This is a genomic window from Fulvivirga marina (genome assembly GCF_016775155.1).
GTDB classification, from domain to species: Bacteria; Bacteroidota; Bacteroidia; order Cytophagales; family Cyclobacteriaceae; genus Fulvivirga; species Fulvivirga marina.
This window is the reverse complement of the sequence record NZ_JAEUGD010000064.1, coordinates 346,029-401,347: the sequence shown is the minus strand read 5'-3', so window position 1 is coordinate 401,347 and position 55,319 is coordinate 346,029. Positions and strand designations below refer to the sequence as shown.

At 39.5% G+C, this 55,319-nt stretch carries 42 protein-coding genes (1 of these 42 only partly in view); 18 read left to right on the top strand and 24 right to left on the bottom strand.

What is annotated here, in order from left to right; genetic code table 11:
• A partial coding sequence (locus JMN32_RS20600; protein ID WP_238354563.1) for a single-stranded DNA-binding protein occupies positions 1-372 on the bottom strand: 372 nt, incomplete at its 3' end.
• Between the two features lie 180 nt (positions 373-552).
• Between JMN32_RS20600 and JMN32_RS20595 the strand changes: the two genes are divergently transcribed.
• A complete protein-coding gene (locus JMN32_RS20595; RefSeq protein ID WP_202858260.1) occupies positions 553-915 on the top strand; it encodes a hypothetical protein in 363 nt (120 codons plus the stop codon).
• 178 nt (positions 916-1,093) lie between these two features.
• On the opposite strand, the gene JMN32_RS20590 is transcribed toward JMN32_RS20595, so the two are convergent.
• Positions 1,094-1,522: a VOC family protein gene (locus JMN32_RS20590; protein WP_202858259.1), complete on the bottom strand. Its 429-nt coding sequence runs from the start codon at positions 1,520-1,522 to the stop codon at positions 1,094-1,096.
• A gap of 7 nt (positions 1,523-1,529) precedes the next feature.
• Complete coding sequence (locus JMN32_RS20585; protein WP_202858258.1) at positions 1,530-3,305, bottom strand: OmpA family protein; 1,776 nt, start codon at positions 3,303-3,305, stop codon at positions 1,530-1,532.
• Between the two features lie 124 nt (positions 3,306-3,429).
• On the opposite strand from JMN32_RS20585, the gene JMN32_RS20580 reads away from it, so the two are divergent.
• Complete coding sequence (locus JMN32_RS20580; RefSeq protein ID WP_202858257.1) at positions 3,430-4,188, top strand: carboxypeptidase-like regulatory domain-containing protein; 759 nt, start codon at positions 3,430-3,432, stop codon at positions 4,186-4,188.
• 328 nt (positions 4,189-4,516) lie between these two features.
• Here the strand turns inward: JMN32_RS20580 and JMN32_RS20575 are convergent, their stop codons facing one another.
• The gene (locus tag JMN32_RS20575) at positions 4,517-7,342 is read right to left on the bottom strand and encodes a CHAT domain-containing protein (protein ID WP_202858256.1); all 2,826 of its coding nucleotides are present in this window, start codon (positions 7,340-7,342) and stop codon (positions 4,517-4,519) included.
• 83 nt (positions 7,343-7,425) lie between these two features.
• Between JMN32_RS20575 and JMN32_RS20570 the strand changes: the two genes are divergently transcribed.
• The gene (locus JMN32_RS20570) at positions 7,426-8,172 is read left to right on the top strand and encodes a lysophospholipid acyltransferase family protein (RefSeq protein WP_202858255.1); all 747 of its coding nucleotides are present in this window, start codon (positions 7,426-7,428) and stop codon (positions 8,170-8,172) included.
• Between the two features lie 2 nt (positions 8,173-8,174).
• On the opposite strand, the gene JMN32_RS20565 is transcribed toward JMN32_RS20570, so the two are convergent.
• A complete protein-coding gene (locus JMN32_RS20565; RefSeq protein WP_202858254.1) occupies positions 8,175-8,897 on the bottom strand; it encodes a pirin family protein in 723 nt (240 codons plus the stop codon).
• A gap of 39 nt (positions 8,898-8,936) precedes the next feature.
• The gene (locus JMN32_RS20560) at positions 8,937-12,383 is read right to left on the bottom strand and encodes a pyruvate carboxylase (protein WP_202858253.1); all 3,447 of its coding nucleotides are present in this window, start codon (positions 12,381-12,383) and stop codon (positions 8,937-8,939) included.
• A 345-nt stretch (positions 12,384-12,728) separates the two neighbouring features.
• On the opposite strand from JMN32_RS20560, the gene JMN32_RS20555 reads away from it, so the two are divergent.
• A complete protein-coding gene (locus JMN32_RS20555) occupies positions 12,729-13,172 on the top strand; it encodes a heme-binding domain-containing protein (protein WP_202858252.1) in 444 nt (147 codons plus the stop codon).
• Here JMN32_RS20555 and JMN32_RS20550 read toward each other — a convergent pair.
• Positions 13,156-13,890: a head GIN domain-containing protein gene (locus tag JMN32_RS20550; protein ID WP_202858251.1), complete on the bottom strand. Its 735-nt coding sequence runs from the start codon at positions 13,888-13,890 to the stop codon at positions 13,156-13,158. The two genes, JMN32_RS20555 and JMN32_RS20550, sit on opposite strands and share 17 nt — an antisense overlap.
• A gap of 145 nt (positions 13,891-14,035) precedes the next feature.
• Between JMN32_RS20550 and JMN32_RS20545 the strand changes: the two genes are divergently transcribed.
• Positions 14,036-14,626: a hypothetical protein gene (locus JMN32_RS20545; RefSeq protein WP_202858250.1), complete on the top strand. Its 591-nt coding sequence runs from the start codon at positions 14,036-14,038 to the stop codon at positions 14,624-14,626.
• 15 nt (positions 14,627-14,641) lie between these two features.
• Here the strand turns inward: JMN32_RS20545 and JMN32_RS20540 are convergent, their stop codons facing one another.
• The gene (locus JMN32_RS20540) at positions 14,642-16,162 is read right to left on the bottom strand and encodes a tetratricopeptide repeat protein (protein WP_202858249.1); all 1,521 of its coding nucleotides are present in this window, start codon (positions 16,160-16,162) and stop codon (positions 14,642-14,644) included.
• A 236-nt stretch (positions 16,163-16,398) separates the two neighbouring features.
• On the opposite strand from JMN32_RS20540, the gene JMN32_RS20535 reads away from it, so the two are divergent.
• On the top strand, positions 16,399-16,560 hold the full coding sequence (locus JMN32_RS20535) for a DUF1328 domain-containing protein (protein ID WP_202858248.1): 162 nt from the start codon (positions 16,399-16,401) through the stop codon (positions 16,558-16,560).
• A 280-nt stretch (positions 16,561-16,840) separates the two neighbouring features.
• Here the strand turns inward: JMN32_RS20535 and JMN32_RS20530 are convergent, their stop codons facing one another.
• Positions 16,841-18,211, bottom strand: coding sequence for a cystathionine beta-synthase (locus JMN32_RS20530; protein ID WP_202858247.1), 1,371 nt, complete (start codon positions 18,209-18,211; stop codon positions 16,841-16,843).
• Positions 18,212-18,349: 138 nt separating this feature from the next.
• Between JMN32_RS20530 and JMN32_RS20525 the strand changes: the two genes are divergently transcribed.
• Positions 18,350-19,672, top strand: coding sequence for a carboxypeptidase-like regulatory domain-containing protein (locus JMN32_RS20525; protein WP_202858246.1), 1,323 nt, complete (start codon positions 18,350-18,352; stop codon positions 19,670-19,672).
• Positions 19,673-19,685: 13 nt separating this feature from the next.
• Here the strand turns inward: JMN32_RS20525 and JMN32_RS20520 are convergent, their stop codons facing one another.
• From JMN32_RS20520 to JMN32_RS20470, 11 genes are all read right to left on the bottom strand, one after another.
• Entirely contained in the window at positions 19,686-20,609 is a 924-nt protein-coding gene (locus JMN32_RS20520) for an aspartate carbamoyltransferase catalytic subunit (RefSeq protein WP_202858245.1), read from the bottom strand.
• Complete coding sequence (gene pyrR, locus JMN32_RS20515; RefSeq protein WP_202858244.1) at positions 20,609-21,157, bottom strand: bifunctional pyr operon transcriptional regulator/uracil phosphoribosyltransferase PyrR; 549 nt, start codon at positions 21,155-21,157, stop codon at positions 20,609-20,611. The genes JMN32_RS20520 and pyrR overlap by 1 nt, the downstream gene beginning before the upstream one ends.
• A gap of 260 nt (positions 21,158-21,417) precedes the next feature.
• Positions 21,418-21,621 (bottom strand): hypothetical protein, encoded by a 204-nt coding sequence (locus JMN32_RS20510; protein WP_202858243.1) that lies wholly within the window; start codon positions 21,619-21,621, stop codon positions 21,418-21,420.
• A 496-nt stretch (positions 21,622-22,117) separates the two neighbouring features.
• Entirely contained in the window at positions 22,118-23,749 is a 1,632-nt protein-coding gene (locus JMN32_RS20505; protein ID WP_202858242.1) for a T9SS type A sorting domain-containing protein, read from the bottom strand.
• A gap of 13 nt (positions 23,750-23,762) precedes the next feature.
• Positions 23,763-27,872, bottom strand: coding sequence for a PKD domain-containing protein (locus JMN32_RS20500; RefSeq protein ID WP_202858241.1), 4,110 nt, complete (start codon positions 27,870-27,872; stop codon positions 23,763-23,765).
• Positions 27,865-29,028, bottom strand: coding sequence for a hypothetical protein (locus JMN32_RS20495; RefSeq protein WP_238354562.1), 1,164 nt, complete (start codon positions 29,026-29,028; stop codon positions 27,865-27,867). The genes JMN32_RS20500 and JMN32_RS20495 overlap by 8 nt, the downstream gene beginning before the upstream one ends.
• Complete coding sequence (locus tag JMN32_RS20490) at positions 29,021-30,037, bottom strand: tail fiber protein (protein ID WP_202858239.1); 1,017 nt, start codon at positions 30,035-30,037, stop codon at positions 29,021-29,023. The genes JMN32_RS20495 and JMN32_RS20490 overlap by 8 nt, the downstream gene beginning before the upstream one ends.
• A complete protein-coding gene (locus tag JMN32_RS20485) occupies positions 30,030-30,920 on the bottom strand; it encodes a hypothetical protein (RefSeq protein ID WP_202858238.1) in 891 nt (296 codons plus the stop codon). Before JMN32_RS20485 ends, JMN32_RS20490 begins: the two co-directional genes overlap by 8 nt.
• Before the next feature lie 333 nt (positions 30,921-31,253).
• Positions 31,254-32,780: a hypothetical protein gene (locus JMN32_RS20480; protein ID WP_202858237.1), complete on the bottom strand. Its 1,527-nt coding sequence runs from the start codon at positions 32,778-32,780 to the stop codon at positions 31,254-31,256.
• Positions 32,770-34,344 carry a hypothetical protein gene (locus JMN32_RS20475; protein ID WP_202858236.1) on the bottom strand — a complete coding sequence of 525 codons (1,575 nt, stop codon included), beginning with the start codon at positions 34,342-34,344 and terminating at the stop codon, positions 32,770-32,772. Before JMN32_RS20475 ends, JMN32_RS20480 begins: the two co-directional genes overlap by 11 nt.
• A 4-nt stretch (positions 34,345-34,348) precedes the next feature.
• Positions 34,349-34,753, bottom strand: coding sequence for an EVE domain-containing protein (locus JMN32_RS20470; RefSeq protein ID WP_202858235.1), 405 nt, complete (start codon positions 34,751-34,753; stop codon positions 34,349-34,351).
• Between the two features lie 142 nt (positions 34,754-34,895).
• Here JMN32_RS20470 and polX point away from each other — a divergent pair, with 142 nt between their 5' ends.
• The 6 genes from polX to JMN32_RS20440 all read left to right on the top strand — a co-directional run bounded on the left by polX (position 34,896) and on the right by JMN32_RS20440 (position 40,566).
• Positions 34,896-36,617 (top strand): DNA polymerase/3'-5' exonuclease PolX, encoded by a 1,722-nt coding sequence (polX, locus tag JMN32_RS20465; RefSeq protein WP_202858234.1) that lies wholly within the window; start codon positions 34,896-34,898, stop codon positions 36,615-36,617.
• Between the two features lie 238 nt (positions 36,618-36,855).
• On the top strand, positions 36,856-37,962 hold the full coding sequence (locus JMN32_RS20460; RefSeq protein ID WP_202858233.1) for a glycosyltransferase: 1,107 nt from the start codon (positions 36,856-36,858) through the stop codon (positions 37,960-37,962).
• A complete protein-coding gene (locus tag JMN32_RS20455; RefSeq protein ID WP_202858232.1) occupies positions 37,953-38,561 on the top strand; it encodes an RNA polymerase sigma factor in 609 nt (202 codons plus the stop codon). Before JMN32_RS20460 ends, JMN32_RS20455 begins: the two co-directional genes overlap by 10 nt.
• Positions 38,562-38,656: 95 nt before the next feature.
• On the top strand, positions 38,657-39,094 hold the full coding sequence (locus tag JMN32_RS20450) for a GNAT family N-acetyltransferase (RefSeq protein ID WP_202858231.1): 438 nt from the start codon (positions 38,657-38,659) through the stop codon (positions 39,092-39,094).
• A complete protein-coding gene (rsmG, locus tag JMN32_RS20445) occupies positions 39,094-39,723 on the top strand; it encodes a 16S rRNA (guanine(527)-N(7))-methyltransferase RsmG (protein WP_202858230.1) in 630 nt (209 codons plus the stop codon). The genes JMN32_RS20450 and rsmG overlap by 1 nt, the downstream gene beginning before the upstream one ends.
• Before the next feature lie 258 nt (positions 39,724-39,981).
• Complete coding sequence (locus JMN32_RS20440) at positions 39,982-40,566, top strand: ureidoglycolate lyase (RefSeq protein ID WP_202858229.1); 585 nt, start codon at positions 39,982-39,984, stop codon at positions 40,564-40,566.
• 3 nt (positions 40,567-40,569) lie between these two features.
• Here the strand turns inward: JMN32_RS20440 and JMN32_RS20435 are convergent, their stop codons facing one another.
• From JMN32_RS20435 to JMN32_RS20425, 3 genes are all read right to left on the bottom strand, one after another.
• Positions 40,570-41,229 carry a hypothetical protein gene (locus JMN32_RS20435; protein WP_202858228.1) on the bottom strand — a complete coding sequence of 220 codons (660 nt, stop codon included), beginning with the start codon at positions 41,227-41,229 and terminating at the stop codon, positions 40,570-40,572.
• 35 nt (positions 41,230-41,264) lie between these two features.
• Positions 41,265-41,906 carry an HD domain-containing protein gene (locus JMN32_RS20430; RefSeq protein WP_238354560.1) on the bottom strand — a complete coding sequence of 214 codons (642 nt, stop codon included), beginning with the start codon at positions 41,904-41,906 and terminating at the stop codon, positions 41,265-41,267.
• A gap of 182 nt (positions 41,907-42,088) precedes the next feature.
• Complete coding sequence (locus JMN32_RS20425) at positions 42,089-42,475, bottom strand: hypothetical protein (RefSeq protein WP_202858227.1); 387 nt, start codon at positions 42,473-42,475, stop codon at positions 42,089-42,091.
• 191 nt (positions 42,476-42,666) lie between these two features.
• Here JMN32_RS20425 and JMN32_RS20420 point away from each other — a divergent pair, with 191 nt between their 5' ends.
• From JMN32_RS20420 to dnaE, 5 genes are all read left to right on the top strand, one after another.
• Positions 42,667-43,236, top strand: coding sequence for an RNA polymerase sigma factor (locus JMN32_RS20420; protein ID WP_202858226.1), 570 nt, complete (start codon positions 42,667-42,669; stop codon positions 43,234-43,236).
• Positions 43,237-43,315: 79 nt separating this feature from the next.
• Positions 43,316-44,308 carry a FecR family protein gene (locus JMN32_RS20415; protein ID WP_202858225.1) on the top strand — a complete coding sequence of 331 codons (993 nt, stop codon included), beginning with the start codon at positions 43,316-43,318 and terminating at the stop codon, positions 44,306-44,308.
• 10 nt (positions 44,309-44,318) lie between these two features.
• Positions 44,319-47,471, top strand: a complete 3,153-nt coding sequence (locus tag JMN32_RS20410; protein WP_238354559.1) for a TonB-dependent receptor — start codon at positions 44,319-44,321, stop codon at positions 47,469-47,471.
• A gap of 100 nt (positions 47,472-47,571) precedes the next feature.
• Positions 47,572-50,367, top strand: coding sequence for a TonB-dependent receptor (locus tag JMN32_RS20405; protein WP_202858224.1), 2,796 nt, complete (start codon positions 47,572-47,574; stop codon positions 50,365-50,367).
• Between the two features lie 321 nt (positions 50,368-50,688).
• Positions 50,689-54,936, top strand: a complete 4,248-nt coding sequence (dnaE, locus tag JMN32_RS20400) for a DNA polymerase III subunit alpha (RefSeq protein ID WP_202858223.1) — start codon at positions 50,689-50,691, stop codon at positions 54,934-54,936.
• Between the two features lie 103 nt (positions 54,937-55,039).
• On the opposite strand, the gene JMN32_RS20395 is transcribed toward dnaE, so the two are convergent.
• On the bottom strand, positions 55,040-55,319 hold the 3' portion of the coding sequence (locus tag JMN32_RS20395) for an AI-2E family transporter (RefSeq protein WP_238354558.1). It continues 767 nt past the right edge of the window; the window shows 280 of its 1,047 coding nt (coding positions 768-1,047); the start codon falls outside the window, past its right edge — the gene reads right to left on this strand; the stop codon is at positions 55,040-55,042.

Sequence of the window (55,319 nt, the reverse complement as noted above, 5' to 3'; positions counted from 1 at the left end):
ATAGTAACACCGAAATGACTGGCATAGTCCGACCGAAATAACCACAAGCATTAGAATACTATTAAGGTTGATTTCAGTTATATATTTTCTCTCTCCGCTGCCTGTTTCGTATGAGCGATGGATCAGCTTACCTTCAATGGCTACTTCTTGTCCCTTCTTTAAATATTGAGCCGCTATCTCACCAGGCTTCCCCCAAGCCACAACATGATGCCATTGCGTATCTTCAATCTTCTCCCCTTGAACGTTATAATAACTTTCCGAGGTAGCTACTGAAAAGGTAGCTACAGTTTTCCCGTTATTCAGATCTTTCAGTATAGGATCCTGACCAAGTCTTCCTATTAAATTCACGCTGTTTCTTAAATTCTTCATCATGGTAAAAGTTAGTTATTAGTATTTTTATTTGTCTTGATGATACATTGTTCATCAAATTCGATGATGCAAAGAACCGGTAAGAAAAAACGGAGAATCGTATGATAAGCGTTTGTATTCATTTAAATTACGTTTGTAAACGTTTACAAACGGATAAATAACTAAAAGTCAACATTTCACAAAATGCAAGAAAAAACATGTCTCGAATGTGGGACAAAAATTTTTGGCAGGATTGATAAAAAATTCTGCTCTGATCAGTGTAGAAACTCCTACAACAACAAATTAAATAGCGATGGCACAAACTACATTCGCAACATCAATAACATCCTTCGTAAAAATCGTAGAATTTTGATGAGTTTAAATCCCAATGGCAAATCAAAAACCCACCGTAGCAAGCTTGCCGAAAAGGGCTTCGACTTTAACTATTTTACAAACACTTATACAACCAAGGCAGGAGCCATTTACTACTTCTGTTATGAATATGGCTACCTTCCGATTGACAATGACTTTTTTGCTCTGGTAAAAAAGCAGGAGTATGTTGATTAGGAAAGATAACTTCAGTTTCTTTATCTAGCAAACATCTCGGTTTAACTCAAAACCAGACTGGTCAAGCATTCCAGATCATGCTCTAATATGACTTCTATTATCACCACCAGGTATATAAAAAAACAAATCCGATAATTTTAGATTACCGGATCTGCTTAAACAATGGCGTTTGCAAATGTTATTTAATATTTCCTCCCTCATCTATCTCCAGGTAGGGGTTAAAAGCAATCTCCCAAAGGTTACCATCCGGGTCAGCTATATACCCACTGTAACCACCCCAGAAAACCTTTTCCGGTTTTTTAACTATTTTGACACCCTGTTTTTCAAAGCCTTCAAACAAATCATCTACCTCTTGCTCTGTGCGAGTACAAAATGCGAGGGTAAACCCCTTGAACGTATTTTCATCCACTTTTTGACCGTTCATAGAAGCATCTTCGGCCAAGCCTGCATTAGAATACAAGGCTAGTTTGATCCCGTTGAGTTGCATAAAAATGATACTTTCATTGCTTTCATCTGTCTTACTCCACCCAAACTTTTCAGCGTAAAACTGCTCTGCCTTTTTAAGGTCATTCACCCCAAGAGTTATAATAGAGAGTCTTTGTTCCATTAAGTTTTTATTTTTTCAAAACAGTGAACTCAACGCGACGGTTAATTGCACGTCCTTCATCGGTTTCATTGGTTTCGAGTGGTACAGTCTCCCCATAACCCTTCGCTACCAGGCGATATTCATCAATACCCTGTCCAATCAGATAATCGACCACCGCCTGAGCCCTACCCTGAGACAGGTTAAGGTTATAATCGTCAGAGCCCTTACTATCAGTATGACCGGCTATTTCTATTTCAACCGACGAGTTGTCATTTAGAAAATCTACAACTTTATCCAATTCCACATAAGATTCAGACTTTAGCGTGGTTTTATCGAAATCGAAAAATATATTATTCAACCTTACTGTAGTACCAATCTCTATGGGTGTAAGATAAAGGTCCTTATTCAAAAGACTGCCATCATCGGCATTTCTCACGCTATCAGTAGCATTAATAAACCCTTCAGCTGAGGCTGCAATAAAATACCACCCCTTTTTATCCAATTCCTTTTCAAAGTAACCCTTTGGAGACTCTTTCTTATAAATTGCCTTTTTATCCGACTTGTGTATTATCTCCACTTTAGCTGTCAGTGGCTCTTCAGTTTTTGCATTGTACACCGTTCCCGTAAGTAATGTATTACGTTTGACAGGTTTAAGCACAAAATCCTGTATTACTGTCGTATCTCTAAAAACATCCTTTATAGATAGTTGAGCTTCATCTGGATAGTAACCTTCTGCACTCACCCTAATATGGTAATTCCCTTCACCAATCAGCTTTGTCTGATAGCTTCCATCTCCAGAACTTTCCACCAGAGTATCTGTATCATTAACAAGTCCAATTGCCAGAGAAGCCATAACCCCTGATTTGCTTTTAGCATCGAGTACAACTCCTCTCAAGCGAATTTTTATATCTTTCTCTTTAAGCCCGAAAATATCAAGGTTTCCGCCATCAATGGCATTACCCGACTGTGCGGTAAATACATTCCCTGAATTATCTATTGACATATAAGAATCAAAAGCCCGTGTGTTTAGCGGACGCCCCACATTAACCGGATCTGACCATTTCAACCAGGTATCGTCAAGCCTTACTGTTTTATAAATGTCGGCATTACCTAAGCCCATATCCTTACGTGTACTGGAATAATACATCGTTTTATTATCCGGAGCCAGATAGGGAGCAAACTCATCTCTACCGGTATTAATATTTTTAGGCAACAACACTGGCCTTGACCAATCGCCATCACCTACAGCTTTACTAAAATACAAATCACTAAAAGTGCCATTCTCTTTCTCACTCATGTATAAAATCATGTATTTACCATCAGATGACATGGTAGCACCATAAAACTTACCTTTATTCATACTCCTGAAGTCATCAACCTTGATCTCATCAGGTTTACCCCATTCACCGCCACTCTTTCTGGTAAACGAGAACCCCTTGGAATTACGTGAAGAACCTCCCCTGATAAAAAGTGTGTTACCATCCGGCATGACTGTAAATACCTGATTAGAATGGTGCTGATTTAGAGGCTTGTCCATATGCTTTGCCTCTCCCCACTCTCCGTCAGGCCCAAGCTCAGCATACCAGATATCCTGACTTCCCTCTTTACCATATGTGTTGTCAGGGTGATTGTGCACAAAAAAGTACAGGGTTTTACCATCGGCTGAGATAACAGGGGCTCCCTCATGGTAGCCGGTATTTACTTTCCTTCCCAAATTTAACAGCTCATATCGCTCGTTATACTCCTGACTAAAACCAATTAAACTATAGACAAACAAAAAAATGAGTAATTGTATTTTCTTCATTATGGATGGATTTTATACGGTAAAGATAAAAATTTACAACTTCATATGAACCATCTTCTCGATATTCGGACAAAAGATGTAATATTATAAGAATCCTTTCCGTTAACTTTGCGTAACTTCAATTATGACCAGATATTTTTTCTCAATTCTAGTTAGTTTGCTCTTTTCAATCACTCTCGTATTTGGGCAGGATAAAAACATAGAGATAACAGGTACAATCATAGAAGCGGGCACAAAAGAGCCCGTACCCTATGTTCACATAGTCAACAGGGCATTAGGCAAAGGTACTGTTAGTAATACGGAAGGTCGCTTTTGGATCAATATGACTAAATCGGATACTATTCAATTCTCAGCCATTGGTTTTGAGCCTTATATGTTCACTTTGAAAGAACAGGTCACCACAGACAGGATCAATGTTACTATTGAACTGAATACCTCCACCATGGAACTACAGCCTGTTAAGGTCTTTGCTTATAAGGATGAGCAGGCACTAAAAAAAGCCATGATTGCCATGGATGTACCTATTGAATCTGAGAAAAAGGGAATACAGCTTCCTGGTTTTTACTACGGCCCTACTAAAGAAGTGAAACCGAACCTGATGAACCCAATATCCTTTATACACAGCAAGTTTAGCAGAGAGGTTAAGGAACAACGAAAGCTTGCTGAATACCAACAACAGGAAAATTATCAAAACCTTATAAAAGCGAAGTACAACGAAAGTGTAGTTATTGAACTCACTGGCTTACCGGAAGACAAAGTTGAAGAGTTTATGAACTTCTGTAAGCTTGAAGATTCATTTATAGGCCGCGCTACGGAATATGAGATAGCGGTCGCAGTGAACAGATGCCTTAACGACTTTGAGGCTATTGAAGAAGGCAAGTGAAACCTTGTATTTCCTATCATCACCAGACGCTCCAGAAAATTCAAAATCAGGGATTTAATAGAATAAAATGAACTGGTAGCTTTGATATTGCAATCTTCTTATCCAGTTGAATATTATTTTATATTCATTCAAAGTATAGAAAATACAATGGCGTTAACCTCCATTGCTCACATTTCTTTCAAAACACTTAAAAGCTTTAGCGCTTTCAATGAAAGTTAAAAAAATGAGGCTGTCTTTCAGAGCAGCCTCATGCAAGCAAAGAGGTTATACATTTTTTATTTAATTACTTAAATTTACTAACCAAAAAGCATTTAGCCAAATCAAATAATCAACTTCCAATGAGGATAAAAGCTCCCCAGTAATAAGGCTCTTTATATTTGCCTTTAAGTTCCACTTGAGCGGCTTTAAAAGCCTGATGCTTATTCCCTGTTTTAAGCCAGTTGCTATAAAATTTTGTCATCAATTCCTGGGTAGCATTATCGTCTACCTTCCAAAGACTCATAATTATGGCATCGGCTCCTGCTACCAGAAAAGCTCTTTGCAATCCATAAACCCCTTCACCTGCCTTAATATCACCCACTGCAGTCTCACAGGCACTGAGCACTACCAAATCTGTTTTATCCAACGACATATTCATGGCCTCAAAAGCCGTAAGTATACCATTATCATCACTCTCCAGGCTCTGACTTGCCTCATTACTAATTACATTACCCGCATTGGTCAACAACAGACCAGCCCTTAGCAAAGGGTTACCTCTTGCACTTTCAATACTCACTCCAAAAACCTTATCTCCCTTTAACTGGTTATCTTCAAGGAAATACCCATGGGTAGCTATATGGAGTATCTTAGCATCATTTATAGCCTTGAACCTGGTTTCCGTGGCTTTCACATCACTTATAGTTGTGATTTTGTAACTTTTAGTTGCCAATATTTTGCTGATATTCGCAATTTCAGCTTTTGTACCCAGCAATAATGGTATATTTCCTCCATACTCCGGGTAACCTATAAGGTAAGCTGACTTGACTGTAGAGTTATTTGGCTGATATTCCACAAGCATTCTCGTGCTGCCTATAATGTAAAAATCATGATCATTCATCAAGTACTCTCCCGAAGCTTTTTGAAGGGTATTCATACTCAATTGATTATAAATACCATCAGGAGACAGATAGACCTGCTTCACGCCCTCAAGGAGGGGCTCAATTGGTGCCCAATACTGGTTGTAAGAATATTCATCGACAAGCTTTTGATGGATTGCATTGTTATAATACTTAAAATAACGTCCCTCAAGCTGCACCCCGTTTTCCAATAGTACTTTCCGAGGTTCAGTGCCATCTTTCGTCGCTACAAAAACAAGATACTTTACTTCATTTGTAAATGTATTATTAAAACCTCTGAACCTGACAAATTCCACGGCTGCTTCTCCAGGTTTTAGCTTTTGCTGTACCTCTTCAAAACCTATGGCATTTGCTGTATACTCACCAGAAAACACATCAGATTGCAGAGAAAGGAGCTTTTCATTATCATTGACAGCCCTTTCCAGTGAATCCCTATTGATATGCTGTTCATGCAACTCTTCCTGAGAATAGGAGTACAGCCTGGCCAATGTTTCTTTCTGATCGAGCCATTCCAGATACAAATTTTTCAGGTTTTCATCGTCACTTTTCAGTATTTTCTGTTTTATCTTGTTAGTGGACTTTAAGAGCAGCCCTTTTGTTGCGACATGGTAGTTATATGCCTTCAACAATAATGAGCCTGTATGATCAGGGGCCTCTGAAACAAATGAATAAAATCTCTCGAATCGGGGACGTAGCTTGTCCCAGTATTTGGTTTTTTCAGCTTCACTCATCGGAGGAAAGTACTCATTAATAAAAGACAATGACTGATCCAACGCTGATGTATATAATTTCACTGCCTTTTCATGGTCTCTCATTTTCCAGTATAAGATGGCCAGATTCTCCTTTGACTGAACAAATTGAGGGTGTTTTTCTCCCAATATTTTCTCTCGTATCTCCAGAGTCTCAATTAGCAGAGGCTTCGAAGCTTCATAATCTTCCTTAAACCTATAAAAATTCCCAAGATCGCTAATGGCTCCCGCATACAGTCTATGTTCCTTTCCGAATTTCCTCTCGTATATCTCAATGGCTTCTTTAAGCAAAGGTTCTACCTCATCATATTTACCCATTTGCATGTACAAAGCCGCCAGGTTATTTAGTATATGAGCATAGTCAGGATGCTTTTTACCAAACCTCCTCTCCTTTAGCTTGATCAGTCCCCTGAAAGCATTCTCAGCCAGCTCGTATTGTCCTATCTCCTGATAAAGGAGCGCCTGATTGGTGAGAAATTTCTGATGATTTCCAGATTTTTCATTTTGGAGGTTTGCTGATATTCCTATTGCTTCATCAAGTATTTTTTCAGCTTGCCCATACCTTCCCATGGCCTGGTATAACATGGCTTCATTGTTCAACGCTATAGCATAAGGCATGCTCTCCCTTTCATGCACTGTCTTCAAAGTTTCGGAAGCTTCCTTGATGAGCTTCTCAGACTCATTGTACTTACCAGTCTCTTTATAGAGTACGGCCAGGTTGTTTAATGAAGCCCCATAACCATTCTTATCTGCTTTTCTTAAGTCAAGTGCATTCAAAATATACTCCTCAGCTGTAGTATAGCGCCCCATTGTACTATAAAGCAACCCCAATGTAGACAAGGCTTTTGAGTAGTTGACATCATCTTTGAGTCCATTGGCTTCATATTTGATTTTGGAAGCTAGCAAAACCCTTTCCGCCATAGCATAGTAGCCACTAGCATAAAACCCCTCCCCTTTATCCAACAAGTCCCGGGCCTTTTCCCACTCTTCTTTTTCTGTTTCGTTTTTCCCGAGATTTGAATATGCCTTTAAAAAAACTTCCCCTTTCTCCCTAACATCATAAAGGTCTGAATTATCATTAAGAGAAATGGCATAGCTAAAACTAGTAGAATCAAAGTTATTTCTGGCCTCATCCAGTTTTGCTGAAGCGGCATTTTTTAATAGGTTTAGCCTGTCACCAGAGGCTAAGTTCTTAGCTTTATCTTTAAGCAGCTTACCTATCTGCCCATAACCTTCCTGAGTAACTACAACCAAAGGCAGGCATAAAACTATTATATAGACATATCTCATCTTTATTATAAAAAATGTATTAAAAGATAGAAAAAGATATTCATTAATTATAATTAAAAAGCTTTTTGTAATTTGGCGCCCCAATGAAAACACTTAAACAAATAGCATCAAAAATATATGTAGGTTGGGTATTGCTTGTCTTTACCACTTTCATGATTATACTCCTACCAATTATAATCTTTCCTATTCTTCTGGGTGAAAAGTATGGAAGCATAACTTACTTTGGTTTAAGGTCATGGTCATGGATCTTCAGTAAGCTCAACTTCATTAAGTATGAAATTGTCAACCGAAAAAATGTTGATCGCGAGAAGTCCTATATCTATACGTGCAACCATACCTCGTTTTTAGATGTACCGGGTCTTTGCCTAGGTGTACCTACACAGTTTCGCCCTTTAGCCAAAAAGGAGTTACTTAAAATACCCGTTTTTGGATTGATTGCAAAAGTTGCCGCAATAATAGTCGATAGATCCAACACTGAGAGCAGAAAGAAGAGTGTAAAGAAATTAAAACAGGTTTTAAGTGAGGGAATTTCTATCCTGATTTTCCCGGAAGGAACACAAAACCGAACTGGCAAACCTTTACAACCCTTTTATGATGGTGCATTCAGAATAGCTATTGAAGCTGGTGCCCCTATTATGCCTATAGTAATTACTAACGCTGGCAGGCTCATGCCTCCCAGCACCTTAAATGTAAAGCCCGGAAAAATAAAAGTAATATTTGGAGAAGAGGTAGATACGCTAGGATATACTCTATCAGAACTACCCTTATTAAAAGAAAAGGTTTTCAACGCAATGAAAGCCATCGTCGAAAGAGAATCTGAAAGCAAATAGAATTACAAGTGGCCTTCGGTAGTCATTGGAACTTCTATCAATAGAAGTTCCGTCTTGCTTAATGACCTCAGTGGAATCTCGGTTATTTCCCAAACGCCTATACCATCTCTTCTCTCCATAGACTCACCAGCAACTTCAACCTCCCCTTCAATGATAAATATATAAACACCATTATTATCGGAATGCAGCTTGTAGCTAGTTTCGTATTCAGCCTCAAAGTTACCCAGTGAAAAATACGCATCCTGATTGATTTTCAGAGTATCCCCGCCATCTGGCCCCACAACAGGCTGTATTTTATTAGCCCTGTCAGCTGGATCAAACAGTTTCTGCTGATACTTTGGTCTTATATCCTTTACTTTAGGGAGTACCCAAATCTGAAGAAAATTAACTACCTCCTCCTTACTATGGTTATACTCAGAGTGCAGCACACCGTTACCTGCCGACATCAACTGCACCTCATTGGTGCGTATAACTTGGGTATGTCCCATACTATCTCTATGCTCGAGACTACCCGACAAAGGGATGGAAACAATCTCCATATTATTATGAGGGTGGGTGCCAAAACCTGCTCCAGCAGATACAATGTCATCATTTAAAACCCGTAACATACCAAATTGGGTCCTGGCTGGATCCTGATAACTCCCAAAACTGAATGTATGATGAGCATCCAGCCAACCGAGATTGGCCTTTCCCCTGGTTTCGGCTTTATGTATTATTGTTTCCATGCTACTAAATAGTTTCAAGTAACGGAAACAAAAGTCCCGTTACTCCATCTCAATGACCATATCATCCTGTTCAACCATTTCTCCGGCAGGGATATAAATTTTTTTGATCTTACCTTCAAACGGCGCACTGATTGAGGTTTCCATTTTCATAGCCTCAATCACAAAAAGCGGTGCGTTTTCCTTTACCGCTTCGCCTTCCTTCACCTTAACTTCTGCAATCTTACCCATTAATGGCGCACCAATCTGTTTTTCTCCGGAAGCTTTTGCATAAGCAACTTTATCCGACTTAAAACCATTATCCTTTACCTCCAGCACTCGGGTCTGGCCATTCATTTCAAAGTAAACTTTACAGATACCGTTCTCATCAGGTGCCGACTTATAAAGCTTTTTAATAATAATAGCTTTACCCTTACCTATTTCCACAAAGATCTCTTCATCATCTCCGAGTCCATAGAAGAAGGATAAAGTAGGTAATCGCCACACCTCTCCATAGTTCTGCCAATGATCATAAAGTCCCTTAAATACTTTGGGGTATAACTTATATGATAAGAAATCCAGTTCATCACAATAATGATCAAATTCCTTTTGAAACTCCTTGAACTCCTTATCAAAATCTACCGGCTCAAGGTGAGCGTTGGGTCTGTCAGTAAAAGGTTTTTCTCCTTTCAATATTATATCTGACAATTCTTTGGGGAATCCACCTGGGGGCTGCCCCAGTTCCCCCTTGAACAAGCTTACTACCGACTCTGGAAACGATAGAGTATGTCCTTTGGTTAATATATCCTCAGAAGTAAGGTTATTTGATGTCATAAACATCGCCATATCACCTACTACCTTCGACGAGGGCGTCACTTTCACAAGGTCGCCAAAAAGATCATTTACAGCAGCATAATTTTCTTTTATTTTAGAAAACTTATCCTCCAGTCCAAGTCCCCGCGCCTGTGGACGTAAATTGGAATATTGTCCACCAGGGATTTCATGCTCATAAACTTCAGCCGTACCGGCTTTAAGTTCTGATTCGAACGGATAGTAAAACTCTCTTACATCCTCCCAATAGTTAGCGTATTTATTGAGCGACTTCAAATCAAAGTCGGGCTGACGTTCATGTCCTTCGAGTCCTGCTAATATAGAATTAAAGTTAGGCTGAGAAGTAAGTCCTGACATAGAGCTAATAGCTACATCTACCACATCTACACCTGCATTGATAGCCTCAAAGTATGTAGCACATTGAATGCTGGACGTATCATGAGTATGTAAATGTATTGGCAGGCTTACTGCTTTCTTAAGTTCGCTGATCAGCAATTTTGCACTTTGTGGCTTTAATAAGCCAGCCATATCTTTAATAGCCAATATATGTGCTCCTTCATCTTCCAGTTGTCTGGCCAGATCAAGGTAATACTGCAAGTTGTATTTAGTATTTTCCTTATAAAGATCTCCAGTGTAGCAAATACAGGCTTCTGCAAGCGAGTCCGTTCGCTCACGTACTGTTCTTATACTCACCTTCATGGCCTCTACCCAGTTCAATGAGTCAAATATTCTAAATATATCAATACCTGTTTCAGCAGATTTCTCAATAAACTTCTCTATCAAGTTATCAGGATATGCCTTGTACCCCACTCCATTGGAGCCTCTCAACAGCATCTGAAGCAAGAGGTTTGGCATAGCTTTTCTTAACAGCTTCAGCCTATCCCAAGGGTTTTCATGAAGAAACCTCATACAAACATCAAAAGTTGCTCCTCCCCAGACCTCCATAGAGAATACATCTGGATTATTTTTAGCAAAACCTTCTGCTACCCGTAGCATATCAAGAGTTCTCACCCTTGTAGCTAATAAAGACTGATGTGCATCACGAAATGTTGTATCTGTAAAATGAATTTTCTTTTCATTGCGAAGCCATTCTGCAAAACCTTCTCTGCCTAAAGCAGTGAGTTTATCCTTTGTTCCTTCAGGATAACCACCCAGCCGATCGAATTGAGGTATTTTAGGTTCACGAAATACCTTTGTAGGATCAGTACTTTTAACATCAGGGTTGCCATTAACTGCGAGATTACCGAGGTAGTTGAGTAATTTAGTCCCTCTGTTCAATCTTCTGGGAACATCGAAAAGTTCGGGGTGCTCAGCTATGAAGTTTACTGTAGCTTCACCTGAATAAAATGTATGATTAGAAATTACATTCTGCAGGAAGCCGATATTTGTTTTAACACCTCTTACTCTAAATTCACTCAAAGCACGTTCAAGCCTTTCTGAAGCTCCTTTAAGTGTGCGCCCCCAAGAGGAGACTTTAACAAGAAGTGAGTCGAAAAATGGAGATATAGTAACCCCTGCATAACAGTTACCGGCATCAAGCCTGATACCAAAGCCGTTGGCACTTCGGTAAGCGATAATGGTACCATAATCCGGCTTAAAATTATTTGTAGGATCCTCTGTTGTAACCCTGCACTGAATAGCAAAACCATTGCATTTCACATCTTCCTGATTCCTTATAAAGATGCGCGGATCTGCAAGGTCATATCCTTTTGCTATGAGTATTTGAGACCTTACAATATCTACCCCTGTTATTTCTTCAGTAATCGTATGCTCTACCTGTATCCTTGGATTTACTTCAATAAAGTAGATGTTTTCCTCTGCATCTACCAGAAACTCAACTGTACCTACGTTATTATAATTAACCTCATGAGCTATAGAAAGCGCATAACTATACAGTTTATCCTTGGTTTCCTGAGCTAGTGTTACACTTGGAGCTATTTCTACCACCTTTTGAAACCTTCTCTGCACGGAGCAGTCACGTTCAAAAAGGTGCACAATATTTCCATAGTTGTCACCCATGATTTGCACTTCTATGTGCTTAGGGTTATCTATATATTTTTCAAGAAATATGGTATCATCTCCAAAAGCCTTCTCAGCCTCATTTTTGGCTTCCTCAAATGCCTTGCTTAGTTGGTCAGCGCTTCTTACCACGCGCATTCCTCTACCGCCACCACCAGCTGCGGCTTTAACCATAACAGGATAGCCTATCCTCTCAGCTTCCTTGAAAGCAAGTTCTGCCGTGGTAAGATCCTCCTTACTATCCTCAATAATGGGAACATTGGCTTTGATAGCAATTTTCTTAGCCTCAACTTTATCGCCCAGTTGGCTCATAACCTCTGGATCTGGTCCGATAAATATAATTCCCTCCTCTCTACACCTACTGGCAAAGCGTACGTTTTCCGAGAGGAATCCATAGCCAGGGTGAATGGCATCAACTCCATTGCGTTTGGCTACAGCGATAAGTTCTTCAATATCCAAGTAAGGTTTTAACGGATCGTTATCGGCCCCTATCTGGTAGGCTTCATCAGCCTTGTACCTGTGCAAGGAATACCTGTCTTCATAGGTAAAAACCGTAACTGTTCTGATCTTCAGCTCTGTAGTAGCTCTTAAAATTCTGATAGCGATCTCTCCACGATTCGCTACCATTAACTTCTTAATCTCCTTTAGTTGGATACTCATTGAAATACTTTAAATAATTAAATACTCAGGTGAAAATTAAAACATTACAATGTCTTAACAAAGAGAATCAATTCTGGTTAAGTTTTTTATCAGGCTTATAATTGCCCTCACAAATACGTTTACATTTAAAATATCTAAATTCAATAACGATAGCTTCTTGTAATTTTTACAGAAGCACTCTCAAAAAATCTAACCAGAACTATAATTATATAACCATTTAAGTTACTAAATTAACAAAAAATAAAACTAAAGAACCACCCGTTAATAATTCACCGAACAACACATTTTTTAAGCAAGATTAGAAACTTTTTTTCATCTTTAGAATACTAAAAAAATTAAAAACAAATGAAATATTTTTTACTCACCCTTCTAGCAGCACTCATTATTATCCAATTCTTTAGAATTGATAAGTCTGTACCCGAATACAATAAAACACAAGATTTTATATCACAGGAAACCCCTCCTGAAACTGTAAAACACATCTTAAAGAAAGCTTGCTATGACTGCCATTCCAATGAAACCGTCTACCCTTGGTACTCAGAAATAGCCCCTGTTTCCTGGTGGCTGGCTAGTCATATTGAAGAAGGAAGAGAACACCTCAATTACTCTACCTGGGGTGAGCAGCCCGTAAAACGTAAAAAACATAAGCTGGGAGAAATGATAGAAGAGGTAGAAGAAGGTGAAATGCCACTTACGAGCTACACGTTGGCGCATAGTGAAGCCAGCTTAACAGCAGATGAAAAAGCAGCACTTATAAACTGGCTTAAGCAGGTTAATTCCTCTCTATGACCCGGCCACTTCCAGGTGTTGCCACGTCAATGGTTGCAGGAAATCCTCGATAATAAACATTGCCACTACCGGTAATTGAACCGGTAATGGCTTCATCTACATTAATAAAGCTATTACCCGAACCTGATATAGCTACATTACAGGTGTTTGTATTCAAAGCGAAAGCATTGATATTGCCTGAACCTGAAATTACTGTTCTAAGACGATCTGCATACCCTGAAAGATCAAAATTACCGGAACCGGTCAATGTTATATCCAGATCTTCACAATCTGCAGATACCTCAATATCCCCGGAACCAGATAATACCAACTTCATATTGTCACCCACCCAAATATCAGAACTATGCATGCCCCCCGAACCAAAATTAGAAATGGACTGTAAATCGGGGGTGGTGACTGTTATTGTAGTATTATGATCCCTTAAGCATTTTCTTGATTCGATATATAAATGTTCGCCACTTACATTCGTTAGGATGTCATCAACAATATTATGATTAGACTGCACTGCTGCTTCGTAAAAACTGCCCCTCCTAATATGGATGTCTGCATGAATAGAATTACTTATACCGATAAATGAAGGTAAACTTCTGATACTGGTTCTCAGGCCAGCCTGCCCTTTTTCACAAAAATCATCGTCATCAAGATCAATATAACACCCGGATAAAACCAGCGTTATTATCATGAACAATACTGCGGTAGTTAACTTTAATGTTTTCATTTTTTAATTATTGATCTTAAAGCCTGTAATAACTATAGACAGGCACATTTTCACAATTAAAGACAGCTCCTGCTAAATAAGGTTGCCAAAATTTGTTGATAAACTTTTAAATACTTTAATTTTACACAGTCGAAAGTATAGCATAGTGAAAGAGGAACCCACAACCCCACCTAAGATTGAAATACCAAAAGACTTCCACTCCTTTTCAAAGCAGGGGCTTTTTGAAAGGTGTATAGAGTGTGATAAGTTTCTTCTAGATGAAGGCACGGAGTATTTTATAGAAAAAGCTGTAAAGAAATACCCCGGCTACAAAGCTTTTGATGTAATCTTTGAATATGCCATTTGCGCTACATGCGCAGAAAAAATGCGTAAACGTATTTCTAAGGAATCGTTAAAAAGCATTGAAAAGTATTTTGCAGAAAATGTAAACATCAATCAACGTATAGATGTGATGCAGGCTAACCCTGACAATCCGAATGCATGGATGAGTGAATGCATGGTAAAGGGTTCTGCCAAAGCGGAACTTAACGAATTCCAGATTTATGCACACTGTAATGGCAAGCACCTGGAAATGGTGCAAATGCCTTATCTTATCAGTGGTCAGGCTTTAGATGAAATAGCTAACCTTTTATCCGAACAGACACTAGATGAACTTGATGGCTTTGTTAATAAGCACTTTGGGCCCCCTCCGGAACTTATGGAACCGATACCCAAAAAAAGGTTGGTTTTAATTTAAGCTGACATTCAAAAGCTAATCATCCAGCTGGATATCATTATTGCTTTCAAGCCGTGCTCGTATTTCTCGGATTACAGCATCCAATTCTTCAGTTGACTTCATCAGGTGATCTACAATCTCTCTTTCGTTGTCCTTAAGGTTTGACTTCTCAAGGAGGTTTACAAGCCCCATAACACTAGCCACGGGTGCCCTTAGCTCATGGGCATTGCTATGGGCATATGCTGCTAATAACTTATTCTGATCTTTTAAAGCTTGAGTTCTTGCTCTAATCTTATTTTCAAGACCCTGATTTAACCTCTCAAGGTTTTGATTGAGTTTCCTAACTTCTTCAGACTGTGTGAGTATTTCTTCAGACTGCGCTTGTATCTGTTCATTTTTGGACTCCAGAAGGCGGTTCACATTTTGCTGTATTTTGCGTTGTTTATAGAACGCTGAAGCCACCGCAATAGCAAGTATAAATAACATTACAATAGCTATTATAACAGTATTTTGCTGCTTCAGCATTATTTCGGCAGCTTGCTTTTCCTTTTTCAGCAGCTCTGTTTCGAATGTGGTCTGCAATTTCGCTATTTGGTTAGACTTTTCCTCCGTAAATAGCTCGTCCTTTATCAGTGTGTGCTTAATATGACTCCTGTATGCACTGTCAAACATATTATTATCAGCAAATACCGTAGCCTTACTTTGAAGCACATTCATTTCAATATCGCGCGCACCAATTGCTTTGGCCTCAGCCAAGGCCATGTTATGGAAATACAATGAGCTGTCATATTGCTCTAGTCCATCATAAACTTTACCCAATAGTAAATAAGTATAGCTAGCCCCTCTGTGGTCTCTATTATTGACTCTCAGCTGAAGTGCTTTATTAGCATTGATCATAGAAGCTTCATAACGCTTTAGCTCAAGCTCTGCTTCAGCTATGCCATGATAAGCATAAGCCTCGTATTGCACATTTCTTTCATTCTCATTACTCACCAAGGCCTTTTGAAAGTAATATAATGCAGAATCAGAGTTGCTCAACATCAAATAAGCCTCACCGATATTAACATAACCTAATGTAGGATACCCATGCTTTTCTAACACCTTTATAGCTTGAAGCAGGTAAGATAGTGATTTATCTACCTCACCAAGTTTTTTATAAATCTCTCCTATATTGTTAGTTACCTGTGCCGCTAATAGTTCTTCATTTAATGCCTGGTAGATTTGGAGTGCCTGAAGGTAATACTCTAATGATTTATTATAATTGCCCAAAGCCCATTCAAGGCCTCCGTAAACATTGAGCGACTTAGCCTTACCTTCCTCATAATCAAGTCTTTGAGCAGACTCATATGCAATATCTACATCATCTCGCGAGGCTATGGGGTCAACGTGTAAATATGCAAATGCAAGCTCATTCAAAACATCTACCTCTGCTGTATCAGTAGTCACATTCTCCAGGATCTGGGAAAGACTATCTATTTTAATTCCCTGAGCATGCATCAGAGAGCTACAGAATAAAAGGAAACTTATTAACAAGTGTTTTTTTATAGTTTCTGCCATGATTTTCAATCAAAGTACAAAATTATTAAAACAACCTTTCTATTTCTTAAAATGTAATTTTTTGAGTATTTTGTTACCCAATTTATTCTTACTTCTCCTCAACCAGCAATTCATAATATTTATAATTACAGCAAATAAAACATCATAAATCACTGATTAAAAGTAAATTATAATCAAAAATCCTGATTGGCGCAATATTTCCATAGTATATAGCATAACTAACCGAAATTTCAATTATGCTCAAATGGACAGTAATATTTTTAATAATAGCTTTGGTCGCTGCTCTCTTCGGGTTCGGCGGTATCGCAGCTGGTGCAGCAGGGATTGCCAAAATCTTGTTTTTCATTTTCCTGGTATTGTTTATTGTTTCACTATTATCACGCGCCGCGCGTCGCTAAATGCCCTATCAAACACTATTATCGGTTTTTAGAGGTGGGTGACAGTCGTTTATATTGTTACAAGGACCAAGCTTTCTGGCCCCTCTAGCGAAGGGTCTGACCGAAAGGAATAGTTATAACAAAACAGATCTATCAGTGGAAGGATTTTCAGACGAAAAATAAGGGAGAATTCAATAAAAAAGAAAGGCTCCACTTCTCAGCGGAGCCCTTTCCCAAAACTTACTTACATTAACATGTTATCAACCTTAATTAAATTAGGGACAAGTACTATGCCAAAAGCTTAATTACTCATCGCCATCAGCAAGTCATGTTGTGTAATAATATGTACATCATGTGCCTGATCTCTAACCAGCACAGCCTTGTTATCTTTGTTAATCATTGATGAGAGCACATCCAGGGTATTATCCATCGCTACAAAAGGCATAGGGTTATCCATTACTTCTCCCACCTCTTTTTCTCTGATTTCAGGGTCTTCGATGAGTTTCTCCAGTAGTTTAGCTGTGGAAATACTTCCTACAAAGTGATTATTTTCCACGACAGGTACTTGGTCGATACCCTCAGTGTTCAACATTTTAATCACTTGCCCTATCTTGTCTGATTTGCCTACCGTTAACAGCTTATCAGAACCATTTTTATTAGTAATAATGTCTTTTGCTGTTGCAAAATCTCTCGCTTCAAGGAACCCATGATCTTTCATCCAATTGTCATTATAGACCTTAGCCAGATATCTGGTACCATGGTCAGGAAGGATGATCACCATCATGTCATCTTCTTTCAGATTTTCTTTTGCATACTCCAATGCTCCGTGCACGGCAGATCCACATGACCATCCTACAAAAAGTCCTTCTTCTCTTGCCAGTCTTCTTGTCATAATTGCAGCATCTTTGTCAGTTACCTTGACGAAGCTGTCAATAAGGCTAAAATCAACATTTTTGGGAAGGATGTCCTCTCCTATCCCCTCTGTCATATATGGGTATATCTCGTTTTCGTCAAAAACTCCTGTCTCTTTATATTTTTTAAACACCGACCCATAGCTGTCAATACCAACTGACACCACGTTGGGGTTTTGCTCCTTTAGATACTTCGCGGTTCCACACATAGAACCTCCTGTACCAACACCTGCCGCATAGTGTGTAATTTTTCCCTCTGTTTGATCCCATATCTCAGGACCAGTGGTTTCATAATGCGCAGCAGCGTTTGAAATATTATCGTACTGATTAGGGTAAAAAGAATTAGGTATATCCTTGTTTAACTTCTTTGCTACTGAATAATATGATCTTGGGTCTTCAGGAGAAACATTGGTCGGGCATACAATAACCTCCGCACCCATTGCTCTGAGGATATCAATTTTCTCCTGCGATTGCTTATCTGCCAGTGTGAAAATACACTTATATCCTTTAGCTATGGCTACCAAAGCCAATCCCATCCCGGTATTACCTGAAGTGCCTTCTATAATGGTTCCTCCCGGTTTTAAAATGCCTGCTTTCTCAGCATCTTCGATCATCTTCAGGGCCATTCTGTCTTTCATGGAGTTTCCGGGGTTAAAATACTCCACCTTTACAAGAACAGTCCCCTTTATTCCTTCGGCCAGACGGTTCAGTTTAACCAAAGGTGTATTTCCTATGGCTTCTATAAGTGAATTGTAGTACATGTTGAGGGTTTTGTTTTTTACAAAATTAGGAAGATAATTGCTGTTTTTATAGGAATGCATACGTAATTTAACCATTCATTAAAACAAGATGGTACAAGAAGCCGTTTAAATTTTCGACGCTAAAAACCCAATTTGCCCATGCAGCATGCCTCACTTATCAGCTACTTTTCGGTGCTTTTACTGCTTCTCTTCATACAACCCCTTGCTGCACAAAACAATAGAATTACTCGAACGGTAATTAATAGTGAGACCAACGAACCGGTACCCTATGCCACGGTGTCTTTTCCTGAACAGCAATATGGGTTCAGCACCAATGCCAGCGGTCAGTTCCAACTTCAGGTAAATCCCACAATGCTGAAAAGAAAAGTGGTGATTTCAAGCATTGGCTTTGAGTCCTTTGAGTCAACGCTCGGAGACCTGGCAAAAACAAAAAGTGACAGCATTTCTCTCCACCCTAAAGTAACTGTACTGAAAGAGATACTGGTGAAAGCCAAAGCTGAAACCCCTCAAGATATAATCAGGAGGGCTGAAAAAAAATTAAAAACATTTTTAAGGCAGAATCCTTATTACTTATACGCCTTCTACAAAGAAGAAATTAAGAAAAATAATGCTTATGTGGGCTATACCGAAGCTTATGGCATATTTCATATTTCAGGCTATCATCCAGCGTATAACCGCAAAAATACGCTCTTCTCCTACGATCTGGCCCAGTGGAAAAATATTCGACGCTCAAAGTATCAAATCAGCTCAGAATGTAATGATACCGTACCTCGCCTGTTGGAAGTTGACAAACTGATAAAAGCTAAAAGCGAGTACCTGTACAATGGACCATTCAGTAAGCTTAGGGATCAGTTCAGGTTTACAATTGATAGCTTAACCAGCTATAATAATGAAGACGTCTTCATAATCAGCTTTACCCCAGCACAATTAGAGGATATTTCTTATCGCGGTAATGCTTATATAAAGGCAGATGATTACGCTCTGCTTAAATTAGAGATATGGGAAGAAAGTGCAGAAAGGCTGTTTTACAGCAATTGTTCTATTGAAAATGTCTCAGCCCACTTTAATTTAACTTATGTAAAAGTTGGTGAGAAATATTACCTTAATAATATCAGGCTTACTTCAAACTATGGCTCTACTCCTATAGAGGAGCATATAGAAATTTCCGGCGGGGAATTTAGAGACAGCAATGTCACCAAATTTAATGAGGAGCAAAGATTAATAATTTATAAGGAGATGACCAACCCTGACATTGTTTACACCTCAGAATTTTGGGCGCAACATGACCGGCCAATACCTTCTGATGTAAATGATGATCTTTCCACTGATGCTCCACTGCCAAGACAGTTTTTCACCAGTAGTGGCAAAAGGATCATCCCTCTTCCTGACACTTACAGCAGTTACCAGGAAATGTTTAAAGATAGAGATGTTTTCAGAATCTTTTTAAATGCTGATTACTAAGACGGGTTAATCATTATTTACCGCCCGCCAATAAATACAGTACAGCCATTCTCACAGCTACTCCGTTTTGAACTTGCTCAAGAATAATAGAATGTTCTGAGTCAGCCACATCACTATTCAATTCCACACCACGGTTAATCGGTCCGGGGTGCATAATGGTGATCTCTTTATCCAGCTCATCAAGCATTCTTTTGTTAACTCCGTAGTATAGAGAGTATTCACGAAGTGAAGGGAAGTATTTAATTTGCTGCCTTTCCAGTTGAATTCTCAGGATATTGGCTACATCACACCATTGTAATGCTTTCCTGACATCCAGTTCTACTTTTACTCCCAAAGATGCGATGTACTTTGGCAGCAGGGTATTTGGTCCGCAAACCATTACCTCTGCCCCTAGTTTCTGAAGGGCAAAAATGTTAGAGATGGCTACTCTTGAATGAAGAATATCACCAATGATTGCAACTTTAAGCCCTTCGACAGAGCCATGCTTTTCCATGATGGAATAAGTATCGAGAAGCGCCTGGGTTGGGTGTTCGTGTGTGCCATCACCTGCATTGACAATATTAGCGTCAATGTGCTTTGCCAGAAAATGCGGTGCTCCTGGGCTACTATGCCTCATCACTACCATATCCACTTTCATAGCCAGGATATTATTTACCGTATCCAACAAAGTCTCCCCTTTCTTTACGGAGCTGCTGGAAGACGAAAAGTTGATAACATCTGCAGAAAGCCTTTTTTCAGCCAGCTCAAACGACAACCTGGTACGGGTGGAGTTTTCGAAGAATACATTAGCTATCGTTATATCACGTAGCGAAGGCACCTTTTTTATTGGGCGGTTGATAACTTCTTTAAACGATCTGGCTGTTTCAAAAATAAGTTCAATATCTTTCCGAGTGATGTCTTTAATGCCCAGAAGGTGCTTTTGACTTAATTGTGACATTATTTACTTTCCTTATTTATCAACCAGATTTTATTATCCTTAAAGCCTTGATCTTCAAGCTCTACTAACACTTTTTGATACTCCATGGTATTTACATCTTTACCCACGTAATCAGGCTCAATGGGCAACTGTCGGGAATACTTTCTGTTTACCAATACCAGTAGTTCAACTTTCTTAGGCCTACCAAATGCAATCATAGCATCCATAGCTGCCCTTACTGACCTGCCTGTATATAACACGTCGTCAATAAGCACCACATTCTTATTCTCAATAATGAATGGAATTTTAGTGGCATTGGCCTTTACCGGGGTCTCTCTTCTTCTAAAATCATCTCTAAAGAAGGTAGTATCCAGGTAGCCCAGATCTATTTTAGTACCTGTATCTTTCTCCAGCTTTTTATGGATCATTTCAGCCAGGTATATACCTTTAGGCTGCATACCAATGATAGCGGTATCTTCAAAATTTCCATGATTTTCAATAAGCTGTTGGCAAAGCCTGTTGACTGTGATGTTGAGTAGGTGGGTGTCGAGTATTAGTTTCTTTTGCATGGCCTAAACTCATGCAAATATAGAAAAAAGTTTATTGTAAAGGCAATTGGTACGGCGGAGATTGGAGAAAGTTTTTGTGTTAGTAGCTTTAGGGTTGTTGTACATAGACAAGAGACTGCTTCTTCGTTCCCGAAGGCTTCTGGACAGACTTCACATCTCACTGTGATAGCCGTCGTCATCGCGATGAGACACGAAGAAGCGATCTCCTTTATTAATACCTATTTATGCTTGCAATGAATAACTTTTGAAAAGAATGATCCCTATTTATCAGCCTCCACTAACTGCTCAACCATCTCCTTAAGCTCAGCAATTTCTTTGGCCTGAGCTTTATTCACTTCATTTTGTTCTATGAGATAGAGGGTTAGTTCTTCCACTTTTTGCAATAACTTCGTATTCAATTCCGGGAAGCAAAACCTTGATTGAGTCCACCTTTTCATTCCCAATCTGGCTAACCTGTTTAGCATACCCCTCTCCTTTTGTGGCCTTGAACAAACTATCAGATTTATGTCGCCAATACTTCTTTACTTGTTTAGCATATCGCACACTATCCCTACTATAAAACTTCTTAAACCTCTTCAGTTTTTAAGCAGGATCTTCGGTTTTCTCAATTTTACTCAAATGCTTTTCTGATAACTGTAAGACTGGCTTTTGTGCAAAGCTTGTTGATATTGTAATAAAGAGGGTAAGTATGGTTAAAGTTTGTTTCAAAGTTTTGTTAAATTATTCTATGCAACATTAGCACGTGTTATACTTTCGCTAAACCTACGCTAGCGGAGGCGCTAGAATTTGCCGTGTCACAGACACTATATTTCATTTGGTTGTCCTTAGTCATCCTACCGGAAGACTAAGGACAGGTGGTTATTAATTTATCTTTTGACTGAATTCCTGTCTATGCTTTCAGCAACATACTTCTGGGAAAAGCCTGGCTTAATACACATGTAAGATACTAAATACTTCAACTTACATAATTATAATTTTACGCAAGAAATAAGTAGACTGACTTTGAACTTCAACAAAATACATCCCAGGAGAATATCCTTCTGTATTAATGTCTAATACTTCACTTTCTATACTCTGCTTCTCATATCTGATCAACCCTCCTGTATTAAGCACCCTAATTGTTTTGAGCTCAGAAGCTGCTTCGCCTGTAAGTCTAATCGTTATATTGCTTTTAGCCGGGTTAGGGTAAATCACAACATCAGATATTGAAGGTTGTGATTCTTCCTTTTTTCCAAGGGAAAAATTGAACAAGAACGATGACGAAGCTTTCTCAGAGTAACTAGACTCATCGTTAAAATTAATGTCACCTATGAAAAAACCGGACAAATAAAGTTCATTATTTTTTAGTCTTAAATCGGTTACGTGATTCTGCCCTGCACCTCCTATCACTTCCAACCAACTAACGTTACCTTTAGAGTCTAAGTCAACCAGAAAGATATCCGTAAAACCAAATGACCAATGAGACTCTCCGTTTAATCGCAACTCTTTTTCAAAGGTTCCTGCAACAACAATTTCATCATCAACAATTTCAACGGCATGAGCAACATCCATCCCTACACCACCGTAAGTATTCATCCATTCAATAGTCAAATTAGGAGAAAGCTTTCCTAGCAATACATCATGGAGTCCGTTGGACTGCATGATCTTTTCTTGATGAATAATAAAACCTGTAAACGATCCACAAAAATAGATTTCACCTTTATTTGTAGCCACCATTGATTCCACTCTATCTTCTTCTTCCCCCCCGACAGTAGTAATCTGCTTTAAACCTCCGTCTAAATCCATTTTAGCAAGAAAAATATCCGTTTGCCCATTAGAAACAAGTGTATTGTTTCCAATTGTTGAATTACCTGTAAATTCTCCTGCTATATATATATTTCCTGCACTTATATAAACGGACTTTCCTACTACTCGACCGTTACCACTGGAATACTTACACCACAACAAGTCTCCCCCACTACTATATTTCGCAATAAAGAATTGAGCATTATCTCCCGCCGAGATAAGCATATCTCCAAATTGAGCATCATGCTGAATGGAACCTGTAATATAAATATTATCATCTGAATCAAGGGCCATATCGTAAACCAAGTCCTGACTGACTCCCCCAATAGATTTCATCCATATAAGTTCTCCATTCTTTCGATACTTCCCAATGAAGATATCTTCCAACCCCTTAGACATTAGTTCAGCACCATCAAATCTCCCTTGATAATTATACACCCCAGTAATGTATAAATAATCACTCTTGAAAATAATATCGGTACCATATTCGTCAATTGCGTTAGAATGCCCAATTGAACTTCCTGCTTTTTTTGTCCATGACGCTTTACCTATATTAGTTATCTCGTTGATCACTATATCTGAATTCGCCGTTCTCATACGTCCATTTTCTGAATGACCACTCTCCTGAGAGGCTCCAATCATATAAACTTCTCCCGCGTCAGAAATACTCACAGCTCTGGCTATATCTGCATTCCCTTCCTCTAGAGTACTTACCCAATTAAAGTTCAAATGCTGACTATACCCTTGTACAACAAGAGTAAAATTGAGCACTAACATTACTTGGAACAGTATTTTAAATTTTCTCATTTCTCTGCTTATTTTATTCCATTCCATATCTAAATTGGTAATATACATTCTCACAGGTTTCAGTATTTATTTTCACCTGGCTACCTGCTTTAGCTTCAAACCCCGGTTTTAACTGTATCCATTTTGTCGCAGTAAGGTTGACATTTGCACCACTGTTAATTAAATATTGCCCGCCATTCGAGTCCCCTCCTAAACGCATTGCTCCATTTAGCAAATTGATATTTTGTCCGCTAGTATATGACTGCACCGTTTTTTCATACCACACTTCATCGCAATATTCTCCTAAATTCATATACTTGTAATAACCATACCCTCCGTTAAATACAGCTTTATCACCAGCTACAAAAGCAAAACTGCCAGGTTCATCCTTTATCCAGTCTGCAGTTGTTAATTTCCCTTGCTCCACCATATTGGTCCATCCCGCACGAGGCTTTACATATAATATCACATCTTCATTTGCAACCGAAACAATATAATTACCAGAAATGGAAACATGAGGATGTACTCTAGAATTATCCGGTATATAGTGCTTAAGTTCAACATAATGCATTCCCGAGTACCAGCCGATAGAATTCATATAAAGTCTGGCTCCTCCTGTCGGCATCGCAATCAGCAGGTTTCTATACTCAAGGTCTATATTCTTTCCCTGTTTCAGCTCACCAGAATAAATAACTCTACTATTCCAACCAATTTCTTCCGAAAAAACCATTACACTTTTAGCACCTGTTTCTGCATATAGAGAAGCCGCGATTGTTCCTTCATGAATTTTCAACTCATAAATACTGTGGTAAGCAGACAAATCGAAATTCAATATCTCCGTATAATTTGTCCAGCTGCCACCAATTCTTTGAAACACTCTTAGTTCCCCCACATTATATTCATCACCCTTATCATTTACAACAATACGATCATTGTAAACGTCTACATGCCTCAACTTATTAGGGGGTGTATACCACGTCCAGTCTTCAAGATATATATCTCTTAGGCCTATCTTGACTTTATCCCACGAACCAGCAATCTTTTTGTAAACGTACAAAGAGGAAGTCGTAGCAACTGCAATAGTCTTACCATGAACAGCAACATCAAGGATGGTTTCACTAGTCGTAGATGGCAAGAAATAACCTGCTTCTTCCAACGTTTCGCCCTCATATATTTTCACACGTTGAAAGTTGTTACTATTATTAATTGCCACTACAAGTATGTCTTCATCATAATCAGACGCTAACACTTGATCATTGGTCGTGGTTATAGTATGTCGTAAATTATCATAGGGATCACCCTCCTCTCGCGGATATACAGTAATAATATCCTCATGATAATCATCATTAAATAAATTTCCTGCCTCAGTACTTAAAATCAATGCCGTCTTATATTTACCTTTCTGATCATACGTGTGAGCAACTGTTCCTCCTGAATACCCTTGATAAGCACCCTTCACTTGTGATCCCTTAGTCCAGGTTATTGGCAATTGAAAAAACCAATTACTATAACTAAGAGTTACGTTTGAAGGAACATAAGAAAAGTCCACAAAGTTAATTGACTCACCAGCAAAAACTGATCTTGCAGATTGGGTATACGAAGCATTAATACCTGATGGTGGTAATGCTTGCTCTACAGTTATAAATTTTGAAAGGGTACTGGTTTTACCACATCCATCTGTAACCTTATGTATTACTTCATACGTGCCCGGGTTCTGAAAAACCCAATCGGGATTTTCAACTGTTGATGTACCCTCAAAAAAGCCCTCTTTAAAATACCAATAATAGCTCACTCCATTTACACAGTTGACCAAAGATTCGTCCCTAAAACTTACCGGTGTATTTGCATAAACTGGTCCGTTCCAACTAAAATCTACAGTAGGAGGGCCACCTTCCGGGGCAACAATAATACTTCTAGAGTAAGTCGCTGTCTGCTGATAACTGTTACTTACCGTCAAGGTAATGGTATAAGTGCCATTTTTTGTAAACTCTATACTAGGATGTCGATATGTACTATTACCCAAAACGTATCTATACCCATCATTGGGAGAAACACTCCATTTAAAGAAATCTCCAACAGAAGCACTACTGTTAAGATCTACCCTTAAAGGAGCTGCCCCTTGCGACGGAGTAGCGCTAAAAGAAGAACTGATACTACCCCCCATATTAATGTTTATGGCTTGAATATAGGTACTTTGCTCTGTTGCACTGGAAACCGTCAGTGACACCGTATATACCCCAATGTTAGCATATGTATGCATTGGATGTTGGGAGGTAGAAGTATAACCATCTCCGAAATCCCATTTCCAGCCTATTATTTCATTAGCTGGAACTGATAAATCTGTAAATTGTACCGTTAGCGGGGCAGACTCATTTGTTGAATGTGTAAAACTCGCCACCAAATCACACTCAACCATTACACGGCCACCAGAACCCCCACTCGTCCAACACGAACCTGATGGATCTATAATAATAGAATGTCTGGTATCAGTACCTGAAGGAATAATCCCCGCTGTAGGCCAAGTACCATCTGCATTACGAGGCGGAATAGCCGTATAACTCACGTCAGAATCTTCCGAATCAAACGCAACCAAAGCATTCCCAGCAAGATCCAGACCGGTAAAATTCAGAGTTCTTTCTTCTGGCACATCACCTGCTGCAATAGTATACGCAGGAATAGTAAAAGTAAACTGTTTACGATCAGCACTTACTGCTGTCAGATTAGGATTTGATATACCATCAATTTGAAGAACCGGGTTATCAACACCATCATACCTCAGTGGTTCACTAGCGGTAACAGTCACTTTAATATCGTAAAACGGGCTGATTGTACCTTCATTAAGTTCAGAAAAATCAAGTATTCCAGATGCAGCGTTTGGCACCCATTCCCCTTCATATTTGGTTATTGGTAAATTACCAAATTGAGTAGCTACTTCAACACGTTCTATGTAGGGGCGGAAGTTGTCTATAAAAATTTTCGCATCTCTAACGGTAATATTGGGATCTGTATTAGTATTATTACTAATATCTTTAGCCCTTATCCTCAAAACATATTTACCATCAGGGAATTCAGCCTCAGCAATACCTCTTGCATCCTTATTCCCCCTATTTGAAAGATCCCAGTCCTCAATCTGTCCTATCCGTAATCGCGTATTAAAAAATCGATCATAAGGTTCTAAATGAGGGTGTCCTGTCAATATATAAACATGCCTGCTCTCTGCCCCTATAACAGACCTCGTATCATATATATATTGAGCTCGGATGTTATTTGGGACATTGTTGAAATTGATATTCTCAATTTCACCCGTTAAACTTGTTGCACCGCTTAAGATTTCATAGCTAACCGCATTAATACCATTGTTCCCACCATTAGAACCTGCCCCGGTTGACAAAATATGTCTGTCTCTCATTCTAGAAATAATATCTATATACTTATAAACAACTTTATGAGTTTCATTAGATATTGTGATTTCGTCAGTCAAAACTTGAGAATCAAAGTCATGTCTATGCCCATTGCTTCGAATCTCAACAGCATCATTTGAACTATTTTCTTGAATAATGTTGCCATCCACATTAAATGGCCCCATAAAATCAGGGGCGTGACTATCTGTGAAAGGGGTTAAAAAATTATTTAGAAAATTTGTTGTTCCTGGCAGGGAAGAGCTAGGATCACTATTATCATTTAAATGCAAGTGCTGGTTACATGATTCCCCCGTTATCATCAAACCTAGAAAAGTTCCAACAGCCACAGTAGAACCATTGCGTATTTCAGTCACAGCCAAACCCGTAACAGGATCAGTGGAAGATGGTCTTATGTGCTTATAATAAACATCTGAACCATCAGCTAGCCTAATTTGAATAAAATCATTCCAACAATCTCCATTGTTAATTACTGTTGCTGTTCCCGCGTGCATTGAATAAACAGCCCTGCCAGCAGCGCCTGTCAATGTACTTGTAAAATCAACACCTGAATGAAATCTAGCTCCTCCGTAACCAGCCCATCCAGTACCTCTCCAATCGCCCACTGTTCCTGAAATATTTCCTCTAATCACATTGCCCGAAGCATTACGAAATGGCCAAAGATCTTGTCCAAATGAAGTATTCCAAGAAAAGAAAAGTAAAACTGCAATTAAAAATCTATTCATTAATGCTGTATTTTAATATTTCACTTGCTATTAGAATTGAAAGCTGCTTATCATTAACCATTAGAATTGGTCTACCCTTAATATCCCCGACTTTATAATGCAGATAACTCTTTCCTAAAGACTCATTGTATATGGTTAAAAAACCGGTCGCATAAGTTTCAACACCTGTAGGTTCAGAAATTAACACTGCAATCCCTTTCCCCGGAATTGTTTGTACCCCATGAACAACTATGTATTTATCATTTCTTGTATGTTTGCCTCCTGCACCACTAAAAACCTCAGCAAGTATTTTTTCGCCTTGAACTCTACCATCTGACGCATTATAAAAAAGTAACCTATCAAAAGATGCAACAACCAATGTCGAAGAATTGCCTGTATGATAATGCCATGTTTGGATATCTGAATCAATAATTTTCGTCCATAAAACATTCCCATTGATATCATATGTTGTTAACCGATGTTCTCTTTTATCGACAAAAAATGTATAAACACTGAAATGATGTTCAGAAGCTAAAACCTTTACCACGAAACCTTCAGATTCAATCGCCGATTTGAAAATATCCTTTCCGGCATCATCAAAAAGAGCTACTAATGGTTTCATCTGCTTATTATTTGGAGTGATACCTATAAGTACTTTGTCACCATTGAAACTCATTGTAGAGGCACTAAAGCCACCTTCATACGGAGAGTAACTTGCCAAAAGTTTCATATCACTTGAATAAAATTTAAATTCATAGCCTCCTGCTTCTCCCTCATCTTTAACTATGTACGAACCGTTTTTAAAAAATTTAACCGATGTTTCATAGCTATCGTATTCAATAGATTGTAGCTGCGAAATTTTACCATCCTCAATGATATATTTTGCCACTGTCAACTTATCAGTTTCACAATGACACGTAACAGAATTTTTTACTGTATAGAAATTACTTCCTTTGAAGTATGAGATTTGCTCATCCTTAGCCAACACCCCTATTCGTTTTCCATCGTAAACAACATTTTTCTGTCCATTTTGAACTTCTCCATAAATAATAGATTCCGGAGTTATTATTACTCCCTCCCTATTATTGCTAATTTCCTGTTTTTCTACTAGTTTAATTTGACTCAATAACTCGGTATTGAGTACTAGCAAGATCATAAGTGTAATTATCCTATTCATCTTTATTTAATTCTTTCAATTCCTCAATTTCCTTTTTCAACTCAATAACATAAAGTGTCAACTCCTCCACCTTCTCCAAAAGCTTTACATTCATCTCTCCCAGATTTACACCATCTTTTTCTACTTCAGCTGTAGTTGGTATACCCGGTAAGTGTTTATTTTCTTTAATGTATTTTTCTACTTCACTCAGATCAGCCAGCTTATAATCTTCCTCGAATACATAGTCCGCCCAAGTTCCAGTTTTAACCTGAATCTCTCTTGCTCCAATTTTTCCTTCTACTGCTAATTTATAAGTACCCGGTGTAGATGTACCAATACCTACATAACCATCTCTGGTAATGTGCATATGATTTGAGTTATATTCACCATTACCTGAAAATATGAGCCCCATAGAACTTGAATGCTTTATAGCTGCATTAGATAAGCCCGCCCTATGAAAAGATAAAACAACGTCACCGGCATCGGTATTCGTTAACTCAAGCGTATGGCTACCTGGTAACCAGTGGTTAATGGTTGGGGTACCGATATTACCCTCTATGCTAGAGGTTCCAATAACATGGAGTTTCTCCTCTGGTGTGGTGGTTCCAAACCCAATATTTCCACTGGCATTAAAGGTGGCTATATTAGAATTTAGATGACTATTGGTAGTTCCATAATTAAATCTTAAACTGGAATTCCCAGATCCACCTGTAGTCTGTCTGGCGATTGACCAGATGTCAATATTATTTCCTACATTTCCTTGCACGAAGTTAATAGCAGATCCCCAGGTTCCATCTGCATTCGAGATCAGATCGAGTTGAGCATCAGTAGACTCCACAACCATAAACCCATATTGTGACTTCACACCACTTTCATCACCTACAACATGTACCTTAGCCTCTGGTGTTGCTGTGCCAACACCTACATTACCGGAGTTATAAAAGATATTTCCCGGTGTAATTCCACTCCAATTTTGCCCAAACACCCCTGTGCTGAGCATAACTAAAATACCTGTAAGTATTTTATTCATATCCATCCTCAAGTTTTTTAACTCTTGTTTTTAATTCCTCATTTTCCTTTTTCATTTCAATCAAGTAAAGCGTCAACTCCTCCACTTTCTCCAAAAGCTTTGCATTCATCTCTCCCAGATTCACTCCATCTTCCTCTACATCATTGGCAGTAGGTATACCTGGCAAATGTTTGTTCTCTTTGACATACCTTTCAACTTCGCTGAGTTCAGTCAAATTGTAACCTTCTTCAAAAACATAGTCTGGCCATGGGGTAACTGAAGTCACCTGTATTTCTCGGGCTCCAATTTTTCCTTCTACGGCTAGCTTAAAGGAGCCTGGATCATTTGTACCTATACCAACATTCCATGGAATCATGACTTTACTCATCCAATCTTCCCTACCGATCATAATTCCACCAGCTATAGTTTGTCCACCAAGAGTCAATCTGAAAGGGTCGGTAGACGTGGATGCTTCTTGCATATATAGTGCAGACTTTCCATCGCCAGAATGCAATTTAAATTCACTAGCAAGAACTGCTCCGTCAACATCCAACTTTGACATAGGACTTGTAGTTCCTATTCCTACATTTCCTGAAGTATGAACTATAAAATTGCCATTTTTCAAAGTATAGCCCCCGGGATAAAAATAGAGATGTCCTGAAGCACTACCTATGTCTGAAAATCCCTCTGAGGTATAAGGCCTTTCCAACCTAAGTTGAACCATGCCTTCTTCACTTATGTGAAACTTGCGCTGGGGGTTAATGGTACCTACCCCAACATTACCATTGTTATAGTATATATCTCCAATTCCATCTCCACCATCATCAACCCATTGAGCCTTAGCTGAGCCAATAAAAACAATCAAACATAAAATCTGCAATAAGAAGCGCACGTAATAATTCATATCATTAAAATTTATAATTGCACAATAATAACCACACCCCGTCTCAAAATATGAGACTGGACAATCTGTTTCTTAAAAAAAGTGTATTCTACTGGGGAGGTAATTGAGAGAGCGGAAACTATAGACCAACCTTACAAAAACCCAAAACGAGGGCGCAATTTATTATTAAAATCAGATACCAAGCAACCGATAACTTAAAAAAAAGTTTGTTTCTAAAAAACTAACAAAAACTCTATCAGATTATAATTTTACTCCTACAAAATACAAAAGAATAATATTTCAAAAGAGCATAAAACACCTAACAATATATGCTAAAAACTAAAAATTCATACCTCACTCAAACGCCACCTTATTCACAAAAAAAACTTTTCTGGTGAGGCCTACTCCTTCGGTGCGGAGGTTTTGGATATTCTGTATGCCGTAGGTAAAAAATACATCTCCATACCATTTGCTTAGCCCTCCGATTTTCGTTTCATCACCTTCTACTTTATCGGAGTCATATTTTAGGCTTATCTTATTCTCCCCCTTCCCTTCCAGCACCTGACTGCCTTTAATCGTTTTGGATCGGATGGCATCTTCAAAAACATAAAGCAGGTCCACCCTGTCGCCTGATGCATTTACATGCACAAACTGCTCCAGGTCAAATGATATGACATCGTTGATTTCAAAACTGTTATCCCATAACAGGTTACCCTTTTTATCGAAACCTAAGATTATAGCATGTGTGTAGCGATAGCCATCAAAAACAAGGCTGGAACTATATACCCCTTTATTAAAGGCCCAACCTGCACTGAAAAGTCCTCCATTTCCGGTTACGGTTCGGTACTTGGGATAAAAGGCTTCCCCCAGAAGGATATACTGATCCTCATGTCTGATCAACTCATGTACCAGCAAGCGGTAGTTAAACTTGATCTTCTTGTTCTTGATTTTCTTACGTTCAATTCTTGAAATCACCCGCCTTTCCCTACGGGCTTTCATATAGTTGAAAAAGTTTTCCAGCTCTGCGTAATTATAATACTTGATCTTCTGCTCTCCGTATGGGTTAACATTGGCTACAAATACACCTCTGGAATATTCTGAATTCCTTCGGCCATAGACACCCGCCACCAGTTGATTTTGATTATCCAATGTCTCCGCTCTTCCAAACAACAGACTCTTTGACTTTTCTGCATCCAGACTTATTTTCTTGATCAGGTTACCAAATTGATCAAAAGTGTTAATGAATAAGGTAGTGTTTTTCTCTTCTGTTGGGCCACTAAGTATAATATCAAACGTGGCATGATCATTAACTTTCATCTCAATCAACTGAGCTCGCTCATTAAAGAAGCCGGGAAGCACCTTGGGTATCTGCTCTTCCAGGTTATACAAGACCACAAGGGGCCGGTAATTGAAATAACCACCAATAAGAACCGCGTCGTTGATTACTTTAAAATCGTAAAATGCAAAAGGTATAAAGTTCCTTATGATGTAGTTGTCAATCTCTCCAGAAGCGGCAGAAAAGCTTACCAGACTCAGGCTCTTGTCACCTTGCTTAATACTGGAAAACAACAGATATAGCTTACTATCAATATACAAATGACTGATATTAACATAATTGGGATTAATAAAATATTCCTTTCGCCAGCTAATATTGAGAGCGGTATCCAAAAGATATACCTCCCAAAGGTTATCTGTAGTATTGTAGGTGTTCTCTATTTCTCTGAAAAGAAAAATTCCACCCTCGCCCGCGGGAGAAACCATAAAACCAGCATCACTATCAACTTCCAGCTCAAACCTTTCGGGCTGGACTATTTGTGCCAGGGCTGACTGTGTAAGGATCAGACTTAGAAGGCAGCTATATATTAAGTAATTACTCTTCAATCGTTATCTTATTGACAAACAGAACATTTCTTCTATTATCACCCTCAGGGTTAAGCTTATTTTGTATTTTATGATAACCCCAAACATAAAAGTAGTCTCCATACCAGTGACGGGCGTTACCTACACCATCATAGGTGCTTTTTATAACATCGGCCTCATCGTCGAGCATGATCCTCTCCTGAGCCTTGGTTATAGTTTCTGATTGATTGATAACCTTATAATTTATATTCTCTTCTGATTTATACACAAGGTTAAACTTACCTTTAGACTTACTGAGATCCACTACCGGCTCAAGCGAGAAAGTCTCAACATCTTCTATTTTAAAGCTATTATCCCACTGCAGTTCCCCTGCACCGTTCAATTTAAGAATCACTGACTCCAGATATTCGAAATGATTTGCATCTTGCACCTGCGATGAACCTCCCGGTCGCTTCACATAATCCTGCCTGGCAGCTGATGAATAAAAATCATTATCCACCCCAAAGCCATAAGCATAAGGAGAATATATGCTTCGGCTACCCAATTTCTCATACTGTGGGTTATAAATTTCTGCAACTAGCAAATAACCATCACTATCCTGTTGGACCTGGTGCATATTCAACCTTGAACTATACCGAAACTCTTTGCCCTTTGATATTTTCGAGTCGATCTTCCTTTTAATCCTTTCCGAACGCTTGGGTCCCATGTAATCAAAAAAATGTTCCAGGGCACTATAGTTAAAATACCTAACAACATCCTTTTGCCCTTCGGGTTTTACTATTACAAAATAAATGCCCTGAGAGTAGGTCGAAACGGTTTTACCATAGGTACCCGAAATAGCAATGTTACCGTCAACAAACCCCGTACACTTACCATCCATTACATCGAGATCTCTGTCCGTTTCAATGGTCTTATCAAAAAGTATATCCCCTTCAGGAGCATACGTACGAAGTTTTAAATCATACCCTTGATAAGCCTTTTCCTTCGTTAGTATATTAAAAGTACCGTTATCATTTTCACGCAGGTCTATGATTTCGCTTCGGTCTTTAAAGAACCCTGGAATAACTTCGAGTTTATCATCTCCCAGGCTATACGATATTAATGTAGGGCTATAACGTACGTAGCCTCCGAGTATAAGGAAATCATTTACTACAATTAAATGAGAGAGCTCAATGGAAATTTCATTTTTTATGTCATACCGCTTTGTCTCACCATCATCCACCTTTATGGTCACCAGCTGGTAATTGCTTTTGGCCGCCTCATCTTCACTAAAAAGCAGATACAACATTTCATTGTTCTGCTCAAACCCCTTAAAAACATGTTTGCTATCAATCAACAGCTCATTGTTCCACTTCTCCACCAATGCAGTATCGAGAGCTATTACCTGCCAGACATCACCTTCATTTCTGCGGTATTCATCAGTATCCCTAAAAATCACCAGCCCCTTTTCACCTACCGAAGTTACATTAAAGTAGTTGTCGGTATTATCTTTTTCCAACTCATACCTTTTGGTTTGAACCAGTTGAGATATGGCAGAAAAAGAAACCCCGACTGTTAAGAAAATGATTAGTAGAGATCTTTTCATATACTTATTCGCTCATGCCTAAAATTATGTCAAACTCCTCTTTTTTAACAGGCTGCACAGATAACCGGGAATTCCTTACCAAAACCATTTGATCCAGTCGGGCATCATCCTTAATTTCATCCAGCTTGACCGGGCGCTTTAAAGGCTGTACGGGAGCAATGTCTACTACCACCCAACGGTCATCCTCTGTTGTAGGATCTTGATAATGTTCTTTTACAATTTTGGCAATGCCCACTACTGTTTTTTCATTCACGCTATGATAGAAAAGTACAAGGTCTCCCACTTTCATTTCTTTCATATTATTACGGGCCTGATAATTCCTCACACCATCCCAGAATGTTTGTTTGTCCTTTACAAGATCATCCCATGAATACGTACCCGGTTCGGACTTCATTAACCAATAGTTCATTTAATATTCTTTTTCGTTGATACGTTTTCTCTAAATTTACATAATAATAAATACAGTCATCAATTGCTTTGCGCATTGTCCACGTACTGTTTTTAACATACTGGTCAATGCCATTTATAAAAATATAAAAAATCAGCACATTTTGGATAATAAAAGTATAATCAGGCTTTTAAAGCAAACCTGCTCGCTCATGGAATTACATGGCGAAAATGATTTCAAGATAAAAAGTTACAACAACGCCATCTTTAACCTGGAAAGAGAAAAAGGAGAACTTTCAGGAATGAACGCCGCGGAAATGGCCAAAATCAATGGCGTGGGCAAATCCATTGCTACGGCTATTGATGAAATTAACCAAACCGGATCTTTTTCAACCCTTGAAAAGTATTTGCAAGAAACACCTGCCGGAGTGATAGAACTGCTCTCTCTTAAAGGCATTGGAGCCAAGAAGATCCGTCAATTGTGGAAGGATCTTGAAATTGAAAGCAGTGAAGACCTGCTGAAGGCTATAGAAGAAGGCAAGCTAGCCAAGCTTAAAGGTTTTGGCGAAAAAACTCAAAACAACCTCAAAGAGGCCATATTATTCAAACAAAAACACAGCGGCAAACTGCTCTATGCTGAGGCCGAACCTTTTGTCAATGCACTGAAAAGCAACATTCAAAAGCAGTTTCCTGACATACAAATATCTGAAAGCGGTACTTTTAGAAGAAAAGTTGAAATCATCGAGGAGCTTCTCTTTGTCATTGCCTCAGAGCAAGAGGCTCAGGTTAAAACATACCTTTCGCAGATAGAAGAGCTCGAATATAATCAAAAGCAATCCGGCCCCTTCACCTGGCGTGGCCAGTTGAAGGAGACAGAAACTCCGGTTCGTTTCAGGTTTACTACTAAAGATAATTATTACAAAGACTTATTTATTTCCACTGGTTCAGGCGCACATATCTACCATGAAGTAAAGGAGCAGAAATCTCTTGCTGACCTGGTCAGAGAGTCAGAGCACGTAGCTTCTGAAGAAGAGATATATCAACTGGCAGGCCTTAAGTTCATAGAGCCTGAACTCCGTGAGGGACAGTTTGAATTTGACACAACAAAAATGCAGCAAAGGGCAATCCTAATAGAAACGGGTGACCTGAAAGGCATCCTCCACAACCACTGTACTTACAGCGACGGCAAACATAGTCTGGAGGAAATGGCCACTTACTGCAAAGAGCTTGGCTATGAATATCTGGGTATTACCGATCACAGTAAATCCTCATTTTACTATGCCAACGGCCTTTATGAAAACAGGGTAAAAGAGCAACAGGAAGAGATTGATGAACTAAACAAAAAACTTGCCCCATTCAAGATATTTAAGGGTATAGAGTGTGATATTCTGCCTGATGGCAGCCTTGATTATGACAATGATACATTGGCAAGTTTTGATTTTATAGTAGCCTCAATACATTCAGCTATGAGTATGGATGTTGAAAAGGCCACTCTTAGATTATTAAAAGCAATTGAAAATCCTTTCACAACCATACTGGGTCACATGACCGGAAGGCTTCTATTACAAAGAGATGGCTACCCCGTAGACCACAAGACCATCATAGATGCCTGCGCCAAAAATAATGTAGTGATAGAGATCAACTCACACCCCAGAAGGCTGGATATCGACTGGCGTTGGATTGACTACGCCCTGAGCATGGGTGTCAAACTAAGCATTAACCCTGATGCGCACGCCAAAGAGGGATACCACGACATGGTATATGGCGTACATGTTGGGCGTAAGGGAGGGCTGACCAAAGAAATGAACCTGAACAGCATGAGTTTGCCGGATATAGAAAAGCATTTCACCAATAAAAAAGAGAAGGCATTGAATGTTGCTGTTTAATTCCTTTTCCACGGTATGGCGAGTGGTAAGCTTTCCTAAATTTTGAATGTTCAGGAAAGCTCCTATAATGCTCTTAAACTTACTACAAGATGTTTTTATATAACCTCCACAACGGTCTCTCATAAAAACTTGCAACATAGCAGTTTACTGAAACTTTAAAAGTATCAAAGCTTGTTGGCTGTATAATTAAAAGAAATTACCAGTATATTTGTCTACTTTTTAACCTACCCTTCTTGCAATGGTTTATGATATTCTTCTAATCTCATTTTTTGCCTGCACTACCATCCAGATAGTATATTATACCATCTATGTGATTTCTTTCTCCAGGTATAAAAAAGATAGCGGCTATACTGACCAATCTGGTATATCAGTGGTTATATGTGCTCATGATGAAGAGGAAAACCTCAGAAACCTATTGCCGAAGCTATATGATCAGCAATACCCTGAATATGAAATTATAGTGGTAGAAGACCGGTCTAATGACGGCACCTATGACCTTCTCCTGGAAGAGACCAGGCGGAATACTAAACTTAAAATGGTGAAGGTTAATCATAAACCAGATAATTTCAATGCAAAAAAATACGGTCTTACACTGGGAATCAAGGCTGCAAAACATGATCGGATTTTGCTTACCGATGCCGATTGTGAACCTCATAACAACCAGTGGATAGCATCAATGGCTGCAAGGTTTGATGACAAAGCTCAGTTTAACCTTGGCTTTTCCTTTTACACTGCAACCAAGGGCTTTCTAAACACCTTCATTCGATTTGAAACACTATGGACAGCCATGCAGTACATAGGAATGGCACTTGCTGGAAGACCCTACATGGGGGTAGGAAGAAACCTGGCTTACAGAAAAGCTTTATTTATAAGCAAAAAGGGGTTTACCCCACACCTGGGACTCACGGGTGGCGATGATGACCTTTTTGTAAATCAGCATGCCACAAAAGAAAATACTCGGATCACATTAGGGGAAGATGCCTTAGTATATTCACACCCGAAGAAAAGCTGGAAAGCATTTTTTAGACAAAAAACAAGGCACCTTTCCGTTGGAAAGTACTATAAGCTGTCCGATAAAGTCATTTTAGGTACATTTTCGTTCACACATATATTATTTTGGTTAATTTTAACCATCCTGCTTCTCTTACGTATTGAACTATACTTAGTGGCGGGAAGTTTTTTAATAAGAACCCTGTTGATTTACCTTACATTTAATGTTATCTGTAAAAAACTTGGTGTTAAGTTTAATTTTTGGGGTTTGGTATTCTTAGATTTGATTTTTGTCTTTTATTATTTGATAACAGGCGCCACAGCATTATTTACAAAACGGGTTCGATGGAGTTAAAAAAGCAATTTTCTGACAAAGCATTAGAAGATTTCCGGTTAATAGATCAGGCAGTCAAAGAAGGTGATGAGCAGGCCTTTGCTATGCTTATGGAAAGATATAAAAGGCCGGTTTATCACATGATCCTCAAAATGGTGAGAAATGTCGATGATGCCGAAGATCTTACTATTGAGGCTTTTGCTAAAGCATTTAAAAACCTGCACCGGTTCAAGAAAGACTATACCTTCAGTACATGGTTATTTAGAATCGCCACCAACAATGCCATAGATTTTATTCGAAAAAAACGACTGGAAACTATGAGCCTTGACACCTCATTTACCGATGACAACGGGGAAGCGGTTCAGATCGATGTGGAGGATAAAAATCTGAACCCACAGGAAGAAACCATTAAAAGTCAAAAAATTGAGCTTATCCAAATGTTCGTTACCAAGCTACCCGCTAAATACCAACGGCTGGTGAGATTGCGATACTTCCAGGAATTCTCATATGAGGAAATAGCCACAGAACTTGACGCTCCCCTAGGTACTGTTAAAGCACAGCTACACCGGGCTCGTGAGCTCATGTACGATCTGGTAAAGAATAAGAAAGAGCATATGTAGCATTAGGCAAACTGTAATCAGTTGCTGGAGATCCCTCATAATACTGGAATGGCTACCTATAAGCTGAAAATTTAGAGTCGTCAACCCTTCAAACTATGAATAACATTTACATTGGCGAATGTTCCATAGAAGAGATCATAGCCATAGCAAATCAAATACCTGAGTTTGAAAACTCTTATCCCATAAGTGAATATAAAAAAAGATTATCTCAAGTTCCCTTTCTTGCGCTAAAAGCCGCTGTAGATGATAAAGATGCTGGCTTCAAATTAGGTTATGAACTTAATGATGACACCTTTTACACCTGGTTTGGTGGTGTACTTCCGTTCTACCGCCAAATAGGTCTGGCAGATCAGATGGCCACTGCTCAGGAAGGATGGGCTAAAGCCCGGGGATACAAAAGGATAAAATTAAAAACACGTAATTATTTAAAACCAATGCTGATATTTGCACTGAAAAGTGGCTTTAACATTACTGCCATAGAAGAAAGGCCAGATATCAATCAAAACCGTATCATCCTCCAAAAAGAGCTTTAATGAACGCTGACATTATTTTTAAATATTTCCCAGATCTAACCCCAGTTCAAAAATCCCAGTTTAATGCACTATACGATCTATACCACACTTGGAATGAGCAGATCAATGTCATTTCCAGAAAAGATATAGACGAGCTTTACATCCGCCATGTACTTCACTCTTTGGGAATAGCTAAAGTAATGCCTTTTAAACCAGGCACAAAAGTACTTGATGTTGGTACCGGTGGTGGATTTCCAGGTATTCCACTAGCCATTATGTTTCCCGAATCGGATTTTCACATGGTAGACTCAATCGGAAAAAAAATTAAAGTAGTTAAAGGCGTAGCCACATCACTGAACCTAACCAATATCAACGCGGAGCAAACGCGGGCAGAACAGGTTCCCGACCATTATGATTTTGTAGTAAGCAGAGCAGTAACACGGCTAAAGCCTTTTTATCAGTGGGTTAAAAATAAATTCAGACCTGAATCATTCAATACATTTCCAAACGGAATACTTTATCTTAAAGGAGGGGATCTCGATGAGGAACTTAAAGAGGCAAAAAAGAAGTATCAGTTATTTGAATTGTCTCAGTATTTTGATGAGGACTTTTTTGAAACAAAGAAGGTTGTCTTTGTTCCTGTAAATTAGAATGTCTTCAACCCATTTCACAAAACACCAAGGGGTAAACTAACCTTTATTGGTTTTAAAAAACAAGGATTCGAAAATAGCAATAAATGCTTTTAACCATCAACAAAATGGTTGATACAAAGCCGGGTGTTTTCAAGATCACCCCAAGAAGAGTTATAAAACTCTGAAAACCAAAACTTAACAAAACGATAAAGTAAAAAAATTTGTAATTAGGAGGTTTATCAGGAGCTTGTAAGTCCATTTTAAAAACTTGCTACTATGCTTAACTATCCACAACCTATAATTTCCAGCAAGCTCTTTTGGCAGGAAACTCCTATTGAAATTGCCACTGATAAAAACATAGCTCCATTTGGAGTTTTAGTCGATGACTATCAGGAGTATAAAGAGAAACCAGATTCAAGTGGATCGGTCTTTAATTTCTGGTGGAAAGGAAACTCCATTTACAGTGAAGACGAATCTAAAAATGACCGCACTTTACTTGGATGGTCGGTGGTTCCCGAAGAAACTGAAGGGGCTGACCTTAATAGAGCACAGGCTCTTTTATGGAACGCCTGCCAGTACCCTGATGCCGGGCAACTCTACTACCCTTTGAGAGGTGAAGATTATATCATTGTATTGGCGGAGTCTCACAGTGATATCAAGCCAAACCATTTTCGATCTTTCCATATTACCGGAGGCAAAGGAATTTACATTCATCCGGGTATATGGCAGGAAGGTATAATTCCATTGAATGAAAGAGCCAGCTTCTATATACAAAGAGATACGGAAAATCAAAAATGCATTAACTTCACCGAAGACATGGGGTCGTTTCTTGTTATACCATTGAAGACAGTTCGGAGCTGATTATTACCCCTCCATTCTTTGCACAAGTCTGGTAATGGCTTCCTTATGGTCAGCCAACTCTTTGATCGTGGCCTTTAAGGTTATTACCTTAGAAAGATCAGGAACCCCGACCTTTCCTTGTGTATATGAATAGGCAATTATGACTGGTATATAGTTTAATGCAAGTATCATCTTTTGCAAAAAATCCGTTCTTACCGGTTTAAAACCGACCTTCTCAGCAGTTCTTTCATTAATAACGTATGAAGTACCTTTAATAACCAACTCCTCCCTGCCGTCTTCCTCATACTTTTCCACCAATCGCATTAGCCCCTTTAAATAGCTCAGCAAAACCACCTTTTTTCTCTCAGCAGGTTTCACCGAAGCCAGATTAAAATAGTAATCAAATAATGTACCTCCATGAACAGCCACTTCGCCTTTCCGTTCGCTAGAAGCAATAAATAATGATGAATAATGCGTAAACTGTCCACTCTTAACACCTGTAGGCACGTCTATAAAAGGCGCCGCTATCGATATTAGCACTGGAATGATCACCACAAGCAAATAGAAATTAAATAGCCAGGCCAAAGACAGCACTATCAATATTGATAGTAAAAGAACAGCACTGATTTTCAATAGAAACAATCTTTGCTCCTTTTCTGCCTTTAAGAAAAATACATGTTCCATTTCCTTCAAAACCAATTACATATTCATATTTCGAATTAAAGACCCTCTAATTCACTTTGCAAATTCTGCCGTGCCTGATTCTCAAATTTATCAAAAAAGTGACTGGTTTTGAAGATACGGTCCATATTCAAAAAATGCAACAAAACCTTCTTCCTTCCCGGCTTATATAACATATCCGGGTAGATATGATATTCCCTTCTAACCTGATCTTTATAGGTCTTGTATTGAGTATAGTCACAACCAAGTATAGAAAGGTCTGCATCTGTAAAAAGATTAATATCACCATCAACAGCTTCGGCATGTCCCTTGGTAGCTCGTATCTGCCTGACGCATTTTTCAACTACCTCCTTTGGAACATTCAATACTTTGAGTTGCTTCTCAGCCCACCTGGCACTTTTCTCTTCATTATCACGTTTGACAGGATTATAGATCAGGTCATGATAAAACAAGGCAAATAGCACAACATCCCAATTCTTGATTTGCGCCTTAACCTCCGTAAGTTGCTCAAGCAAATTATGAAGGTGGTCAAGGTTATGATAGTGCCTATGCTTACAAGTGTAATGGGTTCTGATTTCCTCCCACAGTTCCTCCACCAGCTTTCTGTCATCCGTGTATTTCAAGGTCAACTCCTGAAATACCTTCTTTAATTGCCTTGTCGAGTCTGATGTATTTTCCATTGAAGCTTATTTCTGCCAGTACAGGCAAGTGATGAGCAGTAAATTTGTTGCTAAAAAGTCAGTGATCCGTTTGACCATTGGTCCAGAATATGCGGAAACAAACACCACGTATAGGAAAATCAGAGTGATTATTTTCATAGAAGATTAAAAAGTCAAAATGACAAAAACTACTCCAATAATAACTAAGCCGTAACTACTGCCGCTTCCTTGTATTTTTTATACAACCATTCTTTTCCCTCTTCAGGGCTCTCAACCAGCTTCATTTGCCGCCCCGTAAAAGCAATAATTGAATTAACCATTAATCGCGACAAAGAATTTAACCCGCTGACTGCCGTGGCCTTTGAGTATGGATTGTTTTTCTTGACAGTTTCCTTAATTTTTTGAATCAGCCCTGAGTTAAAACGGGCATCCTTAGCATGCACTAAAGCATACACAGATTTATGTGGCATTTTACTTATAATGATTTGATTCTCATCAAATACAGCTATCGCTTCCTCAGGGGAAGCATTGGAAATATCAGTGTAAACAATATCCAGTTCCTTATATTTAATAAGATTACATGAAGGCATAAGCTATTCGCTATAAATTTTAAAGAATGAATAAATTAATTAATGCAACAAAATAACAATTTTAATAATAATAGTGACAATTATTAAATTATAAATTCTTTAACGAATCTCCTTGCCTCTTGAATATTCTTGAAAGATGTTTTAATTAATCAATAATTATAATAAATTGAATATATTTTGCTTAAAAACCATTGTTCAACCAAAGAAAGAAATATTCTGCTGACCACAAAGTTGCTCGCCTAATCAAGAAGGGTAATGAGAGGGCTTTTCGCCTGTTATTTGAACAATATCACAAGCCGTTATACCTCTTTGCCATGAAGATGGGTATCCACCAGGAAGAGGCTAAATGTATTGTTCAAGAAGTATTTATAATCACTTGGAAAAGCAGGACAACCATTGATGAAAGCCTTTCTTTAAAAGCATATCTCTACACGATTACCAAAAGGTTGGTTATAAAAAAAATAAAAAGGAAAGCGCTTGAGGAGAGTTACCTTAAAGACCCTGATAACCTTCGCCCTGTTTATCATCAACAAACAGAAGACTACATTATTTTCACCAACCTGCTCGATCAGGCTCATGAAGGAATCAATAAACTCTCTCCGGGAAGAAAGCAAATTTTCATGCTTAGCAAACAGCAGGGTCTCTCTAATGAAGAAATCGCTGATCAGCTCAAACTTTCAAAACGAACGGTTGAAAATCAACTTTATCGTGCCACAAAAGAGCTTAAAGATATGCTGGGAGCCGATTTTACAGAAAAATAAAAAAAATCTCATTGTGACGTGAGTATTATACCTGACTTAAGGTAATAATACTACAAAGAGCTTTGCTAATTAACGTCACATGATGGAACAGGAACAACGATTAATCAAAAAATATCTTGCGGGAAACTGCACTAAAGAAGAGCAGAAGGCTGCAATGAAAATATTACGTAGACCTGAACCATCATTACTGGATGAAGTTGCAGAAGAGGTGTGGAACGAGCTATCTACGGACGAAGAACCAACCATTGATTCTGAAGCACTATACAAAAGTATAGAAGATGAATTGGGAATTGGCAACCCTAAAACAAAAACCTCCTCTTCGCTACCTTGGCTTTATGCAGCCTGTATCAGCTTCCTGGCAATATCCGCATTCTTTTTCTTTCAACAGCAATCCATAAATAATACACCCGTTCAGGAACTTATTGTAAAAAGTATGCCTGCAGGTCAGAAGTCTACTATTATACTAAGTGACGGATCTAAAATTATCCTCAATTCAGGCAGCAAAATAAGTTACCCCAAAACCTTTACAGACACCACTCGCACCATAACCCTTGAGGGAGAAGCCTTTTTTGACGTGGTAAAAGATAAGACCCGTCCATTCTCTGTGATTGCCAACGGATTAAGAACCACAGCTTTAGGAACATCTTTCAACATCAACGCCCGAGGTTCAATTTGCCGGGTAGCACTAGCAACGGGCAAGGTTATTATTAATAACCAAAATGACACCAGCAAAGACTTAAACACGCCTCATATACTGGCTCCCGGCGAAGCACTTGAAGTAGACTCAAGTTCTAAAACCAAACGCAAGTTTACTTTTGACCCACAATCAGAGCTCCTTTGGAAAGATGGTGTTTTATACTTTAAAAACACCTCTCTGGAGGACATTACCAAAAGACTGGAACTCTGGTATGATGTAGAGTTTGATTTCAAAGGCAAAACTGGCTTACAAAAGAAGTATACCGGAAGATTTGAAAACGCCAGTCTGAAGCATGTTTTAGATAACATTAGCTATGCCATGAATTTCGAATACTTTATTCAAGGCAAGAAAATAACTATAATCAATCAACCTTAACCACAACCCAATGTTAAAACTGATCAAAAAGACCCTCTTCATAGTACTTGGTTCTGCAGCAATAATTGTGCAGGCTGCAGAGTCACCTCATGCTAAGGTGAAGAGTATAAGAGAAGTTTACATCGATTTGCACCTACAGAAAGCTACCTTAAAAGAAGCTTTCGAACAAATGGAAGGCAAAACAAGTTTTCGTTTTCACTATTGCGATGATGACATCAATCAACATCTTCGCCTGACAAAAAATTACAGAAACATTTCCATGGCGACCATTCTCAGGGATCTTTCTAAAGAAGCCCACGTCAAGTTCCGCCAGATCAACGAAGACATTAGCGTAAGTAAACTAAGATACAAAGACAGAAAAGAAGAAACTGTTCAAGTAGATATTGTAACTAAAACGGTAACAGTAACTGTTTTAGACGAAAGCAAACAACCGCTACCCGGTGTAAACGTAGTGGTAAAAGGCACGGCCTCCGGTGGCACAACTGACCTCTCAGGAAAATTAGTTCTTGATGTTCCTGATGATGCCATACTCGTACTCAGCTACATAGGATACAAAACACAAGAGATCGCGGTAGGCAACAATACAACATTAACTATAAACATGGAACTGGACCAAGCGCAACTTCAAGAGGTTGTGGTGGTCGGCAGCAGGAACCAAAACCGCACTGTACTGGAAACCCCCGTTCCCGTTGACGTGATCTCGGTTGATGAAATTGTAAAGGATGTTGCTCAGATAGAGGTCAGCCAAATATTAAATTATGTAGCCCCATCATTTTCATCTAACCGGCAAACTATAGCCGACGGTACCGATCATGTGGACCCGGCTTCACTTCGAGGGCTGGGGGTTGACCATGTGCTGGTACTGATCAATGGCAAAAGAAGACATAACTCGGCATTAGTCAATGTTAATGGCTCTGTAGGTCGAGGTTCTGTGGGCACCGACCTGAACACTATACCCGCCGCAGCTATTAAACGCATTGAAGTATTGAGAGATGGTGCAGCTGCCCAATACGGTTCCGATGCCATTGCTGGTGTTATCAATATCGTACTTAAAGACAAAGTGGACGAACTTTACTTTTCCGGAACCTTGGGAGAAACCTATGAAGGCGATGGAGAAAATGCCCAGTTTAATGTAAACTACGGTTTCAAAGTAGGGAAAAAAGGATTTATCAATCTCACAGGACAGTATCAGCACAGAGGTCGTACTGATAGAGCCGGAGAATGGAATGGCTCCATTTTCAAAACAAGCTGGGATGGATCATCCCCCAGTGTATATGCTGAAAATTTTCAGGCAGGAGACCTTAGCCCTTTCGATGTGGGTAAAAAGTTAACCCAGCAAGAAGCTGATGCCATCAATGCTGCCAATGCTTTCACTAACAACCTGACACCACAAGAAGAGGAAGCTCTAATCAACCAGAATGGAGGAAGAAGAGCATTTACTATGAAGGTAGGTCAGTCAGAAGCGATTAACACCTCATTTATGATGAACAGTTCCTTTGAAATCGATGAGGATAAAGAACTTTATATCTTCGGAGGGTTAAACTCCCGAAGAGGACAAGCAACGGGTTTTTACCGACTTCCAAACCAGAACCGAACCCTGACTACAGTCTATCCCAACGGTTTTCTGCCTGAGATTAACTCCGAGATTTTTGATGGGGCTATTACAGGTGGCCTGAGGGGGAATATAGGAGAATGGAATCTGGATTTTAGTAATACTTTCGGCACTAACTCCTTCGCCTATCATGTCACCAATTCCCTCAATGCCTCCAGAGGCAATAGCACAGGCACATCGTTTAACGCCGGGGGCTTCAGGTTTTCGCAAAATACAACCAATCTCGATTTCAATAGATACTTTCCTGATGTAATGGAAGGAATAAATGTGGCATTTGGCTCGGAATACCGAATAGATACCTATGAGATATTTGCCGGAGAAGAGGCTTCGTATAGAAACTATGGCAATGTAAATGTAATGGACACACTGGCTGACGGCTCCCCTTTTTCCAATGACTTCAACCAGGTCAATATTTTTTACAATCGCCCCGGTGGATCTCAGGTATTTCCCGGTTTCCAGCCAGATAATGAGCTCAAAGAGAGTCGCTCTAACATTGCGTTCTATTCTGATGTAGAGCTCAACTTCACTGATGGTCTTTTTATAGATGTAGCGGCCAGGTATGAAGATTATAGTGACTTCGGTAACACTTTTAACTGGAAGGCAGCCGGTAGATGGGCTATAATCAAACCCTTAGCTATTCGTGCAGCCATAAGTACCGGTTTCAGAGCACCTTCACTACCTCAAAGGTATTACAACAGCACCTCAACGCTATTTTTTCTTAACGCTGAAGGTGTAAATGTTCCTAATGAGGTAGGTACTTTCAGAAATGACTCTCGCATAGCCAAGCTATTCGGGATCCCCAACCTCTCCAATGAAAGCTCCATCAACATTAGCGCTGGAATAACATGGCAGATTAACGACAACCTCAACTTCACTCTGGATGGTTATGGCATCCGTATTGAAGACCGGGTCGTACTTACCGGATCGTTCAGCTCCAGCAGCAGCGACGAGATTGCATCTATTCTCAACGAAGCAAACGCCGCGTCTGCAACTTTCTTTGTAAATGCTATTGATACAGAAACCAAAGGGGTTGACATGATCCTCACACACAGGACATCTTTAGCAGGAGGCACTCTAAAGTCATCTCTGGCAGCCAATTTCACCTCTACAGAAGTTACTGACATCAATATACCTTCAAGCCTAAGAGGTGCTCCAAACCAGTTTTTTAACAGAGAGGAAAGAAACAGGTTCGAAGATGCATTACCCCAATCAAAGATCAACCTCACTCTGATATACCACATCAACAAATTCAATATCACACTTTCCAATGTACGGTTTGGTGAGATTTGGGCTAGAACGGATAATGTGGATGCAAATGGGGATTTTATAGACCAGAAATTTGAAGCTAAAATAATCACAGATCTCAGTGTAGGGTATAATCTTACCGATCATATTAATCTTACAATAGGAGCAAATAACCTTTTCGATGTTTATCCTGAAGAAAACCGACAAGAATTCAGGAGCAATGAACGCTTTATCTATTCCAGGAGAGCAACTCAATTTGGCTTTAACGGAGGGTTTTACTTTGCTCGGTTAAACCTGACCTTATAAATCACAGAAACATAAACAAAAGCGCCATTATCCAGGGTATAATGGCCAAACTCTTTATTAATAAATAAGCAACCAATGTCAAACCGATAAATTAATTTACATGCAAAAACAAATTACCATTTTTTCACTAATGCTGCTCATTCTCCCGCTATGGGCGAGTGCGCAAACTATTAAAGGGACCGTTAATGGATCCGACGGTCCGGTTATTGGTGCCACTATCAGCACAACAGATGGCGTAGGGACAACTACCGACATAAACGGTAAATATACCCTTAATCTATCAGCTGGTACGCACAATGTAACCAGCAGTTATATTGGTTTAATCTCTCAAACTAAGGAATTTTCTTTGACGGAAGGCGAGACCGTCACATGGGACGTTAGTATGGAAGAGGATCAATTAACTCTACAGGACATTGTGATAGTAGGTTCACGTAACGCACCCAGGTCGTCTACAGACACTCCTCTACCAGTAGACATGCTGGAATCTGATGAGTTGCTATCTACAGGACAACCTACTTTCGATAAAGCACTGCAATACAGAGTACCTTCATTTAACACGGTTCAAACCCCTGTTAATGATGCTACTTCGCTTCTTGATCCATATGAAATCAGAAACATGGGCCCCAGCAGAACTTTGATACTTATCAATGGTAAAAGGAAAAACCTGAGTGCCCTGCTATATACACAAACCTCTCCGGGTAGAGGTGAAACCGGCGCTGATATCTCTGCCATCCCTACGGATGCGATCAAACGTGTGGAGATATTGAGAGACGGTGCATCTGCTCAGTACGGTTCTGATGCTATTGCCGGTGTAATGAACATTGTACTTAAAGATGATGCTGATGGCGGCTATGTAACCCTGCGCACAGGTATAACCTCTGAAGGTGACGGCGAAATGTTAGGCGTTGCTTTAAACAACGGTAGTACCTTGGGTGATAATAAAGGTTTTATCAACTATACCCTTGACCTTTCCAAAGTAAACCTCGCTAACAGGCCAGGTACAGTAGATGCAGAAGGTGAAGCTGCAGATTTTGGCGCTCCCATCGAGGATGTTCAGGCATTTTTGGCGCTTAAGCCTGATGCTGGTAATATCAACGGTTCTCCTGAAACTACCGCAGCCAAATTCCTGGTAAACAGTGGATTAGATCTTAGTGAATCTACTAACATGTACTTCAACGCCGCTTATGTTTACAAAAAGGTGAACAGCTTCGCTAACTACCGTACTCCTTACTGGAGAACACTTAATGATTTTCCTTACCTGGCAGACTTTTTCCCTGATGGACCTAATGGCTCTTATGTTGGTTATGTACCCACGTTTGATGGTGACCTGAACGACTACAATGCTACTGTTGGTTTCAAATCAAAAATGAATGACTGGATCTATGACGCGAGTTTCACTACTGGTGGCAATAAACAAACTTATACCGTAAGAAACTCTCACAACAGAAACACTGTACTTTCACCCCCAACATATCTGGGCGACCTGAACAATAATGGTATTGTTGACCCTGATGAAATTCAGCAAGGCGTTAATCTATATCGAGAAAACAGTGCCCTTACATTTGATCCGGGAGGTACAAGATTCTCTCACATGGTAGGTAACCTTGATATCTCAAGAGTGATCAACAAACAGTTGGGTATTGCCTTTGGTGCTGAGTTCAGATCAGAGACTTTTGAAGTAATTGAAGGAGAGCTGGCTTCATACGATGGTGGTGGTGCTGACTCTTTCGCAGGTAACAGGCCTGAAAACTCAGGAAAATTCAACCGTTATAACTTCGGTGGTTACTTAGACATCGCATTTGATATTACTGAAGACTTTTTACTAAACGGTACGGCACGTGTAGAAAACTACAGTGACTTTGGAGATGCTTTTGTTTGGAAATTAAGCTCAAGATACAAAGTGATTGATGACAAGCTTACGCTAAGAACATCCCTTTCAACTGGTTTCAGAGCTCCTACTCTACATCAGATCTACACTCAGAAAGCACAGTACAGCTTTGTACCTGGTCAGGGTATTCAGGTTGGAGGTTTAGTGAACAACGTATCTCCTCAGGCTAAGTTATTAGGTATTCCTCAACTTGATGCCGAGAAATCAACCAACTTTACTATTGGTTTAGGTTCTAAAGTTAACAGCAAACTAGATTTCACTGTTGACTACTATAACATCCAGGTAAAAGACAGAATTGTATTAAGTACTGAGATTGGCCCTACAGAGTCTGGAACTACTCCACTGGATGCTCTACTAACTGCCAACAACCTTTCAGATGTAAGCTTCTTCGTTAACGCTATCGATACGCGTACTTCCGGCATCGATGTAGTGGCTAACTACAAAAACATAACACTTGGAAGTGGTAGGCTGGGTTTCAACCTGTCTGGTAATTACACTATCCAAAATGAAAGAGATGGAGCCGTAAACAACCCTGCAATTGTAGAGCAAGGACAGCAGTCTGTAGTTAATGAGACTCAGGAAGCATTATTCTTTACTTCAAGACCAAAAACCAAATGGATCTTGGGTGCTCATTACGACATAGGTAAATTCAACCTGGCTTTGAACAACACCTATTTCGGAGAAACTACTTTCAGACAGCAAGGTATGAGCGCTGATCTGAAAACAGAATTTGCTCCTAAAATTGTGACTGATTTGAGCGTTAATTACAAAGCTTCTGAAAAGATCAATGTTACCTTCAACGTAAATAACGTATTCAACGTATTACCTGAATGGGAATTTGTTGCTTTGAATGCTAATGGAGAAGCTATACTAGCTGACCCTGCTCAGACTAAAGTACAGTCAAACTTAATTACTTTCAACCAGCGTTACTCTCAAATGACCTATGATGGCTACCACTTCAGTCAATTAGGTACTATGTTTAACCTGGCTGTGAACGTAAGGTTCTAAATATATATATCACAAAACTCTTTTCTACTATTGTTTTGGGGCTGCCTGCATATGCGGGCAGCTTTTTTTTATGCCAAAAGGAGTTCCTCAACTGCACATGTCATTACCTTCCAACCGTTGCCGTCGGGCTAGACACATCACCTGCCTGTAAATCAGTAGATACCGATTCACCATCAACTAAGTTGAGCTTTGCATCCATAATTCCAGACATCTGAAAATTTGGATTAAAATCCTTTCCCTAAGCCCCGCTCTTCTCATGAAGTTTTGCGATATTTGAAGATCATTTTTGATAGTCTTTTTTCAAACCACTCGCATATCAGCATGTATTTAATTTTTGATACCGAAACCACCGGTTTACCTCATAACTATAGTGCCCCTATTACAGATCTGGACAACTGGCCCAGACTTGTACAGATAGCATGGCAACTACATGACAACAAGGGTAACCTGCTTTCAAGTCAAAATTTCATAGTAAAGCCAGAAGGTTTTACCATCCCCTATAATTCAGAAAAAGTTCACGGTATCTCCACAAAACGCGCCCTGGAGGAGGGACATAAACTTGAGGAAGTACTAAATATATTTTCTAAAGACCTGGAAAACGCCCAAGTAGTTATTGGACATAATATTGACTTTGACAACCGCATTGTAGGTACGGAATACGTAAGGGTTGGCCAAAGTGACCAAGGACACGGACTGCTTGAGAAAAATAAAATAGATACCGCTGAGGTATCTACAGAGTTCTGTCAGCTTCAGGGTGGTATAGGAGGGCGACTAAAAGCTCCCAAGCTGATCGAGCTACATGAAAAGCTGTTTGGCTCTAAGTTCAACGATGCCCATGATGCTGCATATGACGTTGACGCCACTGCAAAATGTTTCTTTGGGCTGATCACGCAGAAGGTAGTAGAACCACTTGATGGTACAGACACCGCTGAGATCACTTACGAAGCCCCAAAACTTGCCGACGCCAATTTTGCCAAAAAAGAAGAGGTATCAGCAGTAAACTTTGGTGGCGATGAAGAAGCAGCAAAAAAAATAGACAGCCCTTTCTCACACCTGCATGTACACTCGCAGTTCTCCGTGCTACAGGCTGTACCTGACATCAAAGGCCTTGTGGCAAAAGCCAAAGAACACAACATGCCTGCGGTTGCTCTAACTGACCTGGGTAATATGTTCGGTGCCTTCAAATTTGTTCGAGAAGCCTTGAACAATGAAATTAAACCTATAATCGGCTGTGAGTTTTTCGTGGCTGAGGAACGGAAAAAGCTGAAATTCACAAAAGATAACCCCGACAAGCGCTTCACCCAGATACTGATCGCCAAAAACAAAAATGGCTATCATAATCTCGCCAAACTTAGCTCTTTGGCATATATCGAAGGTTTATATGGTATCTATCCACGTATCGACAAAGATCTGATTAAGGAATACTCAGAAGATGTGATCGCATTGACTGGTGGACTGAATAGCGAAATTCCTTACTTGATACTGAACGTTGGTGAGCACCAGGCAGAGGAAGCCTTCCAGTGGTACCTGGAAGTATTTAAAGATGATTTTTATGTAGAATTCCTCAGACACGGAGATATTGTAGGCCAGGGACTTGAAGAAGAAAACCGGGTAAACAGTGTGCTGCTTGACTTTGCACGAAAGTACCATGTAAAAATAATTGCTGCGAACGATGTTTACTACCTCAGCAGGGAAGATGCGGAAGCCCACGATGTACTACTTTGCGTAAAAGATGGAGAAATGAAGTCTACTCCTATTGGGAGAGGCAGGGGCTTCAGGTTTGGCTTCCCGAATAACGAATACTACTTCAAGTCTCAGGAGGAAATGAAAACCCTTTTTAGTGACATTCCTGAGGCCATTGAAAACGTTTCTGAGCTAGTAGATAAAATAGAGGTTTATAAGCTGGATCGCGATGTACTTCTTCCTGCCTTTAATATTCCTGACGAGTTTAAGGACCCTGAGGATGAAAAAGATGGAGGAAAAAGAGGTGAAAACGCCTTTTTACGTCACCTGACTTACGAAGGAGCCCAAAAGCGATATCCGGAAATTACTGACGAAATTAGGGAGCGCCTTGATTTTGAACTGGAAACTATCAGAAATACTGGTTATCCGGGATACTTCCTCATTGTTCAGGATTTCACCAGTAAAGCCCGTGAAATAGGCGTCTCCGTAGGGCCTGGCCGGGGGTCAGCTGCAGGATCAGCGGTAGCCTACTGTATCGGAATCACCAACGTTGACCCAATTGCATATGATCTCCTTTTTGAGCGTTTTTTGAACCCTGACAGGGTTTCACTTCCCGATATTGATATTGACTTTGATGATGAAGGACGGGATAAGGTTATTCAATATGTAATCAATAAATATGGTAAGCAGCAGGTAGCGCAGATCATCACCTATGGTACCATGGCTGCAAAATCTTCTATCAGAGATGCAGCCCGGGTAATGGAACTCTCCCTTTCTGAAGCCAACGATCTTGCCAAATTGATTCCTGAAAAACCAGGAACATCATTGGATAAAGCCTTTAGAGAAGTTAAGGAACTTGAAGATTTTCGCAGAGGCAATGACTTAAAAGCCAAAGTACTGAACCAGGCAAAGATCCTGGAAGGCTCTGTAAGGAATACTGGTACGCACGCCTGTGGTGTCATCATTACACCTGACGACCTGACTAAATTTATTCCTGTGTCTACCGCCCGTGACTCAGAAATGCTGGTGACGCAATTTGACAACAGCGTGGTAGAGGACGCAGGTATGCTTAAAATGGACTTTTTGGGTCTAAAAACCCTCACCATTATTAAGTCTGCCATTGCCAATGTAAAGAAGCGTCATAATGTAGATATTGACATTGATGCTATCCCACTTGATGATCCAAAGACATACGAGCTTTATCAACGCGGGGAAACAAACGGTACATTCCAGTTTGAATCTCCGGGCATGCAGAAACACCTCCGGGCACTAAAGCCTGATAAATTTGAAGACCTGATAGCCATGAACGCCCTCTACAGACCGGGTCCCATGGAATATATCCCAAACTTTATTGCCAGAAAACATGGAGACGAGGAAATCACCTATGACATCCAGGATATGGAAGAATATCTGGCAGAAACCTACGGCATTACCGTTTACCAAGAGCAGGTGATGTTACTGTCACAGAAACTGGCAGGCTTCTCCAAAGGTGATGCGGACGTTCTCCGTAAGGCCATGGGTAAGAAAATATTTGCCTTACTAGAAAAACTCAAGCCCAAATTCATTGATGGTGGTAAGGAAAGAGGGCACGACCCTGAAATATTAGGCAAGGTCTGGAAAGACTGGGAAGCTTTTGCCGCTTATGCTTTCAACAAATCTCACTCTACCTGCTACTCACTTGTAGCTTACCAAACAGCGTACCTCAAGGCACATTACCCTGCCGAATATATGGCAGCTGTACTTACACACAACCAGAGCAACATTGAGAAAGTAACTTTCTTCATGGAGGAATGTCGAAGTCTGGGTATCAAAGTACTTGGACCACACGTAAACGAATCAGCCGTTAACTTTGCTGTTAACCCTGAAGGTGAAATCCGTTTCGGGCTTGGGGCTATCAAAGGTAGTGGTGATGCCGCTGTTGAAAACATCATTGAAGAGAGAGAAAACAATGGTCATTACAAAGATATTTTTGACTTTGCGGAAAGAGTCAACTTAAGAACGGTAAACAAAAAAACATTTGAATGTCTGGCTATGTCAGGAGCTTTCGACTGTTTTGAAGAGTTCCACCGACGCCAGTACCTCCACGCTCCGGAAAATGACCAGACATTGATAGAGAAAGTCATCAAGTATGCCAACAAAATGCAAATGGAGGCTGAGAGTTCTCAGGCCAGCCTTTTTGGTGGAGATACTGGAGTGGATACCCCAAAGCCAAAGATACCTTACATGGAGCCTTTTGGTGAAATAGAAAAACTAAACATTGAACGTGATGTAGTCGGACTTTACATTTCAGGGCATCCCCTGGATGATTTTAAATTCGAAATTGACAGTTTCTGCAACGCGGAGTTAAATGCCCTCAACGATCTCTCTGCTCTTCAAAACAAAGAAATCAAATTGGCAGGCGTTGTTTCCAGTTTTGCACATAGAACAACCAAAGGAGGAAAGCCATTTGGAACACTTACTATGGAAGATTACAATGGTAACTTCACTTTCTTCCTCTTTGGTGACGACTACATAAAGTTCAAGGAATACCTGATGCAGGGCTGGTTCCTCTTTATACAGGGCCGGGCTATGGAAAGAAAATGGGGAGATAAGAGTCTGGAATTTAAGATCCACAGCATAGAGCTACTTAACGATCTTCGCGACAAGCGCACCAAGGGACTTATGGTCAATATAAACCTTAGCGAGATCAACGAAAATATTATTAATACCCTTGAAGAACTATGCAGGCAGTATAGAGGTGATTGTGCTCTTCACATGAATTTAGTAGATGTTAAGGAGAATATTTCTGTAGAAATGATGTCGCGAAAATATAAGGTAAACCCGAGCAATGAAATGATGCAGAAAATGAAGCAGATACCAGCAATTCACTGCAAAGTATTGGTTTAAATCAGACCAAAACCCCGGAAGCTATTGAGCTTTCGGGCTCACTTCCTTTGTTGGCTAACCTTTACTCACTCCGCCACACCACCTGCAATCCTTGATGGTTGTATCAGTTCTTTTTCCCAAACACCTTCCTGACAACCTTTAAACCACTTCTCAGCTGAGACCCTTTATTTCTGGAGAGCAGAAAAGCAATAGGTTTCAGTGGCTCATAATGCCTGCAAATTACCTTGATCATTCCTGCATAGGGCACACTCATAAACATGCCCGGCACCCCCCAGATCATTCCACCCGCTATAATGATCAGGATAGTAAACAACGGGTTAATAGCTACACGTCCCCCTGTAATATTAGGGGTCAGGATGTTATTCTCGGTAAACTGGATAATC

Bases quoted from the DNA above. Each gene is read 5' to 3' on its own strand.
- JMN32_RS20450 (WP_202858231.1), top strand. From the start codon at position 38,657: ATGAATAACATTTACATTGGCGAATGTTCCATAGAAGAGATCATAGCC.
- JMN32_RS20455 (WP_202858232.1), top strand. From the start codon at position 37,953: ATGGAGTTAAAAAAGCAATTTTCTGACAAAGCATTAGAAGATTTCCGG.
- JMN32_RS20430 (WP_238354560.1), bottom strand. From the start codon at position 41,906: ATGGAAAATACATCAGACTCGACAAGGCAATTAAAGAAGGTATTTCAG.
- JMN32_RS20550 (WP_202858251.1), bottom strand. From the start codon at position 13,890: ATGAAAACATTAAAGTTAACTACCGCAGTATTGTTCATGATAATAACG.
- JMN32_RS20425 (WP_202858227.1), bottom strand. From the start codon at position 42,475: ATGCCTTCATGTAATCTTATTAAATATAAGGAACTGGATATTGTTTAC.
- JMN32_RS20490 (WP_202858239.1), bottom strand. From the start codon at position 30,037: ATGAATAAAATACTTACAGGTATTTTAGTTATGCTCAGCACAGGGGTG.
- JMN32_RS20460 (WP_202858233.1), top strand. From the start codon at position 36,856: ATGGTTTATGATATTCTTCTAATCTCATTTTTTGCCTGCACTACCATC.
- JMN32_RS20560 (WP_202858253.1), bottom strand. From the start codon at position 12,383: ATGAGTATCCAACTAAAGGAGATTAAGAAGTTAATGGTAGCGAATCGT.
- JMN32_RS20495 (WP_238354562.1), bottom strand. From the start codon at position 29,028: ATGAATAGGATAATTACACTTATGATCTTGCTAGTACTCAATACCGAG.
- JMN32_RS20505 (WP_202858242.1), bottom strand. From the start codon at position 23,749: ATGAGAAAATTTAAAATACTGTTCCAAGTAATGTTAGTGCTCAATTTT.
- JMN32_RS20435 (WP_202858228.1), bottom strand. From the start codon at position 41,229: ATGGAACATGTATTTTTCTTAAAGGCAGAAAAGGAGCAAAGATTGTTT.
- JMN32_RS20575 (WP_202858256.1), bottom strand. From the start codon at position 7,342: ATGAGATATGTCTATATAATAGTTTTATGCCTGCCTTTGGTTGTAGTT.
- JMN32_RS20535 (WP_202858248.1), top strand. From the start codon at position 16,399: ATGCTCAAATGGACAGTAATATTTTTAATAATAGCTTTGGTCGCTGCT.
- JMN32_RS20570 (WP_202858255.1), top strand. From the start codon at position 7,426: ATGAAAACACTTAAACAAATAGCATCAAAAATATATGTAGGTTGGGTA.
- JMN32_RS20525 (WP_202858246.1), top strand. From the start codon at position 18,350: ATGCAGCATGCCTCACTTATCAGCTACTTTTCGGTGCTTTTACTGCTT.
- JMN32_RS20580 (WP_202858257.1), top strand. From the start codon at position 3,430: ATGACCAGATATTTTTTCTCAATTCTAGTTAGTTTGCTCTTTTCAATC.
- rsmG (WP_202858230.1), top strand. From the start codon at position 39,094: ATGAACGCTGACATTATTTTTAAATATTTCCCAGATCTAACCCCAGTT.
- pyrR (WP_202858244.1), bottom strand. From the start codon at position 21,157: ATGCAAAAGAAACTAATACTCGACACCCACCTACTCAACATCACAGTC.
- JMN32_RS20530 (WP_202858247.1), bottom strand. From the start codon at position 18,211: ATGTACTACAATTCACTTATAGAAGCCATAGGAAATACACCTTTGGTT.
- JMN32_RS20485 (WP_202858238.1), bottom strand. From the start codon at position 30,920: ATGAATTATTACGTGCGCTTCTTATTGCAGATTTTATGTTTGATTGTT.
- JMN32_RS20520 (WP_202858245.1), bottom strand. From the start codon at position 20,609: ATGTCACAATTAAGTCAAAAGCACCTTCTGGGCATTAAAGACATCACT.
- JMN32_RS20470 (WP_202858235.1), bottom strand. From the start codon at position 34,753: ATGAACTATTGGTTAATGAAGTCCGAACCGGGTACGTATTCATGGGAT.
- JMN32_RS20405 (WP_202858224.1), top strand. From the start codon at position 47,572: ATGCAAAAACAAATTACCATTTTTTCACTAATGCTGCTCATTCTCCCG.
- JMN32_RS20415 (WP_202858225.1), top strand. From the start codon at position 43,316: ATGATGGAACAGGAACAACGATTAATCAAAAAATATCTTGCGGGAAAC.
- JMN32_RS20595 (WP_202858260.1), top strand. From the start codon at position 553: ATGCAAGAAAAAACATGTCTCGAATGTGGGACAAAAATTTTTGGCAGG.
- JMN32_RS20585 (WP_202858258.1), bottom strand. From the start codon at position 3,305: ATGAAGAAAATACAATTACTCATTTTTTTGTTTGTCTATAGTTTAATT.
- JMN32_RS20475 (WP_202858236.1), bottom strand. From the start codon at position 34,344: ATGAAAAGATCTCTACTAATCATTTTCTTAACAGTCGGGGTTTCTTTT.
- JMN32_RS20565 (WP_202858254.1), bottom strand. From the start codon at position 8,897: ATGGAAACAATAATACATAAAGCCGAAACCAGGGGAAAGGCCAATCTC.
- JMN32_RS20510 (WP_202858243.1), bottom strand. From the start codon at position 21,621: ATGCTAAACAGGTTAGCCAGATTGGGAATGAAAAGGTGGACTCAATCA.
- JMN32_RS20440 (WP_202858229.1), top strand. From the start codon at position 39,982: ATGCTTAACTATCCACAACCTATAATTTCCAGCAAGCTCTTTTGGCAG.
- JMN32_RS20555 (WP_202858252.1), top strand. From the start codon at position 12,729: ATGAAATATTTTTTACTCACCCTTCTAGCAGCACTCATTATTATCCAA.
- JMN32_RS20410 (WP_238354559.1), top strand. From the start codon at position 44,319: ATGTTAAAACTGATCAAAAAGACCCTCTTCATAGTACTTGGTTCTGCA.
- JMN32_RS20540 (WP_202858249.1), bottom strand. From the start codon at position 16,162: ATGGCAGAAACTATAAAAAAACACTTGTTAATAAGTTTCCTTTTATTC.
- JMN32_RS20590 (WP_202858259.1), bottom strand. From the start codon at position 1,522: ATGGAACAAAGACTCTCTATTATAACTCTTGGGGTGAATGACCTTAAA.
- JMN32_RS20500 (WP_202858241.1), bottom strand. From the start codon at position 27,872: ATGAATAGATTTTTAATTGCAGTTTTACTTTTCTTTTCTTGGAATACT.
- dnaE (WP_202858223.1), top strand. From the start codon at position 50,689: ATGTATTTAATTTTTGATACCGAAACCACCGGTTTACCTCATAACTAT.